The sequence below is a fragment of the Chryseobacterium sp. SIMBA_028 genome (genome assembly GCF_046535285.1).
GTDB lineage: Bacteria > Bacteroidota > Bacteroidia > Flavobacteriales > Weeksellaceae > Chryseobacterium.
Window position 1 is genome coordinate 57,672 of record NZ_JAWRWZ010000015.1, and the last position, 57,671, is coordinate 115,342.

Sequence of the window (57,671 nt, forward strand, 5' to 3'; positions counted from 1 at the left end):
TTGCAGCATCCAGATTCTTGTGTATAGGTTCCGGAAGTGAACCATCCTGTGGTAAAAACGGTGCAATAAAATCTTTTGGCATCTTTCTGTGGTTGTAAAGAGAGTCCTGATATTTTTCGATATTCTCTTCCGGAGTGAAGCATTTCTCTGCTTCCGGTTCTCCCAAACTTACCAATACTCCTTGTTCAAGGTGTTCGATCATTTGCTGTGGAGACATTTTACCCCATAATGCAGGAGTCTTTTCCGTTAATCCGTTTAGGATCTTTTGAACATTCTTCACATTCAGATCAATGAAGGGAGATTGCTTTGCCACCAATGTCAAGATAGTAGCTACACAAACCACCTCATCTCTTTGGTTTACAACCTCAACCAGCCATTTTACAACTCCTGACGGGATATTTCTTCCCTTTACTCCTCTGTTGATTTTCTCTTTTGCCGTCAGATAAACCGTAATGGTATCACCTGCATATACCGGCTTAAAGAAACTACACTCTTCTAATCCGTAATTAGCAATAACAGGTCCTTTTTTACCGGAAACAAATAATCCTGCTGCTGCTGAAAGAATAAAGTATCCGTGAGCAACCGTTTTATCGAAGATCGTTCCCGTTAAGCTTGTCGCATCGGTATGAGCGTAGAAATGATCCCATGAAACATTGGAGAAATTCACGATATCTGCATCAGTAACGGTTCTTCCTGCTGTTTCTAAAGAGTCTCCTACTTCAACTTCTTCAAAGTATTTCTGGAAAGGGTGTTTGTCTGAGAATTTCTTCTCTGCCCCTTGCTGATAGACTTTGGTAATTGCCTTCAGTACATCCGGTGATCCCTGAATAGCTGTTTTTTGCAGGAAGAAATGCAGACCACTTAAACCGCCCATTTCTTCTCCACCTCCTGCTCTACCAGGTCCTCCGTGCATTAATGTCGGAAGGGGCGAACCATGTCCTGTGCTTTCCTTAGCATTGTCTCTGTTCAATACATAGATTCTTCCGTGTTGGGAAGCCATTTTCCATGATGTTTCTGCAATAAAGTTTTCGTCATGAGAAATAATGGATCCTACCAAGCTTCCTTTTCCTCTTTTTGCCAAAGCAGCTGCCTCTTCAGCATCTTTGTAAGGCATTAATGTAGATACCGGCCCAAAAGCTTCTACATCGTGAGAGATATTTTTTTCGAAAGGCTTATCATTCAGAAATAATTTCGGACTCATAAATGCTCCGTTTTCATAGGATGCATCTACAAGTTCATGTTTCCCATCATATACAAGCTCTGTTTCTGATTTTAAAATGTTTACTTTTCTTAAAACCTCTTCATACTGCTGTCTTCCCACCAAAGATCCCATTCTTGTTTCTCTGCTTAATGGGTTTCCTATTTTTGTTTGGTCTAAAGCCTTTGATAAAGCACTCTGAACATCACCAATTAAATGTTCCGGAACAATAATTCTTCTGATCGCCGTACATTTCTGGCCGGCTTTTGTAGTCATTTCGTTACGTACTTCCTTGATAAATAGATCAAATTCGGGGGTTCCCGGTTTTGCCTCTAATCCAAGGATTGAACAGTTCAGGGAATCTGCTTCCATATTGAAACGAACTGCATTTCCTGCAACGGATGGAAGAGATTTTAATTTTCTCCCTGTAGTGGCAGAACCTGTAAACAAAACAGAGTCTCCATCCTGAACATAATCCAGAATATTTCCAGGTTCTCCGCATACCAGTTGTACAGCACCTTCAGGTAATACTCCACTTTCAATCATATCCTGAAATACCACATTGGTAAGGTAAGAACCAAAAGGTGATGGTTTTACAATAGATGGTACTCCTGCTAACAATGATGTGGATAACTTTTCTAACATTCCCCAAACAGGAAAGTTGTAGGCATTAATCTGTACAGAAACCCCCTCACTTGGTGTTAAAATATGAGTTCCCAAATGAGTTCCGTTTGCAGAAATCTTCTGAGTATCGCCATCTACCCAAAACGGGGTATTAGGAAGCATTCTCTTCGCCAACCCTGAATAGGTAAAGAAAGTTCCGAAACCTCCTTCAATATCCACCCATGAATCAACATGTGTAGCCCCTGTTTTATAAGATAATTCGTAGTATTTTTTCTTTCTTTCCAGTAAGTAAAGCGCTACCTTTTTCAACATTTCTCCACGATCATAGAACGTCATTGAAGAAAGGTTTTTGTATCCTACAGTCCTACCATAATCTAGAGCCTGTTCAAAGTTTAGTCCCTCTGTATCAGAAACGGCTACCTGTTCTCCTGTTACGGCATTGTATAAAGGAATACCTTCTCCGGCTCCCTCTACCCATTCTCCGTAGATATAGTTTTTTAGTTTTTCCATAAAATATTTTATACTTTAATTTATCAATGTATCAATTTAACAGTTTACCAATGAGATTCTTACTTCGTTCAGAATAACATTATATAATATAATTGTTAGATTTTTACATTGTTATACTGTTACATTTATTTCGGTTCCTGATATGGAAACATCTTTACCAATCCCTCGTATAAGCTTCTGTGAAGAATGGTTGCGTGATTGTCTGTTTCCATCATTTTATATTCAATTGTCCAGTTTTTCTTATTGGATTTTTTAAGAACATCATACCAGGCTTCGGCATCTTTTACCATTACCGGATGTTCTCCTTTTCCTACAGAAATATAAACGAATTTTTTAGTATCCGAAGATTTTGAAAGTAATTGAGGAGCTTGTTTTAATAAACTTTCATCATCCCACCATAAACTTGGGCTGATGATAAAATAGTTATTAAACATTTCAGGTTTTTTCAGTAGAATCTCAGTTGCCAAAAGCCCACCCAATGATTGACCAAACAAATATTTATCTGTTGTTTTAAACTGAGTTTCTATGTAGGGTTTTAATTCTTTTTCAAGAAAGGTGATGAACTTGTCAGAATGTCCTGTTGTAGGGTAATCTTTTTGTAGATCCTTCAGATCTGTATGGAATGTGAAATCTCTTTTTCTGTCTACATTAGCAATTCCCACCACAATTGTTGCCGGCATGGAATACATTTGATTAAAGAACTGTACCAATCCTGAAACGTGGATAAAATCTTCATTCACACTTCCGTCCAGAAGATAAATAATGGGATAAGATTTAGTTTTATCAAACCCTTGAGGAAGATAAATATTCAATGTTCTTTCTTCATTTAAAACCTTGGATTTTAATGTCCTTACCTCACCAATGGTAAGTGGTTTTGTTGTTTCTGTCTGTGCAGACACTGTAAAGTTAACAGCAAACAGAATACTGCATAATATGAAAAATTTCTTGATCATGTTTAATTTTATAGTTATTATTTAATATCATCCCAGATACTGTAATCCACCACTTTCGTAGGAATTTGCTGAACATATTCTGTAAATGGCTCACAAGGTAAGATTGCTTCTTTTCCCTCTCTTGCCAATTCCTGATATAGTTTTGTTCCCTCGGTTTTCCAATGGATCATTTCATCAGAAACATCGCGGATAACTTTTGCAGGACTTCCTACAATCAGCTTTCTGGGTTCACATCTAAAGTTGGCAGGCACAAAAGCCAATGCACCAACAATACTTTCGTCACCAATATAAGCCTTGTCCATCACTACAGAATTCATCCCGATTAAGCAATTCTTTCCAATGTGACCGGAGTGAATAATCGCTCCGTGGCCAATATGTGCAGATTCTTCGAGGATTGTTTCTATATTAGGAAAAACATGCAGGGTACAATTTTCCTGAACGTTGGCTCCGTCTTTAATGATAATTTTCCCCCAGTCTCCACGGATAACGGCATTCGGACCAATATAGACTTCTTCACCAATTTCCACATTTCCGATAATAACGGCTTGTGGATGAATATAGGCAGAAGATTTTATAATAGGACGGATACCGTGATATGAGTAGATATTCATAAAATTTAAATTTAATGTACCAATTTAACAATGTAACAGTCTAGCAATAGATTCAATATTGTTATATTGGTAAACTGTTACATTGTTACATTATTTAAAAAGTTATACTTTTTCAATGACCATTGCGTATCCCTGTCCGACACCGATACAAAGGGTACACAATGCATATTTCTTATCTTGTTTTTGAAGCTCTATGGCCGCTGAACCAATAATTCTTGCACCGGAAACCCCTAGTGGATGACCGATGGCAATAGCTCCACCATTTGGATTTATTCTTGCGTCATCATCCTGTAAACCTAAGCTTCTTGTTACTGCTAAGGCTTGTGCAGCAAAGGCTTCGTTTAATTCAATGATATCCATATCTTCAAGAGAAAGGTTTAATCTTTTTAAAAGCTTTTGGGTAGCTTCTACAGGCCCAATTCCCATGATTCTAGGTTCTACGCCCGCTACTGAAGATCCTAAAATCTTAGCCTTAGGTTTTAGTCCATATTTTTTTACAGCTTCTTCACTTGCAAGGATCAAGGCGGCTGCTCCATCGTTCATTCCTGAAGCATTTCCGGCAGTTACTGTTCCCTCTTTTCTGAAAGCCGGACGAAGTTTTCCTAATCCCTCCATTGATGAGGTTGGCTTAATAAATTCATCTTTTTCAAAAACGATTGGATCACCTTTTCTTTGTGGGATTTCAACTTTTACAATTTCTTCAGCCAGTCTTCCATTTTCCTGAGCTTTTGTTGCTTTTTGCTGAGACCACAGGGCAAATTTATCCTGATCCTCTCTGTTGATCTGATGCATATCAGCCAGGTTCTCTGCTGTTTCACCCATCCCATCTACGCCATACATTTCTTTCATCTTCGGATTAACAAAACGCCATCCGAAAGTTGTATCATACATCTGACTGTCTCTTCCGAAAGCTGCGCTTGGTTTTGACATCACGTAAGGAGAACGCGTCATGTGTTCTACTCCACCTGCAATATAGATTTCTCCTTCTCCTGCTGCAATGGAACGAAATGCATTAGCCACAGCAGACATTCCAGAAGCACAAAGCCTATTTACCGTTTCGCCTCCAATTTTATAAGGAAGTCCAGCCAATAAAAGTCCCATTCTGGCTACGTTTCTATTATCTTCACCTGCTTGGTTCGCACATCCGAAAATAACATCCTCAATTTCCTCAACAGGAACTTCTGGATTTCTTGTGACCACTTCTTTGATAACAATGGCAGCCAAGTCATCTGCTCTTACTTCTGATAATCCTCCCTGTAGTTTTGAAATAGGAGTTCTTACATAGTCTATGATGTATACGTTGTTCATAATGATTTTAATGTAACAATTTAGCAATCTAACAGTGTAACAATTGTTGATACATTGTCATATTGGTTATTGATTTTTATTTAAACTTGTACTTAATATTTGATATATACCTTTTCAAATCTCTGCATCTTTCATTGAAAATGATAGCTTTTAGAATGCTTACAGAGATAGAGCCAATATTTTGTTTCTTCTACTTCTTTAGCCGCAGTTTTAATTTTATTTACAAATTGTTAGATCAGTAAATTATTACATTGCGACATTGAGCTTAAAGCTCTGTTACTTTCTTTCCAATTTTATAAACTGTCCCGACAAATTTTGCAATCAGATCATTATTTTGATTGGTGATCTTAATGTCATAAACAGCTGTTTTTCTTGTATCATTTACCAAGATGCTTTCTGCTCTGAATACATCACCCTCTTTTCCTGCCTTGGTAAAATTGATGATACAGTTCAAGGCTACGGCTGCGTCGCCAGTATTATTGGAGGAAAATGCCAGGGCAGAGTCTGCAAAAGCAAACGTAACCCCTCCGTGAACTGTTTTAAGCCCATTGATCATGTCCTTTTTGATGGGCATTTCTATCAGGCAATAATTTTCTTTTACTTCAATCATTTTGATATTCATCCATTGGGAAAAATAATCCTGATTGAACATATAATCTGCAACTTGTCTTGGATTCATTTCTATAGGTTTGTTATTTCTTCATATAACTCATCAGATAATCTGTCGTAAACACTCATTGTTTTACCGAGAATAATCTGTTCGTATGAAAGATTTTCTGATTCTGATAAATTTCCCGAAGGATAGGATGCATTTAAATCAATTCCACTTTCGTTGGCTAATCTTTTGATCAGCTCTTTGTATTTCTCATTAAACTTTCCGAGTAACTCAAGTCTTTCCGATTCATCAATAGATGTTGCTTCCTGAGTTAAATACTGCTTTTCAATAGAAAGCCTTACCTCCAATTCATCCCTGAATTCTTCTATATTCATTATTTTTGAATGTAACAATTTAACAATCTAACAGTTGACCAATACAATCCTTTGATAAGCTAACATAACCATGGTATTATTATATTGGTAAACTGATACATTGATCCATTTTATAGCTTACGAAGTAAAGGACTTTGTCTGTACCTTTCTTCCTGATATTCTTCGTAAAGACTCTGGAGTGTTTCGGAAATTTTTGAATATCCTATTTCTTTTCCCCAGCTTAATAATCCTTTTGGATAGTTTACGCCTTTCTGCATGGCCAATTCGATATCATCATCGTTTGCAACGCCTAATCTTTTAGCTTCTACAGCTTCATTAATCAACATTGAAATGATTCTTAAAAAAATCTGCTGATAAAGAGCATCATCTTTTTGGGCTTCCGGTTTTACAGCTCCCTCACTATAATCATAGAAGCCTCTTCCTGTTTTTCTTCCATGAAGTTTTGCCTCAGACATTCTCTGTTGAAGTAGAGATGGTTTGTATTTCGGGTCGTAGAAATAATCTTTGTAAACAGTAGTTGTTACAGCAAAGTTAACGTCAACTCCAATAAGGTCCATTAATTCAAAAGGCCCCATTTTGAAGTTTCCAAGAGTCTTCATTGCTTCATCTACCTGTTCCGGTGTTGCAATGTTTTCTTCAACAATTCTTAATCCCTCACCATAATAAGGGCGGGCAATTCTGTTAACTATAAATCCGGGAATATCCTTAGCAATAACAGGTATTTTCCCCCATTCTTTCATGAGGTTATAGATTTTTTCTGCTAAGTTTTTTTCTGTTAATAAAGAGGGTATTACTTCCACTAATGGCATCAATGGAGCCGGATTGAAGAAGTGAATTCCGATGAAGCGCTCCGGCTTCTTTAATTCTGCACCAAGAGAGGTGATGGAAATGGATGATGTATTGGAACCAATGATACAGTTTTCAGAGACATAGGTTTCAAGTTCTGTAAAAACCTTGGTTTTGATGTCTTTATTCTCAATAATTGCTTCAATAACCAGATCAGAATCTTTTAAATCCTGAAGGGTTTCCCCTTTAGCAATATTGTTTCTGATCTCTGTAGCTTTTTCCTGAGAAATCTTGCCTTTTTCGACAAGCTTTTGAAGTGTTTTCTCTAAGCCTGAAAGTGCTTTATCTATTTGTGGAGCATTAGCGTCAAATAAAACGACTTTGCATCCTGCTGTTGCAGCGACCTGAGCAATTCCAACGCCCATGGTTCCTGCCCCAATAATTCCAATATTCTTCATTTTTGTACAATGTAAAATGTACAATGTAAAAAGCATTTAACTGTACATTTTACTTTCTACATTGTACAGATTTTTTATTTTCCTTTATAATTAGGTTTTCTTTTCTGTAAAAAGGCATTTACTCCCTCCAGGAAGTCTTCTGTTTCTGCAGCTTCCTGCTGCAAGTCTCCCTCAAGTTCCAACTGCTCTTTCAAAGTATTTGTATAAGATTGAGCAAAAGCTTTTTTCGTCAGTTTAAGGGCTGCTGTTGGCATGTTCGCCATTTTCTCAAGGATTTCCATTGATTTTGGCCCAAATTCTTCTTCACTGAAAACCTCAGCAACAAGACCGTAAGATTTAGATTCTTCAGCAGATAATTTTTTACCTGTGAAAGCTAAATAATTCGCCAACTGTCTACCTAAAAGCTTCGGTAAGAAATAAGTTCCTCCTGTATCAGGAATCAAACCGATATTTGAAAACGCCTGTGAAAAATAGGCTTTATTGTTTGCCAATACAAAGTCGCAGATTAATGCTAACATAGCACCCGCACCTACTGCTGGTCCGTTTACCAATGCAATAACCGGTTTTTTACAACGAGTAACTTCGGTAACCAACGGATTGTAGTAATCTACCACAATTTTTCTGATGATATCCTGATCATGGTGTTCTTTACCAGTCACGAAAGCTTCATCCAGATTCTGACCGGAGCAAAACGCTCTTCCTCTTCCGGAAATAGCAACACATCTTACAGTTTCATCATTACTGCATTCTTTTACAAAATCTCTCAAGTCTGCCAGTGCAGGCTTTGTAAGAGCGTTCATTGTTTCAGGCTGATTAAGATATGCTATTTTGAGCTTCCCGTCAAAATGCGATTCAATATCGAGTTGTGTATACATAAAAACATCTATTTAAGTTCAGATAAATATAATAATTTAACAGTATAACAATGTAACAATTTACCAATTAGAGTGCGAATATTTCAATGCTATGCATTATTGGTATGATTAGATTGTCACATTACTAGATTGCTACATTTCTTAATGGCATTTAAAATAATCAAACGGCTCCAGACAGTCTAAGCATTGATAAGAAGCCTTACACAAGGTAGACCCGAATCTGCTGATCTGTTTGGTATGCTCAGAACCACAACGTGGACATTTTTTCGGTTTCCCGATATGATGTTCGTCTGCTCCTTTTTCAGGAGGCGTAATCCCGTAAACCCTAAGTTTTTCTCTTGCTTCATCTGTCAACCAGTCTGTTGTCCAGATAGGAAACATTTTGGTCACCACCTTTGCATCCCATCCATTCTCTTTCATCATTTTGATAATGTCCTCTTCAATGGTGAACATTGCAGGGCAAGCGGAATAAGTAGGCGTAATTATTACTTCACAAGTATGTTCACCTGTGATTTGTGCCTCTCTTACGATCCCTAATTCCACAATATCAATGACCGGAATTTCCGGATCTGGGATTGTTTTTAATAAGTTTAATAAATCGTTCATTATTATCTGAGAATTACCTCATTTTTTCTACCATGTACATCCCGGATACGCTCTCTGCATATACTGAAGTTCACAAAGAATGAATCCAAAATACTCTGTATGGTATCCTGTTCTTGATTTTGGCTGCATAAACGGATTGATCGGATATTCTAATCCAAAATCCTGAAAATCTTTCTCTGTAATGGCAACGAAGTCTTTGTATAACTCATCAACATTGGGAACGATATTTAAAATAGTCAAATCATCTTCTCCGTCTACTTTTGCGAATAATCCTTTTGAATATTCCCAGATATCTTCAATCGCTTTTTCTAAACGAGTTTTGCTTTCTTCTGTTCCCTGAGCAAAAATTTTCATCCAGGAAGCAGCATGGGTATAATGATATCTTACTTCTTTCAAAGATTTTTGAGCAATCGCAGAAAGTTCTTCATTAGCAGAATTGGACAATGCTTCATACATCAGCTTTTGATAGACTGCAAAAACATACACTTTCAAAATAGTCTGTGCATAATCTTCATTGGGAAGTTCTACCCAGTGTGCATTTAGATATTCATGCTCGTATCTTAGGAAAGCCAAATCATCCTCACTTTTGCCGTTATCAATCACTCTGGAGGCGTAAACGTAAAAATTGTTAGCCTGACCAAGCTCATCCAAAGCAATGTTCGTCAATGCAATATCTTCCTCCAGATAAGGACCTTCACCACACCATGCAGACAAACGCTGCCCCATAATGAAACTGTCGTCTGCTAGTTTTAATAAATAATTATATAATGGGTTCATTGTTTAGTAGATTTCTGATTTCAGACACTGGATTTCAGATTGACAAAAAAGTCTATTACCTGAGATCTCACATCTTGAAGTCTTTATTAATTACATATTTTTTACATCGTTTGGAATATCATAGAAAGTCGGGTGACGGTATAGTTTGTCATCAGCCGGATCGAAGAAAGCTTCCTTGTCTATCCCTTCTGAAGTGACAATATATTTACTTGGAACTACCCAAACAGAAGTCCCCTCTTTTCTTCTTGTATAAACGTCTCTTGCATTTTGCAAAGCCATTTCTGCTGTTGGTGCCTGTACTATTCCAACGTGTTTGTGAGATAATCCCGGTTTAGTCTGAATAAACACTTCCCACATATCTAATTGACTCATTATCTATTTTTATTTTTTAATTTAATTTGATATTGAAATTATTTTCAACATATTTTAAAATCTTCATAAAGCTTTCATATTCATCTATCCCTGGAGTAACATTTAAATAACTTTCAGGATTAGAATAATGAAATTCATTCTCTTCATTATTTGATTTATATTTTACTAAAAAGTCTACCCCGCCTGTAATACTATGTTCTCTTGTAAATAATCCATATCTTTTTTCATCATTATCGTATACAGCCTTTGATTGGGATGTCTTATATCTGAAAAAATCTTCTTTAGGGAGATAACCGATATTCATTGACTCCAGAGTAACAAAAGCTTTTTCAAGTATATCTTTAGATTTCAGTTGAGTAACTTTTGCCGGAGTGATTCTAAATTCATCCTTACTTATGTAATAGGGTGAAAACCATTGTATCAACTCAGCATTCCAATTCTCACCTTTCCCCTGATAAATTCTGAAAATCTTTCCTCCGATTGTCATTTTGGAACCTTGATAAATTATTATTTCTTTTTTATTTTCAATATTAATAGGAAGACCGGCAAGTTTATTTACATCCTGTCCTTTTAATACTGAAACCATAAGGAAAAATAAAATTTGAAATAAAACTTTCACTAATTTCTTAATTTACTTTCTGGTTTTGTTTTTCGGCAAACGCTGCAGCGGCTTCCTTTACCCACGAATTTTCTCTTTGCGCTTTTCTCTTCGTTTCGATACGTTTTTTATTGCACGGTCCGTTACCTTTTAAGATTTCCATGAATTCTCCCCAAGGAAGTTCTCCGAAGTCGTAGTGCTGTCTTTCCTCATTCCATTTCAGATCTTTATCAGGAATTGTTAATCCTAAGAATTCTGCCTGAGAAACGGTAACGTCAATGAATCTCTGACGAAGACTGTCATTACTTTCTCTTTTTACTCTGTAGTTCATAGAGATTTTAGAGTTTGGCGAACTGTCATCATTAGGTCCAAACATCATTAAAGCCGGCCACCAAAAACGATTTAACGAAGCCTGTGCCATTTCCTTTTGTTGTTTTGTACCACGGCAAAGCGCCATCAGGATTTCATACCCTTGTCTTTGGTGAAAAGACTCTTCTTTACAGATTTTCACCATCGCTCTTGAATAAGGACCATAAGAATTCCCCATCAGCATTACCTGATTCATGATAGCGGCACCGTCTACCAACCAGCCGATGGCACCAATGTCTGCCCAGCTTAATGTAGGGTAATTAAATATACTTGAATACTTGGCTTTTCCTTCCAGCATATCTTCATAAGTGGCATCTCTATCTGCTCTGATCGTTCCGTTTCCTAACGTTTCTGTTGCAGAGTATAAATACAAGCCATGTCCTGCTTCATCCTGAACCTTAGCTAAAAGAGCCATTTTTCTCCTCAATGAAGGAGCTCTGGATATCCAGTTCGCTTCCGGCAACATCCCGACAATCTCAGAATGTGCATGCTGCGAAATCTGACGAACCAATAATTTCCTGTAATCATCAGGCATTACATCCTTTGGTTCTACTTTATTTTCTTCGTGAACGTATTGAACAAATTTTTCTAAGTCCATAATTTTTTCAATTTAGCAATGTATCAGCTTACCAATGTACCAATGATTGTTACACTGGTAAATTGTTATATTGTTACATTAATTTTTTTAAACATCATAATTAAGCATCACCACATTGGTTGTCGGGTGACATTGACACGTAAGAACGAAGCCTCTGGCAACTTCATCTTCGGTAAGTGCATAGTTTTTCTCCATGAAAACTTCTCCCTCCAAAACCTCTGCCTTACACGTACAACAAACTCCTCCTTTGCAAGCAAAAGGCACAGGAAGATTGTCTTTCAATGCTTTATCTAAGATACTCTCTTTTTTGGAATTAAGGTGGAACGAATATTCATCATCATCAATGATCACCGTTACCATACTTTCAATATTGGCAATGGCTTTGAATTCATCACTCATCTCCTCTGTATTTTCTTCATCCGGAGCCGTGAAGTATTCAAATAAAACCTGAATTGCAGGTACTTTTTTATCCTTTTTCAGATAATCAGCAATCCCCTTTATCATTTCTGCAGGACCGCAGATAAAATAAGTGGATTCTTTTACATCAATATCTGTATATCTTTCAAACAGCTGATCTAATTTTTCAGGAGAGATTCTTCCTTCAAAAACAGGATCTTCATGTTTTTCTCTACTTACCAGGTAAACCACCTTAAGTCTTCCATTGAAGTGTTCTACCAACTTATCAATTTCAGCTTTTCTCAAAATATGATTCATACTTCTGTTGCTGTAAAACAGATAGGCATTACTGCTAGGCTCCTGATAAAGACTTTCTTTAATATTGGATAAAACCGGAGTGATACCGCTTCCTGCTGCCAGACCAACATACGTTTTCACGTTTGTCGGGTGATAAGAAGTATTAAAACCACCCATTGGAGGCATTACTTCAAGCATTTCATCCATATGAAGGTGCTCATTGAAATACCCTGATACTTTTCCACCTTCCAGTAATTTTACCAGAACCTCCAGCGTATTGCTTTTTTCGCTTGGAGCATTGCAGATAGAATAAGAACGTCTTTCTTCATTTCCGTTGATCATCATTCGGAAATTCAGATACTGCCCTTGTTTGAACCTGAACTTGTCTTTCAGTTCCTCCGGAATTTCTACCGCTACACTCACGGCTTCGGAAGTATCCTTCTGAACTTTTACAGTTTTAAGTTTATAAAATGAATTCATTATTTTTTTAGTATTCTATTAATTTTTCCACCTTCGCACTTCGGCAAACTGTCCTGAGTATGAACTTTCACTTTTGTGGTGATCCCTACCCGTTTTTTTATTTCGTTTTCTATATTTTTCCCGAAGCTTCCGACAAAATTAAAATAATCATCGGTATTTGCTTCGATTTTTTGAGTATTTACAAGATCGTCGGCAATTTCTACATCAATATCTAAAGCTACACACATTTGCTCTTTTTCAATCGGAGTCAAATAATAATTAGGAACCACTCCTTTTACATGGGAGAATGCTTCTTCAATCTGGCTTGGATAAACATTTACTCCTCTTACGATCAACATATCATCTGCTCTGCCTACAATCGGTTTCATTTTCACCATTGTTCTTTTGGCATTTTCATCGTAATAAAGACTGGTAATATCATTAGTCCAATAGCGTAAAAGCGGCATGGCTTTTTTCGTTAAAGTGGTAATCACCAGAACACCTTCTTCTCCAAAAGGAACCGGTTGCTTGGTAATTGGATCCAGGATTTCAGGATAAAAGTGATCTTCCCAAATGTAAGAACCTCCTTTTTCTTCAAAATCCTCCATGGAAACCCCAGGGCCGATAATCTCACTTAAACCATAAATATTGGTTGCGTGTACACCTAATCTTTCCTCGATATGGCCTCTGATGATTTCTGTCCAGGGTTCTGATCCCAATACGGCATATTTAAGACTAATTTCATCTGCTGAAATTCCCCTATTAGCAAATTCATCAGCAATGGTTAAGGCATAAGACGGGGAACAGCAAATCACTTCAGGTTTAAAATCTACAATCAGATCAACCTGCCTAGCGGTCATTCCTCCAGAAATAGGAAGAACACTCATTCCCAGCATTTCTGCACCATAATGAAGCCCTAGTCCGCCGGTGAAAATTCCATAACCATAGGCATTATGCAGCTGCATTCCCGGTCTGGCTCCTGCTGCATGTAAAGATCTAGCTACCACTTCACTAAAAAGATCTACATCTTCCTTAGTATATCCTACCACGGTTGGTTTTCCTGTTGTCCCACTTGAGCAGTGAATTCTCTGAAGTTCACTTTTCGGAACGGTAAACAAACCAAACGGATAGTTATCTCTTAAATCCTGTTTGTAAGTAATCGGAAGTTTCGTGATATCTTCAATCGACCTTATCTCATTGGGAGATATTTCCAATTCATCAAGTTTCCTTTTATAAAACTCTGACTTCTCTTCTAGATAACCGATCAAATTAATCAACCGGTCAGATTGAAGCTGTCTCAACTGACCCAGCTCCAGATATTCAACTGAAAAATCCATAAACTAACTAACATTTGTTAGGTGTAAATTTAAAAAGATTTTGGAAGCTGGCAAAATTTTTATGACATTCGTCATATTTTGAATGATTCTAAATAATAAAATACCAGCTGAGCCGCCTTACCTTTGTAAAAGTAGAATGTAAAATGTATTACTAATTTCTTTTTGCCAAAGACTATGATTTTTGATTTCCGAGTAAGCCGAAAAGGATTTTCTCTCTTATCTCATCCGTAATTTTATCGGTAGAATCACTGCTTCTCTTGAACCAGAAATAGGAATTGTTAAGGGTATGAAGAATAAATCTTGTAGTAAATGATGGTGACTTTAGCTCCCAGTTTTCAGCTTTGTAAATTTCAGAAATTAGTTCTTCAACTTCCTGCTGATAATTTTTTCTTAATTCCACAAATTCGGGAAGCCTTTCTTCCAAATGTCTCCACTCCACAGAATAGATATGGGTAACATCCCGGTTTTTTAGAACAACCGATAAATGTTTATCAAGAAATAAATCTAATTTTTCTCTTGGAACGATATCCGTATTTTTTACTTCCTGAAGCTTATCGAAAAACTCCTGTGCAATACCAAAACATACCCACTCCAGAATTTCTTCCTTTGAACGGATATGTGCATATAGTGATGCAGCTTTGATATTAAGCTTCGTAGCCAGGTCTCTTACAGAGCTTCCCATATAGCCCTTCTCTTTGAAAAGTTCTACTGCTACGTCTAATATTTTCCTTTGTTTTTCTTTAAGTTCCATCTGTAAAAATGCAAAAGTAGTTATTCTGTTAATAAAAAGTTGAAATTTAACATAGTGATTAAGCAAATTCGTTCATTTATAAACTTGTATTAGGGTGTTATTTTTCAAATCTGACTATTTGTTCATGAATTTCAACGTAAAATTTCAGGAACCGGAAATTTTGTCAAGTTAATTTTCCGTTAAAAATAGTGAATTCGGAAATTTTGTCCATTTTTTTTGTAAATTTAATAATTGAACAGTTTTTGCGATACACTCATCGAATAAATGATTAAATAATTGATGGCATTAAGAAACTAAGCCTGAAAATTTAGTTTCTTGATGTTTTTTAAAGCTAAAATTTGAACGAACCATTACCAAAAATATATAAAATATGAACTTAAACCAATATACTGTAAAATCACAAGAAGCCATCCAGGCAGCGCAACAAGTTGCCATGGAACTTGGCAATCAAAGTATTGAACCTCAACATCTCCTTGAAGGAATTTTTCAGGTAGATGAGAATATATCGCCTTTCCTATTAAAGAAATCTGAAGCTGATGCTACTTTGGTAAGAGAGCGAAATCGTGAAAATTTAGAAAAGCTTCCTAAAGTACAGGGAGGAAATATTTACCTATCTCAATCTGCAAATAAAGTGTTGCTAGATGCACCAAATATTGCCAAAAAAATGGGTGATGAATTTGTAACGATTGAGCACTTATGGTTATCTCTTATTGAAACCGGTTCGGAAGTTTCTCAAATGTTGAAAGACATGGGAGTCACTAAAAAACTGCTGGAAGGGGGAATTAAAGAATTAAGAAAAGGAAGTAAGGCTACTTCTGCAAGCTCAGAAGAAACTTATCAGTCCTTAAATAAATATGCTAAAAACTTCAATGAGTTGGCAGCTGAAGGAAAACTGGATCCCGTAATTGGACGCGATGAAGAAATCCGAAGAGTTTTACAGATCCTTTCCAGAAGAACCAAAAACAACCCTATCCTTATCGGAGAGCCTGGTGTAGGTAAAACAGCCATTGCTGAAGGAATTGCCCACAGAATCATCAGTGGTGATATTCCTGAGAATCTAATGGATAAAACCTTATATTCATTGGATATGGGGGCATTAATCGCCGGCGCAAAATATAAAGGTGAGTTTGAAGAGCGTCTAAAATCTGTAGTGAATGAGGTCATCAAATCTGACGGACAGATTATTCTTTTCATTGATGAGATCCACACTCTGGTAGGTGCCGGAGGTGGCGATGGAGCAATGGATGCTGCCAATATTTTGAAACCAGCCTTAGCAAGGGGCGAATTGAGAGCTATTGGTGCTACAACCTTAAACGAATACCAAAAGTATTTTGAAAAGGATAAAGCATTGGAAAGACGTTTTCAGAAAGTGATGGTAGAAGAACCGGATACGGAGTCTGCTATTTCAATTCTTCGTGGAATTAAGGATAAATATGAAGCTCACCATAAGGTAAGAATCAAGGATGAAGCAATCATTGCGGCTGTAGAAATGTCTCAAAGATATATTTCGGACAGATTTTTACCGGATAAGGCGATTGACCTTATTGATGAAGCTTCGGCTAAATTAAGAATGGAGATCAATTCAAAACCGGAAGAGCTGGACGTTCTAGACAGAAGATTAATGCAATTGGAAATTGAGCTGGCCGCTATTTCGAGAGAAGGCAACCAAACCAAAATTGATCATTTAAAAGAGGATATTTCGAAAATTTCTGAAGAGAGAAACGAGATCAATGCAAAATGGTTGAAAGAAAAACAAAAAAGTGAAGATCTTACCCAGATCAAAAAAGATATTGAATCTCTGAAATTGGAGGCTGAAAGGGCTTCCAGAACAGGAGATTATGCTAAAGTAGCGGAAATCCAATATGGAAAACTTCGTGAAAAAGAAGATCAACTTGAAAAGCTTGAAATTGAAATGCAAAATCATCAAAACGAGCTTATTAAAGAGGAAGTTACTTCTGATAATATCTCTGAGGTGATTGCAAAATGGACAGGTATTCCTGTTACTAAGTTATTACAATCGGAAAGAGATAAGCTACTGAATCTGGAAGCTGAACTTCACCACAGAGTTGTGGGACAGGATGAAGCCATTGGTGCCGTAGCTGATGCCATCAGAAGAAACAGAGCCGGATTGAGTGATGATAAAAAACCTATCGGATCATTCTTGTTCCTTGGAACAACCGGAGTTGGTAAGACTGAGCTTGCTAAAGCATTGGCTGAGTTCTTATTTGATGATGAGAACAATATGACCAGAATTGATATGAGTGAATATCAGGAACGCCACAGTGTTTCAAGACTAGTGGGCGCCCCTCCGGGATATGTGGGATATGATGAAGGTGGACAATTGACTGAAGCGGTAAGAAGAAGACCTTATTCAGTGGTCCTTTTGGATGAGATTGAAAAAGCCCATCCTGATGTTTTCAATACATTACTTCAGGTTTTGGATGATGGCCGTTTAACGGATAATAAAGGCCGTGTTGTGAATTTCAAAAATTCAATCATTATCATGACTTCGAATTTAGGTTCACATCTTATTCAGGAAAATTTTGAAAATATTACTGATGAGAATCAGGATGCAATTGTGGATAAAACGAAAATTGAGGTCTTCGATCTTTTAAAACAAACCTTACGTCCGGAATTCTTAAACAGAATTGATGAAGTGGTATTGTTCCAACCTTTAAGAAAGAAAGAAATTGGAAAAATCGTTCAGTATCAATTAAGAGGATTTAATGAGATGTTGGCAAAACGTAACATTATCATGACTTTCACTCAGGATGCAGTAGATTATCTGATGGACAAAGGCTATGATCCTGCTTTCGGGGCAAGACCCTTAAAAAGAGTGATCCAACAGGAAGTGTTAAATAAACTGTCAAAAGAAATCCTTGCAGGAAATGTAAACGATGGTGACAGAATTACCCTGGATTACTTTGTAGAAACCGGATTGGTTTTCAGACCAACGGAACAATAAAAAATAAAGTAGTTTTTTTCATATACATTAATTTTTGTAAGTAAGTGCTGTAGATTTCTCTGCAGCACTTATTTTTTCACATAATTATCCAAGTATCGTGAAATATCATTATATTTATTACCCAAACAAATTAATAACTAAAACAAAATCAGTATGAAAAAGTTAAAAAGAAACGAGTTGAAGAACATTGATGGCGGAGTGGCTTCTGCTTTAATAATGTGTGACGAGAACTGGAACTGCCCTACCGGCCTATGCTGTACCGCAGGAATGGTTTGCAGGGATCCAAAAAAATACGGATGCATTTAAAAAATTAAGCCGGAGATTTTCTCCGGTTTTTTTATGCCCCTATCATCGTTTCGTTTTCAAGGATGTAAAAATTTTCATACACAATCCGTAAAAACACGGTAAAAATAACGGTATAATTCCCTATTTAATAATAGTTTTTCTTTCATATTTTTTCCGAAATTTGCAGTAATATGGATATTCCATGATAAAACTAAGTTATGAATACAGAATCTACTAACGAAAATGATCAACCAAGATCAGGAGCGATGTCTAATAGTTTGATTAAAGCTCTTATTGACAATTATCGTCAAAATCACCTGACTGCTATCAATGATACTTTAGGAATAGAAGATGCTCATTCCATTTGGTTTGACCTTCCTAAACTGAAAAGCTTCATTGCGTTGATAGAAAAAGAAGCAAGCAAAATAAATCCTGAATGTACGGAAGAAGATTTAGGGATCAGATTTTATTATGCCGCCTACCCAAAAGTTGAAAATTGGGACATTATGGAGAGTCACCCCGTTCCTCAGGAATACTCTGAAAGGCATACCTTGGTGATGATTCCAACGCTGAAAAAAGAAAGCGAAGAGGGAGAAAAACTGGATTATGATTTCAATTCACTAACTCAACAAAACTTAGCATTAAGCGCACGTGGTATACCGTTGTCTGATGACGATGGAGATCTTGGAGAAAACCAAGGAACACTAACCCCTCCAGGCAACCCTAAAACACAAAAGTACTAATCTCGCTGTAAAATATTTTATACTATTAATAAACAATGACTGAGTTCCAAAAGTTTTTCTTACAATTCATGTATGTTGGGGAAGGAATTGCTGCTTTAACTTCTCTTATTTATTTTAACCGTGTAAAAAAACAATATTGGAAGTATTTGGCATTATATCTTATTGCTATTTTTTTGTGTGAATCTGCTGTAAAATGGGCTGAAAAACCTCTTCATATAGATAGAGTTAAGTTTTACAATTATTTTGTTATGCCATTACAATTTATCTTCTTTTATTGGCTCTACGCCAAAAAATCACTAAAAAAAACAACTCTATTTTATATTTTTGCAGCCATCTATCTCTTGTCATTCATTCCCAATGCTTTATTCTTTTCAAATAACAAAGTAGTATACTCCTTTAATTATACTTTTGGATGCCTGTTTTTAATGGTACTGGTTATTATGGAATACTATAAGCAGGTAAATTCATCTGAAATTTTAAAGTTCAGTACAAACAAAATGTTCTATATCAATCTGGGAATAACACTCTTTTATATTGGGACTCTCCCATTTATGACATTCATGTCGCTTCTTTGGGAATATAGAAATATTTGGGATTTATATTTTGCTTATTTCCAGATTTCAGGAGCTGTAATGTATCTTTTATTTGCAAGTTCATTTATATGGGGAAAACAGAGCTTTTAATTACGATCATTCTTTTCAATACATTTTTTTTAATGTTTGTTGTTGCTGTAGCCATCTACATAAGAAACTACAGACAACGTAAAAAAGAGTATCTGAATGAAATTGAAATGAAAAACGAAATTCATCAAAGAGAACTTCTGGCTACCCAATTGGAGATTCAGCAGGCCACCATGCAGCAAATCGGGCGGGAGCTTCATGACAATATTGGTCAAAAGCTTACCCTTGTAAGCTTGTATGTTCAACAGATGCTTTATGAGAATAAAGTTCCTGAAGCCAGTGAAAGAATTGACCAGGTCTCACAGATTATCAACCAATCCCTGCAGGATCTCCGAAGCCTTTCGAAGACATTGACCGATGATAATATCAATCAAAAGGAAATTGTAACTTTGATTCAGGAAGAGGTTGACAATACCAATTCCTTAAAAAAATGCAAGATCAATTTTGAACACAATTTTAATCAACTGGACCTAGGCTTCGTTCATAAAAATGTACTTCTCAGAATCACTCAGGAATTTATTCAGAACAGTATAAAGCATTCTCAATGCAAGAATATTTTTATCAGCTTAAATACTTCCGAACATATCCTTTGGGAGCTCAATATTCATGATGACGGAATCGGATTTGATACCACCCAAACAAAATCCAATGGAATTGGTCTCACAAATATGAAAAACAGAGCCGAAATTATAGGCGCTGATTTCAACCTTGAGAGCCAGGACCACAAAGGAACAGTCCTCAATATCATCTTAAAAAAACAACCATGAAAAAATCTATTGTAATTGTTGACGATCACATCCTTATTGCCAAGGCTCTTGAAGGGATTATTGATAACTTTAACGAGTTTGAAGTAATCTATGTATGTGAAAATGGAAAAGACCTGATTCAAAAATTTGAAGAGGGAAACCCAATTCCTGATATTATCCTTTTAGATATCAGTATGCCTATTATGGACGGTTTTGAAACAGCAGCCTGGCTTGTCAAGCACCACCCCAATATTAAGGTAATGGCACTCAGCATGCAGGGAGATGATAACAGCGTGATTAAGATGATCAAAAACGGAGCAAAAGGATATCTTCTAAAAAACACCCATCCGAAAGATCTGGAAACAGCTCTTACAAGACTGGATACTGATGGCTTCTTTTACCCGGAATGGGCTTCAAAAATTATATTTTCCAATTTCAATAAAGATCAGGAAGCTGAAATCACAGTTAAAATATCTGATCGTGAAAAAGAATTCTTGAAATACACTGTTACGGAGCTTAGCTATAAAGAAATTGCAGACCGAATGTGCTGCAGTCCCAGAACTGTAGAGAGCTACAGGGATCAGCTTTGTGATAAACTTGATTTAAAGACCCGTGTAGGGCTGGCAGTTTTTGCCATTAAAAACGGCTTTGCTAATTAAAGTTTGTATTAAAAAAATTCTATAAAAATTAAAATTAACTTAAATGTTTACATTTAAAAATACACTTAAATGTGAAATAAATAATTTAATTTTTGAAATTAGTTAAAATTCAATACAATTCATATAAAACTAATTTATAATCAATAAAACCATTCATTAAATAGGAATAATTCAAATAAACTAGAAAATAATTTGCATATCAATTTTAAATAATATAATTTCACATCCTCAAACCAAAAAAAAAGATATGAAAAGATTATTATTTGGAGTCCTTGCATTGGGCTTTATGTCTGCGTGTAACAACGACAGTGTAACTAATCAAAATGAAACTTCGGCAGATAAGGAAATTGCTTCCACCTCTGCTCTAAAAAGAAATTGTCCATCAGAGGATATGAGACAGGAAGCTTTGGAAAAAGATCCTGCATTAAGACAAAAAGTTGCAGAAATAGATGCTAATGCTGAAAGATTTGCCAATAACCTAGCAATGGGAAAAGTACTTGCAGATGGAACTGTTGAAATCCCTGTCGTTGTAAACGTAATCTACAAAACAACAGCACAGAATGTTTCAGATGCCAGAATTGCAGAACAAATTGCCGTACTGAATGCTGATTACAGCGGAACAAACAGTGATGCTTCAAGCATCCCTACTGAGTTTCAGGCTGTAAAATCTGGTGATGTAAAAGTGAAATTCAGATTGGTAAATACGATAAGAAAATCTACAACCAAAACATCATGGAGCAAAACGGACAGAGCAAACAACACCATGAAAAAAGCCTCTACAGGAGGAATTGACGCCACCAATCCTACAAATTATTTTAATATTTGGGTAGTGGGCAGCATGCCGGATACTCAAGGACAAATCTTGGGTTATGCAACTTTCCCTGAAGATGCTGGTACATGGAAAGACGGTGTCGTTATTGCAGCTCCATTCTTTGGCAAAACCGGAACATCTGCTCCTTTCAACTTAGGAAGAACTGCCACCCATGAAGTAGGACATTATTTAGGTCTTAGACATATTTGGGGTGATACCACATGTGGTGATGACTTAATTGCAGATACTCCTACGCAAACAACTGCTAATACAGGTAAACCAACCTATCCGCTTTACAATACTTGCTATGGGGTAAAAAGATCTGTTATGTTTATGAACTATATGGATTATTCTGATGATAATTCATTGTATATGTTTACTGCAGGGCAAAAAACAAAAATGCAATCTGTAACCGCATCTTCTGGTGCAAGATCAGGATTAAGAGTTTATTAATAAATCACACCATTTAAATAATATTTAAAATCTATCCCACGTTTGGGATAGATTTTTTTATATTTTTACGCAATTAAATTTAAGACCACAAAGATGAAAAAAATAGCCCTAGCATCGGGTATACTACTACACTTATACAGTTACAAAGCACAGGATACTGTTCAATCTAGAAATCTTAAGGAAGACATTGCTTTACTTAATTCAAATACTTCGCTACAGGAAAAAACACCATTTTTGAAGAAAGAATGGGTGAAAAAATCAGTAGCTCCTACCCTACTTTTTGCAGCAGCAGCAGCAACTTGGGGAGAAAAAGAAAATATTCGTGAAGTTCGTAACCGTTACCTGCCTGCTTTTAAGGTAAAATATGACGATTATCTTCAGTATGCTCCGGCATTGGCTGTTTATGGATTGAAATTAGGAGGGGTAAAAGGAAGAAATAATCTGGGAAGAGCTACTTTGTCCTATGGAGCTAGTTTAGTCATCATGGGAATCCTTGTGAACTCCATTAAATATACCGCAAAAGTTGAACGCCCAGATGGTTCCAAAAATAATTCATTTCCATCCGGACATGCAGCTATGGCCTTTACCAACGCTAGCTTTCTGCACAAGGAGTATGGTATGGTAAACCCAGCTTATAGTATTGCGGGATATGGTTCAGCTACGCTTACAGGACTGGGCAGAAACCTCAACAACAGACACTGGCTGCCTGACATTCTGGCTGGAGCCGGAATCGGTATTATTTCTACAGAACTAGGATATTTCTTTATAGATAAAATATATAAAAACAAAGGGGATAATTTAAGTATGCTATCCAGAATACAAGGGAACGATTACCCGTCTTTCCTGGCAATAAAGCTTGGTACAACCTTTGGTACTACAAACTTTTTAAAAGAATCAGAGCTTGATGACAAGAAGCAAATCGGTTTTGAAGGAGGTCTGGAAGGGGCTTATTTCTTTTCAAAAAAATGGGGTATAGGTGGAGATTTTAGCTTCAGCAGTTTCCCTATAAAACCAATGAAAGTAAATCTGGATGATGGAGACAGCTTTGGGGAACACGAAATCATAACACAATCTCTGGGCTTTCTGGGAGCAGGAATAGGGCCTTATTTTTCTCACGAGTTTTCAGATAAATGGCAACTGACTTTAAAGGCAACTGCAGGATACTCTGCTACTGCCAGTGGTAAAGTATTTATTAAAAGTGACAGCATTGATGGCCCCAACCACCAACTCGAAATTGCACGATACAAACCCAAGCCTGCTTTCCGTTGGAATACCGGAGCTTCTATCACGTACAAATTTAACCCAGGGCTAGGACTCACTTTCTATACCGATTACAACGAGATTAAGTCTACCATCCGTTATCGCTTTAGTGATGCCATACAGGAGAACGAAGAGCTAAACGAGGAACTGAATCATATGATAGCCAAGGAAAAAATAAATTACTTTACTCTTGGTTTAAGATTAACCGCTTATTTTTAAAAATAAAAAGCCTTCAGATCTCTGAAGGCTTTTACTTTTATAAGTTTTTACGGTTATCTTCTGGTGTATAATCCATGAAAAGATCTCCATCTAAGGACACAGATTTTACTTTTTTCTTTATGGGAATCACAAGATCTGTCAGTTTTTGATCTTTTTCCCAAACCGATGGTGAAAAATGAAGTTTTTCAGTACTACCATCGTCATAAGTTAGTATAGCATCAAACGGAATAGCAAATCCTCCGACATTCACGACATTTACGGTAAGCAAATCATTCATCTGTGATGCTCCGGCCACTTTTACATCAATATAATTATTGGTATAAAACCAATTGTGGAAAAACCAGTTGAGATTTTTTCCGGAACCTGTATTCATAGAATTAAAATAATCCCAAGGGACCGGATGTTTTCCGTTCCAGTTATCCATATAATGATGCAATGCTTTTTTGAACAATTCATCCCCAAGATAATCTTTCAACGCCAGATAAGATAAGGATGACTTCACGTAGGAATTATTTCCATAGCCTGAACCACTCACTTGCGTACTCATTGTAATGATGGGTTGATCCTGCTCTGCAGACGGATCGTTAATCCATTTTTTCACTCTGAAATTTTTATAAAATTCCTTTGCGGCAGCTTCACCATTTTCATCAATACCAATTAAATACTCCAAGGTAGTAGCCCATCCCTCATCCATGAATGCATACCTCGTTTCGTTAACACCCATATAGAAAGGAAAATAAGTATGGGCAATTTCATGATCTGCCGTAAGTCTTGCATCCTGTAAGTTATCCGGAATACTTGTATCATTAATCATCATTGGATACTCCATGTCTGCATATCCCTGAATAGCCGTCATTACATTATAAGGATATTCTACGCCTGGCCATTTTTTGGAAAACCAATCCAGATTATAGCGCATCCAATCTACATACTGTTCAAAATCCTTTGCTCCGGCTTTATATCCTGATTGCACACTGGCCCTCTTTGTTTTCAACTGAACACTGGCAGCATCCCATACATAATGATTACTCAGGGCAAAGCAAAAATCTGTAATATGATTGGCTTTAAACTTCCATACATTCCATTTATTCTGCTGGGTAACTTTCCCCGACTTCATTTCCTGTTCTGTAGCAATATGCATTACCTTGTCACTTTTTAATGAGGCTTTATATCTTTTCAAATACTCCGGTTGAAGTACCGCTTCAGGATTTAAAAAATCCCCGGTTGCCCACACCACATAGTTTTTTGGTGCTGTAATGGCAAAGCTATAATCATTAAAATCATTATAAAACTCCTGTCTGTCAGAATGCGGCAGTATATCCCATCCGTTGTAATCATCGTATACAGAAATTCTTGGAAAAGAATAGGCTACATAGAATGTTTCAGGATCAATTTGTCCTTCTCTTCCACTTTGCACAGAAAGCGGATACTCCCACTCGATCTTAACCTCAGCTTTTGATTTCGATTTTAAACCTGACTTTAGTTTTACTTTTTCAACAGTTCCCCAATCATCGCTGTCGATATCATATTTTTCACCATTGACAACAAATGATTTAATCTTAAGTCCTGAGGACAAAAAATCACTGGAAACCGATCCAGATCTTGGCGATTGCGGCTTGTGTAAATTATTAACGAATCGTATCGCCAACTCATTGAGGTTATCCGGACTGTTGTTCGTATAAACAATTGTTTCTTTACCGGAAACTACCTTTGTACCGGCATCCACTTTTACTTCAACATTGTAAATTCCTTTATTTTGCCAATAGTTCTTACCCGGTGCCCCGGAAATATCACGGGTCCCTTTTTCATAGGCTTTTTTAATATTTCTCGGCATATACAGTTCCTGAGCAGACAACTGTAGCAACGAAACGACCACCAGCACTCCGGAAAAAATTCTCTTCATAATGACCTTTTTTAAAGATAGGTATCAAAAATAACGAAAATGTGACAGTGGGTGGTAATTTCTTTTGTAATAATGTTTTATGATAATTGGTTTTTCATTTAAATTAGTCTAAAGCCTATCCTGTTCCGATGTCTTTTTTATAGTCTTGGCATTTTTCACAGACTGGTTCCCAAAGTTGAATTTTAATGAAAGAGTAAAACCCTGTGTATCTGTATAGTCCTGAAAGTAATTATCCTGATTGGCGTATTTGGTAACAATCTTTTGGCCTGTTGTTCTAAAAATATCACTAACAATTAAGCTTGCTTCAAATCTTTTATTAAAGAACTTTCTGTTCATTACAAAATAAGCAGACCATGCACTGGAAATTTTGAAAGTTCCCTGTATTGATGGAGAATAATAACGATGTCCCATTTCCATTTTCCAGTCATTATTTTTATCCAAGGTGAAGCTTGTAGAAATATTAGATTCCCAGTTCCAAACCTTATTCTTGTACAGCATTCCATCAACGCCCTTGAAATAGTTTTCATTGTGCTCCAGATTTTCAGACAGAATGATATTCCACCAAGGCTTCACCTGAAAGTTTTTATATAAGCTTAATCCGAAAGCCTTTCCCTTTTCAATATTGGTAAAATGATAGATCACACTATTGGTCTCCGGTTCCTGATACGAGATCTCCATGGATGGAAACTGTTCCTTGCGATAGTATAAATCCAGATTCCAGTTTTTCCATGAATAGGTTAGATTAAGATTATGAGTAATGGTTGCTTTTAATTTTGGATCTCCCTGATAGTATGAAAAGAGATTATAATAAGATTTTGCCGGATTCAGCCATGAATAGGATGGTCTGCTGATACGTTTTCCATAAGAGAATCCGAACTCCTGCTTATTTTCTGTAGTATATTGTGCATAAAAAGTAGGAAAAAAGTTCCAGTAATTATTTTTGTTTTGATCATATGGCTCTGAAACTATCCCTTCAAGATCTGTCATTTCTGCACGAAGCCCACCTTTAAAATTCCATTTTCCGATATTATAAGAAAGCGAGGAATACAGAGCAAAATTATGTTCCTTGTAATCAAAAACACTACTTTTCTCTGGCCTGTATTCTAATACCCCATTTTGATTATCAGAAAAATCTAGTTTGCTGTTTGTTTTCACGAAACTGTACTTTGTTCCGGATTCAAATTCCAACTTCTCTCCCTTCCATTGATAATCTACCTGAGTAGAATACAATTGTACATCTGCTTTATTTTGGGTCATGAAATTATCTTCTCTTGGTGGCTCTCCGGCAAAGTTTAGGTATGTAATTACATTTTGATATTTACTGGCATTATTTCCTGTAAAATAATTGATCCATGACAGACTGCTCTTTTTATTCAATTTTCTGTCTATCTGAAAACTGACTGAATTATTAATGGAGCGAGAGTGATGGTCGTTTAGTGTTCTATAATCAGACTCAACAACATCCTGATTATTGTAAATTAATGTAGGCACATCATACGTTCCATATGACTTTGGAGAAAAATACCCTGAATAGTTGAGGCTTAGATTGGTCAAACTGTCCAATTCATATTCTACATTAAAATTCAGGGTATTCTGGTTAGTGTTTTTATCCTTCCTATTCATTGTACTCATCCATCTGGTATGGCTTTCAGGATAATTAACATAGTCGAATCCCTCTCGGTAGTAGGTTCCCATTCCTTTATAATAGCTTCCGATAATGGAAAATTTCTCCTTTTTATAATATTGAGACAGCCCAAAAACAGCCTTTGCATACTGGGTCTGAACATATTTTGAAGACAAAATACCACGATAGCCTTCAATCTTGTTCTTCTTCATAATAATATTCAGGACCGAACTTCCAGAAGCTTCATATTTTGCAGGTGGATTGGTAATTACTTCCACAGACTTCACCTCATCTCCCTGAGTATTTTCCAAAAGATTTTTGAGTTCATCCCCCGTCAGCATGACCTTTTTATCATTAATGGTTACCAAAATTCCTGTACTGCCTTTCACTGCGAGTACATTATTATTGGCTGTAACACCGGGTGTATTTTTCAAAATTTCCCATGCATTCAATGATGAAATATTACTGTTTTCTACATTAAACTCCAGACGATCTACTTTTCTTTTTACCAATGGCTTTCGCTTCGTCATTACTACTTCCTCAATCTCTTGAGATTCCTTTTTAAGAATGATCTGTAAATCTTCAGGCTTTTCCAGATTCAGCGTCTTTTCAAATAAAGAATAACCCTTATTTTTTACAACTAGTTTTATATTCTGTTCAGAAATATTCTCCAATGTAAATCCACCTTTAGCATCCGTTTTCAGTTCCTGGATTAATTTATCCTGCGAATCGTACAGTTCTATTTGTGCTGCTGAAATTTTTTCATTCTCGGTGTTCACAACTGTTCCCGCAAGTTTTTGTTTCTGGGCCAATACCAACATCGGAAAACACAGGAAAAAAATAATTTTATTCATGATTATATTTTTAAAGAATGAGGCAAAACAATAGTTGTTCTTGTTTTACGGAGCAAAATTCTATATTGAACAGGAGAATTTCGGTTAACGAAAGGTTAATGATGGGTTAATGTCTTTTTCTCGTTTAGAAAGAAAAATCTGAACTCGAAAAATCAGGTTAATGAAAGGTTAATAGCAAAATACAACGCCAATAAAATGGTTAAATCTTTATCTTTGTTATCAATGATTTCCAAAAGTAAAAACCTTCTCTTTCTTTTTGCAGCTTTATTCCTACTTCTACTGGGAATACAGGTTTACTTTATGTATAAAACCTACCAGGTAAAGGAAAGAGATATCTACAGATCCGTAGATGAGGGACTTAGCAACTATGCCGATAAGCTGGAAAACATTCATGATGCCAAGGAAATGAAAAGTGATTCTCTCCAGAAAATCATTATTCAATATTATAATAAAGAGATCAGCCAAAAGGAATTTATCTACCATTTTATAGAAGACAGAAAAGCTTCCAGAGAAAGGCTTAGCAATTATATCGACAGCCGTCTTAAAAAAGATGGATATAAAATCTCTGCAAGAATTCAATACACCTCTATCATTCATCTTCCAGACAGTGCCAAGCTTATTGACCATCCCATCATTATCTACGAAACCAAAAACAAAGTCAAAAAGCCCAAAATTACCAGTTCCGGAACCTGGAGAACTTCTTCCACTAAAGAAGTAAAAGGAAAAGAAACTACCAACGAGAGAGAGACTTTCTTTGTCAAGAGCCAAACTGATTTTGAGGTTGACAATATAAAAAGTCTTGTTTTCAAGGAACTTGCATTATTGATTATTTGCTGCCTGATTCTATTGGCAAGTGTTCTGCTTTTATACATCTTCACTCTCAAAAACCTGATCAGGCAACAAAAACAGGTAGAAGTTCTCCACACCATTGTGGATAACATTTCTCATGAGTTTAAAACTCCGATTGCTACATTAAAAATAGCGTCTAAGACCTTAAAAAAGGGCTGGAATTCAGAAACACTACCACTTATCGACAGACAGATCACCCGCCTTGAAAGTTTAATGTTACAACTCCATAAAGATGAAATACCCGATGAGGTGGTTGCCGTACAGCCTGAAGACTGGGATTTTTTTATTCAGGATCTGGCTTTTACCTATCCTCAAATAGATTTTAAATTTGAAAATAAAGTCACCGAAAAACTGCCCTTTGACAAAAACCTAATAGAAACTGTCATTAAAAACCTTTGTGAAAACAGTATCAAATACGGAGCATCCTTTGTTAAAATAAATACCAATACTTCTACCCAAAATCTGAATATTGAAGTTTCGGATAATGGACAAGGCATGGAAAGCAAGGAGCTAACGAACATTTTTGAAAAATTCTACAGAATACAATCCAATAACATTCATAACAGTAAGGGGCTGGGACTGGGACTTTATTTTGTAAAAAAAATAATCACAACCTATAATGGTAAAATAGAGGTTTCCAGTAAACCTGGAGCCGGCAGTACCTTTAAAATAAGCATTCCCTATGAAAACTAAGATCCTATTAGCAGAAGACGATTCGGATTTCGGAATGATCCTTAAACAATATCTTGAACTGGAAGATTTTGAGGTCAACTGGTTTCAGAATCCTGAAGATATCGTTGAGCTTCTTTCCTCCGATTTCCCTTTTCAGATTGGTATTTTAGATGTGATGATGCCTAATATTGACGGCTTTTCTCTTGCCAAAATGATTCTCAAGGAAAAAAACAATTTTCCGGTTTTATTTTTAACAGCAAAGAATCAGAAAATCGATAGGTTAACCGGGTTAAAGATAGGAGCGGATGATTATATTGCCAAACCCTGTGATCCTGAGGAATTGGTTCTAAGGATTAAAAATATTCTGAAAAGGATCTCTCCTCCAATGACTGAAGTTCAGATTAAAATCGGACAATATTTGCTGGATACTCAGAAACTTTCTCTTTCCCATCCTGACGGGAATATACGCCTTACGGTTCGGGAACAGGAACTTCTTTTATATTTACTGAAGCACAATCATACCATGATAACAAGGGATAATATCCTTGATCATCTTTGGGAAACCAATGACTATTTTACAGGAAGAAGTCTGGATGTATTTATCAGCAGATTGAGAAAATATTTCAGCAATGATGAAGAAGTAAAAATCCAATCCCTTAGAGGAATTGGATTTGAAGTTGATTTTCCAACAAATTAATCTTAAAAAGAAAGATTCACAATCACCGGAAAATGATCTGACGGATAAAGGAGATTCTCTCTTCTGTCATTGATGTGTCGGTGAGATCTTATCTTAAAGTCTTTTGTAAAAATATAGTCAATCCTTTCTTTTGGAACCTCACTTACATTAAAAGCGGTGAAAGTTCCTACAGGTCCATAATGCTTGGTTTCCGAATGGTAAAAGGTATCTTTCATATTTTGGGAAAGGATTCTTACGGGTTCTGTATCCTCTGTCAGATTAAAGTCTCCACTTAGTGTTACAGGCAGATTTCCTGGATTAAGTTCTTTGATTTTTTTCAAAATAAGTTCAGAGGATTTCACTCTTGCTACATTTCCAATATGGTCAAAATGAATATTCATGGCAAGGAATTCTTTCTTCGACTTTTTATCCTTGAAAATAGCATAGGTGCAGATTCTATTCAATGCAGCATCCCAGCCTTTTGACGGTTTCTCAGGTGTTTCTGATAACCAAAATGTCCCCGATTTTACAACATCCAATCTGGTAATATTATAAAAAATAGCAGAGAACTCTCCTTTTTGCTGGCCATCATCTCTTCCCACCCCAATATAATCATAGTTTTTCAATCCGCTTTTGATGTCTTTCATTTGTTCAGGAAGTGCTTCCTGAACTCCGAAATAATCAGGGTGATAATAAGTGAGTAAATCGGAAACATCCTGCTTTCTTTCCGGCCATGCATTTTCCTTATCAGATGCAACGTTAAGCCTGATATTAAAACTCATCACTGTAAGGTCCTGTGAAAATCCCAATGCAAAAAACATGAGAAATACGATTGAAAATCTTAAATCCATAGTCTATTTTATCAAATTGAGACAAAAATAAGACTTCTCTGTGACAGAGAAGTCTTATTTACATCATTATATTGTTAAATTATTGCAGGTGCTAAAAAAGCCTTACTTTAATCTAGTTTGATTTCTTTGATTTAATCATTGCTTCCAACGCATCCCACATTTCACTTGGAATTGCTTCAAGCATATTAAACTCTCCTGCTCCCTGAAGCCATTCTCCACCATCAATAGTGACCACTTCCCCATTCATATACGCTGAATAATCAGAAACAAGGTAAGCGGCAAGATTAGCCAGCTCCTGATGTTCTCCTACTCTTCTCAAAGGAACTTTTTTCTTCATATCAAATTTTTCCTGAAGATCCCCCGGAAGAAGTCTGTCCCAAGCCCCTTTTGTAGGGAATGGGCCCGGAGCAATTGCGTTGAAACGAATACCATACTTCGCCCATTCTACAGCCAAAGATCTTGTCATTGCCAAAACCCCTGCTTTTGCACACGCTGATGGTACTACATAAGCAGAACCCGTCCATGCATATGTGGTTACAATATTCAGTACTGTTCCTGGTGTTTTAGAATCTATCCAATGTTTTCCTATAGAAAGGGTACAGTTTTTCGTTCCTTTTAAAACAATATCCAAAATAGAATCAAAGGCAGAATGCGTTAACTTTTCTGTTGGAGAAATAAAGTTTCCGGCAGCATTGTTTAATAGGATATCAATTTTACCAAACTCCTTTAAGGTAGCTTCTTTCATGGCTTCCACCTCATCCCAGTTTCTTACATCACACGCAACGCAAAGAACTTTTCCACCTGTTTCATCTTCCAGTTCTTTTGCTGTAGCTTGTAGTTTTTCAAGATTTCTGGAAGTAATTACCACATTAGCACCCAGTTCAAGAAAGTATTTGGTCATGGCTTTTCCAAGACCACTTCCGCCTCCAGTTACAATCGCTACTTTATCTTTCAGTGCACCTTCGCGCAACATTGGCTGTGTATACATGCTCATAATTTAATTATTTTAATAAATATATAATATAAATTCTATAGGCTGTAAAAGATTCCCATAGAAAATCAATGATACTTTGTATGTAAATTTAATATAATTATTCTTCCTGTCATCTTTTAAAATTATGCAGGAGATAGTAATAAGAAAAAAGCCGTTTCACAAATGATGAAACGGCTTTTAATTAATATTGAAATAGGAGTTATGAAGTAACTGTCCCTTTAAAAGAAAGTGTTTTAGGAGTTTTGCTTTCGCTGGTTGTAACGTTCACGGTTTTCATAAACGGGCCTGCTGCTGCAGCATTGTAACTTGCTTCTACAAATCCTTTTTTTCCAGGCTGAATAGGCGTTTTAGTATAGTCTGCTGTTGTACATCCACATGAAGGAGCTACATTTTGTATAATAATTGGTTTTGAACTTGTATTGGTAAATTCAAATCTGATGATTTTTGGTTTTCCTTGAGGAATATTTCCTACATCTATAGATTCTGATTTCCATTTGATAGCATCAGCAATCCTATTTACGATTGAAGAAGCTTCTCCTGAAAATACATTGGCGTAAAATGGAGAGAAAGCTAAAACGGCTAAAACGGCTGTAATTTTTAATTTTTTCATGAGTATAAATTTTAATAGTTAGAAATAATAAAGAAAACTATTCTTCTCTTTATGATATAACAAATGTAAAGCACGTAAGCCATACAACTTGTTAACTGCTATCAAACATTTGTTAACAAGTTGTTAATGATAAAAGATTAATAAATATTTTTGGATAATATTGTTCCTGAAAATGAAAATCAAAAAACTCAATATCATCATTACGCTGGGGTTTATAGCTATTATCGGAATTTTAATAGCTCAGCTGATGTGGACCCGCCAGGCCTATAATCTTGAAGACAAGAAATTTGATCAAAAAGTGAATATTGCGTTAATGGAGGTAGCAGAAAAGTTATCAGGAGGAAAAAACTCTTTTACCGAAAATCCTGTACAGAATATTGCCAATGATTATTATGTAGTTAATATTAATAATGAATTCCATCCTGTAGTTCTTGAGTATTATCTGAAAACAGAATTTACCCGTTTTCAAATCAATACCGATTATGTATATGCGCTATATAACTGCCACAGTGATAAAATGATTTATGGAAAATATATGACTACCCATCAGGAAAGTCCGAGTAATAAGGTGATTAATTTCCCAAAACATAAAAACCTGATCTATTATTTTTCCATCCGTTTTCCTGATAAAACCACGTATCTGATCAGTTCATTAAGATTCTGGTATCTACTTACATTTGCCCTTATTATCATTCTTCTGGTGTATGTGTACTCCATATATACAATCATTCAGCAGAAAAAATTCTCGGAGCTGCAACGTGATTTCATTAATAATATGACGCATGAGTTTAAAACTCCTTTATCATCAATCCTTTTAGCGTCAGAAGCACTTAACAAACAAGAAGCAGTAAAGGAAAACACTAAGCTGCAAACCTATACTTCCATCATTATTGATCAAAGTTACAAACTTAACAGCCACATTGAAAAGATATTGAATCTTGCTAAGAATGATGCTTCAGGAATGTCATTAAAGCCTCAAAAGATCATCCTGTTTCCTTTTATTCAGGAGATTGCCGATGCTATGCTGCAAAAGGATAAAGACCTCAGCATTCAAATAGAGATTGATAACAGCACTTCGATAATGGCTGATGAATTTCACTTTACCAATATCATTTATAATATTTTAGATAATTCTATTAAATATTGTGAAACCAAGCCCGCTATTGTCATTTCTTCCTATAAAGATTCAAAAGGTTTATATTTAAAGTTTAAAGATAATGGGATAGGTATTCCGGCTAAAAATATTCCTGATATTTTTGAAAAGTTTTACAGGGTAAATACGAAAAGAAGTGAAGAGGTTAATGGTTTTGGATTAGGATTATTTTATGTGAAGAAAGTTGTTCAGCAGCATAACTGGAAAATTTCAGTTGATAATAATGCAGATACCGGAATTACCACCACCCTCTTTTTCCCATTTTAAATTGAATAAGTAAGTATGGAGAAATCTAAAATTTTATATGCGGAAGATGACGAAACCATCGCTTTCTTGATACAGGACAGCCTGGAAAGCTATTATGACATCAACTGTTATTCAGATGGAAAATCTGCACTTGAAGCTTTTAACAGCCAAGGTTTTGACATCTGCCTTTTGGATATTATGATGCCTGAACTGAACGGGTTTGAAGTGGCAGAGCAAATCCGCAGTAAAAACTCTGATGTTCCTATTATTTTTATTTCAGCAAAAGCTTTAAAGGAAGACCGTATCAAGGGCCTTAAAATAGGAGCTGATGATTATCTGGTAAAACCTTTCAGTATAGAAGAACTGATCCTGAAAATTGAAGTTTTTCTGAAGCGTTCAAAGAAAACCAACTCCCATTCCTCAAGCTATAAGGTCGGGAAATATGACTTTGATCCTAAAAACTATACTTTGCAGGACACCTCCATTACGATTAACCTTACCCAAAGAGAATCTGAACTGCTTTTATATTTTATCTGCAATAAAAATACGGTTCTAAAAAGACAGGATATTCTGAAAGCCATTTGGGGTGATGATGACTATTTTATGGGGCGAAGTCTGGATGTATTTATTTCCAGATTACGAAAGGTCCTGGCTGATGAACATACTATTCTTATAGAGAACCTACATGGAATAGGTTTCCGTTTTTCAGAAAAGAATAAATACTGAATAAATTTCGTCTAAAATAAAACAGCAAATGATGATTTTAATTAATTTTAATCTTTGAAAACCTACTATTAATGAAAAATCACAGAATAACTGTTTTTCTGTTTCTAATATTTTGTAGCTTACATTATAAAGCTCAAAAATTTGAAAAATTAATACAATATGTCAATCCTCTTATCGGGACTGAAAAAATGGGACATACCTATCCCGGGGCCACAGTACCCTTTGGAGCTGTTCAGCTAAGCCCTGAAACAGATAGCATTTCCTATGAACTTAACGGCAAATATAATGGTGAAGTTTATAAATACTGTGCAGGATATCGTTACGAAGATAAAACCATTGTAGGCTTCAGTTCTACTCACTTTAGCGGGACGGGACATTCAGATCTCGGAGATTTCCTCATTATGCCTACGGTTGGAAAACTTCAACTTAATCCCGGAACGTCTTCTCATCCTGAAAATGGCTACAGAAGTAAGTTTTCACATCAAAACGAAACAGCAGAAGCCGGATACTACAAAGTAAAACTTGATGATTATAATATTCTGGCAGAATTAACGGCAACAACAAGGGTTGGTGTTCATCGTTATTCTTTTCCCAAATCTGATCAATCCCACATTATCTTGGATTTGATGGCAGGGATTTACAATTATGATGGAAAAAACGTCTGGACCTATGTTCGCGTAGAAAACAACAACACCATTACAGGATATCGACAGACAAACGGTTGGGCAAGAACCAGAACCGTTTATTTAGCAATGAAATTTTCAAAGCCATTCAAATCTTATGGCCAGAAAAACTATGATGAAAAGCAAGTCTATAAAGGATTTTGGAGAAAATTTGATCAAACCAAAAATTTCCCCGAAATCGCGGGTAAGAATCTGAAAATGTATTTTGATTTTGATACTCAGGAAAATGAGGCTATTGAAGTTAAACTTGCCATTTCACCAGTAAGCCAAGCCAATGCCATGGAAAATCTTGAAAATGAGGCAGGAAGTCTATCTTTTGATCAGGTAAAAGCAATGGCACAGGAAAACTGGAACAAAGAATTAAATAAAATTGTCATCAAAGGTTCCGAAGCCGAAAAAACTAATTTTTATACGGCTATGTATCATACCTTCATCAACCCCACCGTTTATATGGATACTAATGGAGAGTATAAAGGTCTGGATCAAAATATTCATAAAGCAAATGATTTCACCAATTATACCACATTCTCTTTATGGGATACATATAGAGCGCTACATCCATTCTTTAATATCATCCAGCCCAAGCGAAATAACGATATGGTGAGATCAATGATGGCTCACTACGATCAATTTTCCATGAAAATGTTACCCATTTGGTCACATTATGCCAATGATAACTGGTGTATGAGCGGCTATCACAGTGTAAGTGTTGTGGCGGACGCCATTATCAAAGGAAATTATAATGGCGACCCTAAAGAAGCCCTGAAAGCCTGTGTAGAAACGGCCAACAAAAGAGATTATGAGGGCATCGGGCAATATATCGATCTAGGTTATATTCCTGTAGAAAAAAATGGAACTTCAGTTTCAAACACCTTAGAATATGCCTATGACGACTGGGCTATTGCTCAATTGGCAAAACATTTGGGAGAAACAGAAATATACAATCAGTTTATCAAGCGTTCTGAAAACTGGAAGAATAATTTTGACAAAACAATAGGGTTTATGCGCCCAAGGCTGGCAGATGGAAACTTCAAAAAGGATTTTGATGTATTGAGTACCCACGGACAAGGCTTTATTGAAGGAAACTCATGGAACTACAGCTTCTTTGTTCCTCAAAACCCTGATGAGCTTATTCAGCTGATGGGAGGCAAAAAGAAATTTGCTTCAAAACTGGATGAGCTGTTCTCTATGCATTTATCCGACAAGTTTTTTGCAGATACTGAAGATATTACAAGAGAAGGAATCATTGGTGGATATGTTCACGGAAATGAACCGGCACATCATGTAGCTTATCTTTATAACTGGGCGGGACAACCTTGGAAAACTCAATCACAGATCCGTCACATTCTTGAAATGCAATACAAGGCAACTCCTGATGGATTAGGTGGAAATGATGATACCGGGCAAATGAGTGCGTGGTATATTTTGAGTTCACTAGGTTTTTATCCTGTTGCACCAGGCTCTGAAGATTATTCAATAGGAAGTCCCGCCATTGATCATGCTGTTTTAAATCTTGAAAACGGAAAATCCTTTGAAATTGAAGCTATAAATCAAGGTCCTAAAAATGTATATGTTCAAAAGGTTCTTCTCAATGGAAAAGAGATTAAAAATTTCACATTGAAACATTCTGAAATTATGAATGGAGGGAAGCTCACTTTTTATATGGGGAATAAAGCGAAAAAGTAAAATATTCTCGCAGATTTTGCGGATTTAGCAGATGATTGAACTTTAAAATCTGCGTAATCTCCCAGATCTAAAAATAAGTTTTGGCTAAAGCCAATGTAAGATGTATAAATAACGAGAGCGGGCTTTAGCCCGCTCTTATTGAATTATCAGAATAATCTCCTAATCCGAGATTACATAATGCGATATTGCTTTATTAATCTCTCGCTTCAAAAAGTAATCTTTCTCCGAATTTCTCTTCTGCAATTTTTCCATTATCATACACCAAATGTCCATTTACAAAGGTATGGGTAACTTTAGAATGGAAATTCATTCCTTCCAGCGGGCTCCAACCACATTTGTAAAGTAAATTATCTTTGGAAACAGTCCAGTCTTCATCTAAATCTACCAAAACAAGATCAGCTTTATATCCCTCTTTTACAAATCCCCTTTTCTCTACTCTGAAAAGAATAGCAGGGTTGTGACACATCTTTTCAACAATTTTTTCCAGAGAAATTTTACCATTCTTATAGTTTTCAAGCATCACTACTAGTGAATGCTGTACCAATGGTGCTCCAGATGGGCATTTTGTATATACATTCTGTTTTTCTTCAGCAGTATGTGGCGCATGGTCTGTAGCGATTACGTCAATTCTGTCATCAAGAAGTGCTTCCCACAGGGCATCTTTATCTTTTTGTGTTTTTACAGCAGGATTCCATTTGATTAAGCCTCCTTTTGTTTCGTAATCGTCATTGGTAAACGTTAAATGATGAACACAAACCTCAGCAGTGATTTTTTTATCTTTCAAAGGAATATCATTTCTGAAAAGTTCCATTTCCTTAGCCGTTGAAAGATGGAAAACATGAAGTCTTGCTCCTGTTTTCTGAGCCAGTTCAATAGCCTTGGAAGAAGATTTATAACAAGCTTCTTCACTTCTGATCAGGTGATGAAACTTAACCGGAATATCTTCACCATATTCATCCATGTATTTTTGGGTATTCGCTCTTATGGTTGCTTCATCTTCACAATGAACTGCAATCAGCATTTTGGTATTGCTGAAAATATTTTCCAATGTTTCAGGATTATCAACCAACATATTTCCTGTGGATGAGCCTAGGAATAATTTAATTCCCGGAACATTTCTAGGATTTGTTTTTAAGACCTCCTCAAGATTATCATTGGTTCCTCCCATCATAAAACCATAATTGGCATAAGCTTTATGGGAAGCTATTTCGTACTTGTCTGCTAATAATTCCTGAGTAACGGCATTCGGAACAGTATTGGGCTGATCGATAAAGCTGGTTACACCTCCCGCAATAGCTGATCTTGATTCAGTCTCAATATCACCTTTATGCGTTAAGCCCGGATCACGAAAATGCACCTGATCATCAATTACTCCTGGAAGAAGATACTTCCCGGAACCGTCAATAACCTGATCCGCATCTTCAGAAATACCGGAAGCTATTTTAGAGATTAAATCATTTTCTATTAAGATATCGCTCTCAAAGACTTTTCCTTCGTTGACGATGTTTACGTTTTTGATAAGGGTTTTCATTTTACTTTTTAGAAATTAGAGATTAAATACTAGAAGCTAGAGAAAATTTTAAGTTAAAAATTATACGTAAAAATGGAATTACTAAATTCTTACTTCTAATACCTAGCTTCTATAAATAGCAAAATTAAGGTTTATGGATGAATTTTAATATCACTCGCAATAAATCAATTTCTAAATATTTACATTTGCATAAAATTTTTCGAATTGTATAAGAAATTATTTGGGCAAACAGCGGTATATGGACTTAGTTCCGTATTGGTCCGTATTTTCCCTTTTATTATCGCTCCGATTGTTACAAAAGCTTTCGGGCCTGCAGCTTCATCACCGTTTGTAGACTGGTATTCCATTGCAGGAGTAATTACGGTATTGCTTACTCATGGTATGGAAACCTCATTCTTCCGATTTGCACAGGAAGATAATATTGACAAAAAAACACTGATTTCCACATGCTCAGTGAGTATCATCAGCATGGGGCTCATTTATCTTATTTTAGGATATGTATTCAGGTTTCAGCTGGCAGAGGCCTTTGAAACCCCGGATCAGGTCAACTATCTGATTATTTTCTTGTTTATCCTATCACTGGATGCCTTCTCAACAATTCCATCAGCTATACTTAGGCTTCAGGGCAAACCTTTTAAATATATGTTTTCCAAGGTAGCCGGATCTGTGGTTTACTTCCTTCTTGTTTTGTTCTTTATCAGATGGCTCCCTAATCATCCGGAGGGAATATTAGGTCTAAAATACAATCCCGATTTTGGGGTTGGATACGTATTTATAGCCAATCTGATCCAAAGTATCATTACTCTTTTAATTGTGGGAAAGGAATTCTTAAGTTTCAGCATTTCAAAATTCGATTTCGGATTATGGAAAAGAATCATGAATTATTCTTGGCCGGTTATGATTGCTGGGTTGGCAGGTATTGTAAACCAAACGCTAGACAGACAATTTTTAAAATATTTACTTCCAGAAGAAGAAGCACGCCATCAGATTGGGGTGTATGGGGCTGTTTATAAAATAGCCACCTTTATTACTGTTTTCAGACAGGCCTACCAATTGGGTATTGAACCTTATTTCTTTTCCAGTTTTAAGAACAAGGATTCTCATAAAACCTATGCTGTTTTGATGGATGTTTTTGTCATCTGCAGCTGTATTATTTATATGGGTCTCATGGTCAATCTTCAATGGATCTCAGAAAAATATTTAAGAAACCCGTTGTATTATGAGGGGATTGAAATCATTCCTTTCGTCATGCTTGGAGCTTTGTTCTTGGGAATTTATCTTAACCTTTCTATATGGTATAAGCTATCTGACCAGACAAGAGTTGGCTTGTATATATCAGTAATTGGAGCATGTATCACTATTCTTATCAACTTCCTGTTCATTCCGGAGTATGGATATTGGGCAAGTGCTATGGCTGCATTAATTACATTCATGTCTATGATGATCATTTCCTATGTATGGGGACAAAAACAGTATCCTATTCATTATAATACAGGAAAAATATTAATGTATTTAACTTTTACCATTGCCTGTTCATTACTCTCTTTTTATGAGTTCAGAACCAATTATCTGGTAGGAAACTTGCTATTGGTACTATTCTTTTGCTTGGTAGCCTTTAAAGAAAAAGCGATCCTGTCCAAAATTATAAAGAAGTCCTAGAAATTGGTCCCTCTTTTGATACCTATTAAGCTTAAAAAACAATAAATAAGTGATTAAATATGATAAGTATTACGTTTTTGAGAAACGTTTTAATTAATATATTTAATAAAAAAATAACCTACATTTAAACAAAAAAAACATCTTTATATCATCTATGAAAATTATTGTTCCAATGGCTGGACGTGGTTCCAGATTACGTCCACATACACTTACAGTTCCAAAACCACTTATTCCTATCGCAGGAAAACCTATCGTACAGAGATTAGTGGAGGATATTGCTAAAGTTGCAGGAGAAAAAATTGAAGAGGTAGCTTTTATCATTGGAGATTTTGGAGCTGAGATTGAAAAATCTCTTATCCAGATTGCCGAAAAACTAGGAGCAAAAGGAAGCATATATTATCAGAATGATCCTCTTGGAACAGCACATGCCATCAAATGTGCTGAACAATCCATGCAGGGAGATGTTGTGATTGCCTTTGCCGACACTCTTTTCCGTGCAGATTTCCAACTGGATAAAAATTCAGACGGAGTAATCTGGGTAAAAAGCGTAGAAGATCCATCTGCATTCGGAGTAGTTAAATTAGACAACTATGGTTTCATCACAGATTTCGTTGAAAAACCAGAGACCTTCGTTTCAGATCTTGCCATTATTGGTATTTATTATTTCAACAGTGCTGAAAAGCTAATGGATGAAATTAATTATATCATGGAAAATAATATTAAAAATGGTGGAGAATATCAATTAACTACTGCACTGGAAAACTTAAGAGCAAAAGGTGCCAAGTTTACCCTAGGAAAAGTAAATGACTGGATGGACTGTGGTAACAAGAACGCTACAGTAGAAACAAACAGTAAAATCCTTGAATACGAAAGAGAAGAAATGACTCATTTCCCGGCATCAGCCGTGATTGAAAACTCTTTAATTATTCCACCATGCTTTATTGGAGAGAATGTAAAAATCTCTAATTCCAAGGTAGGACCTGGAGTTTCTTTAGGAAACAATACAGCTGTAGTAAACTCTAATATTGAAAACTCTCTGATCCAAGAAAATACAAGAATCAACCACGGTAACCTATCCAACTCAATGATTGGTAATTCTGCACAGTATTTCGGGGTAGCCAGAGAAATTTCACTGGGAGATTACTCTGTTTTAGATTTCTTGTCTAAATAAAGTCAGAAATTATTTAACTTAAACAAAATATAATCAAACCACACAAAACGTTTTGTGTGGTTTGGCGTTAATATTGCTCCGTACCTTTAATTGAAAAAGATAAATACATGAAAAATTGGATCCCACTCCTTTTATTGCTTCTTGCCTTATCATCCTGTAAAACCCGTAATGCTGTTAAAAATGACACGGGAAACATAAAGGATAGTATTACAGCCGCAGAGGACAACAAAAATCCAAAAGACGTAAACCAGCCGGTGAGAGATAAGCTTACCTTTTACGAACATGTATTGATCCCGCCAAAATTTGAGCAAATCAAAATCGACAGTAAAGTTCGTGTAGAAACAGGCAGCTTCATCCCAACACTTGATGCTACCATCTACATTGAAAATGATAAAAAAGTATGGATGAATTTAAGGGCTCTATTCCTTAATGTAGCCAGAGGAATTGCCACACCGGATGGAATAAAGGGGCAGGATAAAACCAGTAAAACCTACATCGACTCTGACTTCGATTATCTTAATAATCTACTGAATGTCAACTTTATCGACTATAAGTCTCTGGAAAAAATTCTACTGGGGAGAACTTTCGTTAAGATCAGCGATTCACAATTTACCTTAACTCAGAATGCACAGGGGTATAAAATGACTTCTAATGTAAACCAGAAAATTGTAACCGATGAAAAAACCAGAGAATATAAAATTGCTCTTCAATATGACACCAATTATGACCTGCTAAGTGTCAACCTAAAGGATGTTTTATCGCCGGATGAACTTGAAATATCTTACAGTGACTGGAATGAATACAACGGAATGCGCCTTCCCCAAAATGTTAAAATAATTATAAAAGGCTCAAAATCTAGTCAAATTTTACTGGAAAATACGAAATTTGACTTTTCGAGGATGGAAACACCTTATTCTGTACCATCCAGTTATAAGAAAATTGAGATTAAATGATTAAAAAATTTAGCTTTTTAATAGGTGTTCTTATCTTTGGACTGCACCAAGGACAGCAGAACAAAGAACAGCTGCAGAAACAGAATGCCGAACTTAAAAAACAAATTGCACAAATAAATACGGATTTAGCTAAGACAAGAAGCGAATCTAAACTTTCCATAGCCTATCTTACCAACGTTAATCAAAAGCTAGTCTTAAGAGAAAAAGTCTACAATAACACTCAGAAAGAAAAGAGATTTATTGAGGATGATATCTATTTGCGTCAGCTTGAGATCAACCGTCAGAATAAAGAATTGGCTGTTCTTAGAAAGAATTACGCTGAGGTTCTGGTAAATGCATATAAAAACAAAGGGGTACAGAACAAAGTAACCTTCATTCTTTCTTCTAAAAACTTAGGAGAAGCAATCCGAAGAGTACAATATTTAAAGCAATATTCAGACTATCAGGATAAAAAGGCGGCAGAAATTTCTGATGCTGCTAACCAGATCAAAAAATCCATTACACAGAAACAAAATTCTGTGAAGGAGAAAGAAAACCTTCTGGTAAACCAACAGAAAGACTTAACGACAATCAATACTGAAAGAGCTCAGAAAGAACAACTGGTAGCTGATTTTAAAAAGAATGAATCAAAGCTTACTGCTGAACTTAAACAAAAACAAGTTCAGTCAAAAGCCCTTGAAGGTCAGATCAGAGCTATTATTGCTGAGGAAATTAGAATAGCAAAAGCTGAAGAAGAAGCCCGAAGAAAAGCAGAGGCAGAAAAAATACGTTTAGCGAAACTAGCCGCAGAAAGAGAAAAAGCAAGAATTGAAGCTGAAGCCAAAGCAAGAGCTGAAGCACTTGAAAGAGAAAGAAAAATAGCTGAAGCTGAAGCTAAAAAAGCGGCAGAACTAGCCGCAAGAAGAGCTGAAGAAGAAAGAAAACGTAGTGAAGAAGCGGCAAGAGCAGAGGCTAGCGCAAAAGATGAAGCAAGAAAACTTGCGGCTAAAAAAGCATCAGATGAAGCTGCTGTGAAAGCTAGAGAGGCAGCTGATAAACTGACAGCCGCAAGAGCTGCAGAAGCAGCCCTTACCAAGAGAAAAGAAGAAGATAAAAAAGCGGCAGAAACCAAAGCAATGACCAATTATGGTGTTTCTACATCATCTGCAAATAGCTTTGCAGAAAATAGAGGAAGACTTGGTTATCCTGCAGATAAAGCCGGAAGAATTACGCACCGTTTCGGAAGACAGCCACACCCGGTTTTCAAAAATATTACCGAAGAAAATAATGGGATAAAACTTGCAGTACCATCAGGGACACGTGCAAAATCGGTGTATCCAGGATCAGTTTCTTCTGTATTGGCCAATAATGACGGGACAAAAACAGTCATCATTAAACATGGAAGCTACTTTACAATTTATTCTAATCTTGGAAACGTAAGTGTTTCCAAAGGACAACAGGTCTCTTCAGGGACTCCGGTAGGAACCGTAGCACAAGATTTTGACGGAGCCTATACCCTTGATTTCCAAGTATGGAATGGAAGTACACCAGTTGATCCCCTAGGTTGGATTGCATATTAAAAAAGTGTAACTTTGTAAAAATTTTAAGAGATGAATACACTAACAATACTTGCCTTATCTTGGCAACATATCCTAATTGTAGCGATACTTTTAGTACTACTTTTCGGAGGAAAGAAAATTCCGGAACTAATGAGAGGCGTTGGTTCAGGAATCAAAGAATTTAAAGATGCGGTAAAAGAAGAAGACAAACCAGGTTCTGAAAATAAATCGTCTTCTACAACAAACAACAATTCTTCCAGCAACTAAAATTCCTTAGAATTAATGAAATTCACTGAAACTGCATGGACAGTCTTTAATCAATGTATTGAAGACTATCACGTGTCTGATGATGTTAACACTCTAATTAATAACCCGTTCGAAAAAGATAGTTTGGAACGGATTTTGTATGCAAAGAACTGGATTGATACCGTTCAATGGCATCTGGAAGATATAATTAGAGATGAAAATATCGATCCGGCTGAGGCTCTTCAACTGAAGAGAACAATAGACGCCTCCAATCAGAAAAGAACTGATTTGGTAGAATATATTGACAGCTGGTTCCTTACTAAGTTTGAAAATATAACTCCTAAACCTGACGCAAAGATAAATACAGAAACTCCCGCTTGGGCAGTGGACAGATTATCAATTCTTGCATTAAAGGTTTATCACATGTCATTAGAAGCCAATAGGGAATCTGCTTCTGAAGAACACAGAAATAACTGCCAGGCAAAACTGGACGTACTTCTTACTCAGAAAGAGGACCTTACAACTTCTATAAATCAGTTGCTTGCTGATATTGAAAACGGTAACGTTAAGATGAAAGTATACAAACAAATGAAAATGTATAACGATGAAAGTCTTAACCCAATCCTTTATCAAAAAGGGCAACAGAAATGAAAAGACTAGTTTTTTTTGGAGTATTAATAATATTAACATCTTCCTGCGCAACGGAGAAGCTTAACCTTTCTCCGCTGTCAAATAACTTTTACAGTGACACAAAAGGCTCTGATTCTGATAGAGGCTCAAAAAAGAGTTTTAATATCAATATCAAGGAAAATGTAAATGCTTCTGAAATTTCAAATATAATCTCCACTTTTCCTAAGTTTAAGAACAATGGATTGAATGATGAGATAACAAGCTTGAAATACAGTCTTCAGAATTATTTATATGCTATTGATGCCAATAATTCTACAGGGAAGAGCAGAGCACTTAAAAGCTTCGAAAAATCATACAAAAAAATTCAAAAGCAAAGACAAAGTCTTGAAAAAGATGATGACGAAGTTCTCAACAGATATTTGGTTCGTTTAAAAACCAATATTTCTGTAATTGAAGATGCTTTACCAGGAAGTTAAAAACTAATTGAACTATCAATGATTAAAATTCAGGCGGAAGCCAATGTTCCTACAGAGCACGGCAGTTTCCGAATGATTGCTTTCTCCGAAAATGAAAACGACTGGATGCCTCATATGGCCATCGTTGCAGAAAATACAGATTTCTCTAAACCTGTAAATGTTCGTTTCCATTCAGAATGCATTACCGGAGAAGTTTTCCATTCAAAAAAATGTGAATGCGGCCAACAATTGGATGCTGCAATGAAATATACCCACGAAAACGGAGGAATTATTGTTTATCTCCGCCAGGAAGGTAGGAATATTGGTATCATCAATAAGCTTAAAGCTTATTCATTACAAGAAAAGGGTCTTGATACGGTACAGGCCAATCTTGAATTGGGTTTACCTGCAGATGACAGAAATTTTGGAGTAGCTATTGAAATCCTAAATCTATTGGATATAAAAGATATCAACCTCCTTACCAACAATCCTGAAAAGGTAAAATATGTGGTAGACAGTAATATTCATCTTAACTCAAGAATACCATTACAGATCCCCGCCAATGAAATAAGCAAAGGCTATCTGCAAACAAAAAAAGATTTCTTTGGTCATCTCCTTGATGACAATGATAACTAGATAAAATAAAAGCTTCAGAGTTTCTGAGGCTTTTTTATTGGAATAGGGTTTTTAAATCATTAAGTAGTCTATATAACTGAATACATTTCAATAAATAATAAATACAAGCTTGTAGCATAAAGGTTCCCCATCATTAAATGGATGTTTTAAAGCTTCTTTTTTATTGAACACCTGTTAACCTCAGTCTCATCAAAAAGTATAAGGACAGCTTTATGTAGAGCCGTACAGAGACTAAAGATTAAATAGCTCCGATTCCTATCATCTATAAATTATAATTCTTACAAATCAAAAGCCCCGAGATTTCTCCCGGAGCTTTTTTAATTATAAAAAACTGAAAAGATATTTTCTTAATTAAGAGTCTTTATTTTAGACTCATCAATTTTATAGTGCTTAATTACACTATTATAATCGCTATAATCTACAGCTGCAGCTGCAGTACTCTTAGCAGCAGGATCAGCAGGAACAATTACCACTCTGAATCTCTTGTTGGTATAATAGACTGAGTTTGCACTTGTTGTCAGATCCATTGTTGAATTTACACTAAAAACAACATCAAATTTGCTGAAGTCATATGAATAGTCAACAGGAGAACCATCTGGTGCAAAACGTGTATAAGGAAGAATTCTCCAAACTGGTGTATCATTCGTCCCATCAACCTGCATATAAATCAAAACAACATCAGATTTTTCCAATGGATTTTTAAATAACTGCTTAGATTGAAACAGACGATTATTGTCTGGAGCTTTTGTAAATATTGGATAAGCATCAAAAGCAAGTCCTACCGTATCATTATCCTGTCCAGGATTTACTACAACAGGATCATTATTGCTATTATCACAGCTATAAGTTAAAAATCCAACACCGGCTAATAATATAAGTGGAAGAATTTTTTTCATTTCTATAAATATTTAGTTATTATTTATATTGCATATTCAAATCATATACCAAAAATTTCAAAAACTTTGTTTTCGTCAATTTTTTTAATTGTATTTTTGTTCTTATTCAAAAAGTCATGAAGAAATTATTATATACTTCACTCTTTATTGTTGCATTGATAAGCCCTAAGGCCAACGCCCAGTATCAACCAAAAAATACATCCAAGGAAGATCTGAAAAAAGCTCAGCAATGGGTGGATAAAACATACAAAAATCTTTCTCAGGATGAAAAATTAGGGCAGCTTTTTATTGTTGCACTTTATACCAATAAAGGAGAAGACTATATTAACCAGGTTAGAAGTATTGTTGTCAATGACAAAATTGGAGGTTTGATCTTAATGCAGGATGATGCAGCAAGGGAAATCAACCTGGTCAACGAATTTCAACAAAAATCCAAAATCCCATTAATGATCGGCATGGATGCTGAATGGGGATTATTCCAGAGAATTACAACAGCTCATAAATTTCCTTGGGCAATGACACTGGGAGCTATTCAGGATAAAAACCTGGTTTACCAAATGTCTGCTAAAATAGCTGAGGACTGCCACAGAATGGGTATTAACTGGGATTTCGCTCCGGTAGTGGATGTGAATACAAACCCTAACAACCCAATTATCGGCAACAGAAGTTTTGGTTCTGAGGTGAGCAATGTAATAAACTCTGCCCTATCCTACTCTAATGGGCTTCAGGACAATAATATATTAGCAGCCATCAAACATTTCCCGGGTCATGGTGATACCAGTACAGACTCACACCTTGATCTTCCGGTGGTTTCTCATAATCTGGACCGACTTAATTCAATAGAATTGGCTCCTTTCAAAGCTTTAATGGATAAAGGAATTGGAGGCGTTATGGTTGCTCACTTGTATGTTCCGAGTTTAGAATCCGGAAAAGGAATTCCTGCTTCTGTTTCTAAAAATATCATTACCGGATTATTGAAAGATAAGCTGGGTTATAAAGGCTTAATCATTACTGATGCTTTAAACATGGGAGCTGTAGCTAACAAATACAAACCGGGAGAACTGGATGCGCTTGCATTTAAAGCTGGAAATGATATTATGCTTTTCTCACAAGGTGTTTCTGAAGGGAAAAAACTAATTCAGAAAGCAATAGATAACAAAGAAATCTCTCAATCCAGGGTAGAGGAAAGTGTAAAGAAAATTTTATTAACAAAATATTTCCTTGGACTTACTCAATATACGCCAAAAAATCCTGAGAACATCAATGCTGATTTGAATAATGATTCTCACAAAACATTGGTTCAGAATCTTTATGCGAATGCCCTTACTTTAATAAAGGATGATAAAAAACTTCTTCCTATTTCCGGGAAACAAATTTACTATGTTCCTTTGGAAGAAGCACCCTATCAAACTTTTGCCAACAGGCTAGGTTCAAATGTTATGATTAAAAAAGCTAGTGAGATTAGTACTATCCCTGCAGGCTCTACAGTAATGGTAGGTTTCCACAAAGATAATTCTACAGCTTACAAACCTTATAAAATATCAGCAGAATCTAAGAAAGTGCTTGCTGACCTGACTAAAAATCAAAATGTAATTCTTAATGTCTTCGGAAGTGCTTATGCTTTAAAGGATATTGATATCTCCAAGGTTTCAACAGTTCTTGTTTCTTATGAAAACAATGATGATTCCATGAATGCTACGGCTGATGCCTTAAACGGAAAAACAAAAATCTGGGGGAAACTTCCTGTATTGGTTAATGACCAGTTGAAAGCAGGAATAGGTATGGACCTCAATCCTACTTCTTCCCTGAATACCAAATAATACAACATCAAAACAACAATAATCTAATGAAAATAGGCATACTTTGCTATCCGACCTATGGTGGAAGCGGAATTGTAGCAACAGAACTGGGAATGTCCCTTGCTAACAAAGGATATGAAGTGCACTTCATAAGCTCTGCCCTTCCTGCTAGATTAGATATTACCAACCCCAATATCTTCTTTCACAGGGTAAATGTTCAAACTTATCCTCTTTTCCAGTATCAGCCTTATGATATTGCGTTAAGTTCAATGATCTACAGGGTTGTGAATCTTTATAAACTGGATCTGCTTCACGCACATTATGCCATTCCTTATGCATATGCAGCCTTTACAGCCAAGCAAATGCTACAGGAAGACAATAATGACATTCCTTTGGTAACTACATTGCATGGTACAGATATTACGCTTGTAGGGCAACATCCAAGCTATAAGCATGCGGTAGAATTTTCTATCAACCAATCAGATGCCATTACTTCTGTTTCTGAAAGTCTGAAAAAAGATACTCTTCAATTTTTCAATATTAAAAAGGAAATCCAGGTGATTACTAACTTTATTGATAATTCTGAATTTGATGACTGTTCCGAATGTCAAAGAACACAGTTTGCTAATCCGGATGAGAAAATATTGATCCACGTTTCTAACCTTCGTCCCGTAAAAAGGGTAGATGAAGTATTGCAGATCTTTAAGAATGTAGAAAAAAAGGTAAAATCTAAGCTTATCATCATTGGGGAAGGCCCGGATATGGAAAAGGTAAACCAATTCCTTGAAGAAAACCCGGATCTGATCTCAAAAATCCGTCTTTTAGGTAAGGTGAATGACCTTTATAAGATCTTACAACTTTCAGACGTATTTCTTCTTCCATCGGAGCAGGAAAGCTTCGGTTTAGCAGCCTTGGAAGCCATGGCTGCTTATACACCGGTAATCAGCTCAAATGCGGGTGGAATTCCTGAGGTAAATATTCAGGGAGAAACAGGATATCTTGCAGAGATTGGAAATGTGGAAGCTATGAGCAACTACACGATCAAACTTTTGAGCAATGAAGAACTTTTAGCCAAAATGAAGCAAAATGCGAAAGATCAGGCGATAAAATTCGATTTGAAAAACATTCTTCCTATCTATGAGAAAATGTATAGAACAACCATAGAAAATTTTAAGAATGAGTTGACGAAAGTATAATATTTCTATTATATTTACGTCACACTTATGACGGAAAAACTACTTCAATATCTTTGGAACTATAAGATTTTCAAATATTTTGACTTCAAGGATATTGAAGGGAATTCCGTTGAAGTCATACAATTCGGAACATGGAATAAGGATGCAGGTCCCGATTTTCTGGATGCTAAAATTAAAATCAACGGCTTGGTTCTTGCCGGAAATATAGAACTGCACGTTCGTTCCTCAGATTGGATTTTCCATAATCACTCTCAAGATCCCAATTATCAAAACATCATTCTTCATGTCGTATTTCAACATGATACAGACATTCATGTACTTACCGAGAAAAAAGTTCCTACTCTGGAATTAAAGAATTATATCGATGGGAATATTCTTGGGAAGTATGATAACCTCATCAATGGTAAACAGTTTATTGCCTGTGAAAATATTTTCAACAAAGAAAAAGTTCCTGTTAATTTTCATGAGGGGAATATTTTGAAAAAACTGGAAGAAAAATCTTTGGAACTTGAGGAAAGTTTAATCCTATATAAAAATAATTTTGAGGCCGTTTTATTTCATAGTCTTTCTTATTCTTTCGGATTAAAGGTAAATGCCCATATTTTTCGACAGATTGCTGAAAGTATTGACTACAGCATTATTAATAAAATCCGCCAAAATCCATTACAGCTTGAAGCCTTATTGTTTGGGATTTCGGGTTGGCTGGATCATCCTGAAGATGGGCAAATGAAAATCTGGAAACGGGAATTCGAGTTTATCAGGGCAAAATTCAATATCTCAGATTTAAAATTCAGACCTAAATTTTTAAGATTACGACCGCCTAATTTTCCTACGATCCGTTTCTCCCAACTGGCTAATCTTTATCAGCAACAGAATTTATTTTCAAAGGTAATGGATGCTGAAAATGTAGATGAACTATATGACATTTTTAAGTCAGTAAAAGCTTCAGAGTATTGGGATTGTCATTTTAATTTTGGTACTCTATCAAAAGTTCAGCCCAAGACTTTAAGTAAGGATTTTATTGATCTTCTTATTTTAAATTCAATTCTTCCTTTAAAGTATACGTATTACAAATATCACAGTGAGGAAATCGCCGATAAGATCATAACATTCTACAGAAATATTTCTCCTGAAAAGAATTCAATAATCCAAGGATGGAAAAATCTTGGAGTTCCTATTACCAATGCTATGGAGAGCCAGAGCCTGATTTACCATCATAAAAATTCATGTGACGAAAAAAATTGCTTAACTTGCAGTATTGGATTTAAACTTTTAAAAGAATCTTGAAATGCTGAGTAATATCCGTCATAAAATGGAAAGAGAATGGTTTGGTGTTCTTACGAGAACAGGTGCTAAGCTGGGAATTCCTGTATCCAAATTAAGGATTTTCTTCATCTACTCTACTTTTGCCACAGCTGGGTTTTTCTTTCTGATTTATTTGGGTTTGGCATTCACTTTGTGGATTAAAGATATTTTCATCACAAGAAGACCAAGTGTCTTTGATTTATAATTATGGAATTTTTACCAATTACTTCTGCTGAGGATTATAGAGTTCAGGAAATCTATTCTTCCTATATCAGCACATTTCCTGTAGACGAACAAAGAGATAAGCAACAGTTTTTAGATTTATTTTCAAATCCGAAAGTAAGATTTATGTCTGTAGAACATGAGGCTGAACCTATTGGCTATCTCATACTATGGGAATTAAGTTCCTTTGTTTTTGTAGAACATTTTGAAGTATTTGAGGCTTTCAGAAGTAAAAAGCTGGGCTCTCATATTATAGGACACTTATTGGAAAACTACCCAAAAATCATTCTGGAAATTGAACCCGAGGATTTAAATGAAGATGCCAAAAGACGTTATTCTTTTTACCAGAGAAATAGCTTCAGCCTGATTGATACTACCCATGTACAGCCAAGTTACGGCGAGGGAAAACAATCGCTGAATTTATGGTTACTTGCCAATTATTCTCCTGATAATGTAGAGGAGCTTAAAAAAGAAATTTGTGATATTGTATATTCTTAAATATAAAACGCCGGAAAGTATCCGGCGTTATTTTTTATAGTAAATAAAAACTTAGAATAAACATTCCCGTTTTCATTCATTAGTTTACCTGATACTCAAGCTTTATCGTAATATTTGCTTCTTTTTCCTTGGAGGAGGTATTAAATGTTCCACCATAGGAATAATCTTCGTTGGAATTAGGTTCGGTAATCTGGATAACCCCCATTGTTGCTTTTTTAAGGTTTCCAAGGCTGCTTCCTGAATTTTCTGCAATTTTCTCGGCTCTTTGCTTAGCATCCTTTGTAGCACTGGCAATCATTTCCTGCTTTACAGTTGCCAATTTGGTATAAAAATAAGCTGGTGAAGAAGATGTAAACTCAATTCCCCGGTTAATAATCTCTGTAATATTTCTGGATAGGTTTTCAATTTTAGCCACTTCTTTACTTTCAATGGAAACTTTTTGAGTTAAGTTGTAACCTGAAAATTCCCCTTGTACATAATTTCCATTGGCATCGTTATAACTTCTGAACTGCTTTTGGATATCTACGGATGAAAAAACAATTTCGGTTTGCTTTATCCCTTTGGAAAGCAGATAATCGTTGATTACTTTTCTATCTAATGCCAGCTCATCATATGCTGATTTTAAATCAATATTGTTTTTGGAAAAACTTCCGGACCATGTGATCAGGTCAGAGGTAAATTGTTTTGTACCTAAACCGGTAACAGAAATCGTATTTTCAGATTTATTCCTATTCTTAATAGAATTGCCCAATAAGCCAAGACCAAGTGCAAAGCCAAGAGCTCCTACAGCCACGGCAATAATGTTTTTATTCATAATAATTTGTGGATTTGTTTTTGATTACGAGAATATTGCATCAATTTCTATTCCACTATTTTAAGATTTTTTAACATAAATCAGAAAGTGGAAATTATTGGATGTGAAAATTTAAAGTTTATGGATGACTGTTCTTTAATCTTTCTATAAAAAGAGGGATCGTTTCCTCCATTCTCAGCATGACTCCTGATAAATTTCTGGCTTTTACATAGGTACGAACCTGAGGTTTTACGGCAAATGAAAATTCTATAAATTCTGAAATTCTGTCTACAGGAATTCCAGCGTTGGTAAAATACTCATCCTCTACTCTTTTTCGAACCCAGATAATGTGCTCCTGCAAATCATCGTATTTGTATTGTCTTTTCTGCTTTCTGGCTTTCCCGCTAATAAGATCATAAACGCCCTGAACATTTAGGTTCCCCAAGAGTATTGGTAAAAGAACGCTTTTCACTTCTGCTGGTGTCTCCCTCATTTTGCCAACAGGTTGCGGCAGACCTACAGCTTGTCTTACCTGTTCACCTTTATCCACTTTTGCTACAATTCTGGAATCCTGCTCCAGATCTCCGGAAAGTTTCTTTACAATCTTTACTTCACCAATATCTTTGGGAATCTGAAAGAGCGTGATCAATAATTGTGAATTAACTCCTTCTTGCAGTACTCTTCTGGAAACCCTTTTAAAGTCTTCCTTTACGAACCTCAATTCGTCATTGGGGTTGGCATCAATAGAGAACATTCCAAGTGAGTTGGAAAGCGTTTTTTTATCCGTGGAAATATTAACAACAATGACTCCGCTTAAGTTATCTCCATTATCATCAATGATTCTCCCTATTATGGTTTGCTGGGAAAACAAAATATTGCTGCATAGAAAAGCAATGAAAAGAAAAACTTTTTTCCAATCTTTGTTTTTAATATTTATAGCTTTATGTTTCAATGAGTATCTGGATATTAACGACTCTGTCTTATTTAAAATTAGGGTTTTCATCGACTACTTTTGAGTCTCTGGTGTACGATAGGTTGAAATTCTTGTCAGTACAAAACGTTGAAATCTATATAAATCAGCATCACTACAGAATCCGTATTTTAAAATCTTTTTCCTTTCAAAACCCCCTGCAAAAACATAAAAAATAAAGTGGTCAATCTGTGGTTTCTCTATTTTAAGATTGGTAAAATATTCTTCACCAAGACTTGCTTTAATGTAGCTCATTAAATCAATATCATCCCATTTGTTCTTAACTTTTCCTATAGAAAATCCTTCTCCTTTTGGCTGAACAAATTCTCCAGGTCTTGCAGCCAGTATTCTTGGGTCTGACTTTTTTGCAATATAGGTATCTATCTCCTTACTCAGCTTTTCAACCTTTTTAGGCTTGTTATAATTTCTTGAATCTATTTTTAAGTTTCCGGTAAGCCCTTGCTTCACTTCTACTTCAGGAATCTGAATGGTCTGTCGAACAAGGCTAACCTCCATTGGAGATTGTACATTTTCCTGTGAAATCTTTTTTATTACCCTTTCATAGCCGGCCTTTATAAAGCGAAGCTCATCACCTGCTTTCCCGGAGATCATAAAATGTCCGTCTCTATTTGAAAGCACCATTTCATCTGTTCTAATGTTGATAACATTAACGTCTTGCATCTCTGAGCCTCCTTCAGAAATAATCTTTCCGAAGATATAGCTTTGAGCATGGGTATGAATGAAAAAGACAAAGGTTAATAAAAAGAATAGTTTAAATTTCACGGATCGTTTTTATAAAGCAAAGCTAAAATTATTTTTAAATAATACCATAAATTTAACCACAGTTAACGCCTTTTAATATTTTCTGTTAAGCCTTTGATACTTTTTGCTGCCGAAACTGTTAAATAGCTCCGTTGAATTGTTAAAGTTTGTTTTAAATTTTAGCTAACTTGCAGTCTCAATTCTCTTTTAACAATGCAAAATTCTTATACAGTCATCAATGCTTCTGCAGGATCCGGGAAAACTTACGCCCTGGTTCAAAGACTTCTGATGATCTGTCTCCGTTATCCTAATCAGCAACACTCGATCAGGAATATTCTCGCTTTGACCTTTACCAATAAGGCTGCAAATGAGATGAAAGAAAGAATTTTGACCTGGCTGGGAAATTTCTCGGCCAGTGATTATGCTGGAAATGCTGATCTTAAAAACATGCAGAAAGCTTTTGAAGAACAAGGCCTAAGGATCACAATTGATGAACTTCATCTTCGTTCTAAAAGGCTTTTGGACCACATTCTTCATAACTACTCCACATTGAATATTGGAACGATTGACCGTTTTAATTCAAGATTGGTAAGAAGCTTTTCCTATGAACTGGGTTTGGCCAAAAATTTTAATCTGGAAATCGAAGCTGAACCGTATTTGATTGAGGCTGTGGATAAAATGTTAGATCAGATTGGTGAAAATGAAACGATCTCCAATTCTTTCATGGATTATGTAGATTATAGTCTTGAGAACAATGAAAGGATCAACCTTAACAAAAATCTGTATGACTCTGCAAAGGAATTTGTAAAGGATATTCACTATGAACATCTGAAAAACAATGATCGTTTTGATGATGCCAATTATGAGGATATCAAGAATACACTTCGTAAAGAGATTGTTCTTAATAAGAAACAAGCTGCAGAATTGGCAGCCTCCTCCATTGAGTTATTCAAATCCAAAAATATTGAAATTGAGGATTTTGCCCAAGGGAAAAACGGTATAGGAGGGTTCTTTACAAAAGTTATTGATTTTTATCAACAGAAAAGAGCCGGCTTTCCTTTTCCCACCACTTTAGAAGAATCTGTTATCAACAATTATAGGAAGGGAGCTTCATCAAAATCAAAGCATAAGGAAACTGAAATTTTTGAGGTTTTGGATCAGCTTATTGAGAATAGAATGCAGCTTATTCTTTTATATATTGAAACCCAGAAGAAAGAAAAGGTACTCTCTGCTTTACTTCCTTTAAAGGTTAATAAGGATATTCAGGATGAGCTTAAAAAGATTGAGGAAGAAAATGATCTTGTTTTATTATCCAAATTTAATATCCTGATCAATGAAAATCTTAAGAATGAGCCTTCAGCATTTATTTATGAAAAGGTAGGTTCACAGTTTCAGCATTATTTCTTTGATGAATTTCAGGATACCTCTGAGCTTCAGTGGCAGAATTTTGTTCCGTTAAGGGATCACAGTGTCTCTACAGAAAACACTTCATTTACTTTGGTGGGAGATCCCAAGCAGAGTATCTACAGATTCCGGGGTGGAGAAAGCAAGCTGATGCTGGATATTATCAACAAAAAGGAATTCTCTCCTAAGGAAGCTGATCTTCTTGTTTTAAAGGATAACTGGAGAAGTGCAAAAAATATTGTACAGTTTAACAATGAACTGTATCAGTATCATTCCAGAGATCTGGAAGAAGAACATAAGAATATCTTTGGAACAGATGCTGAGCAAACCCCAAAGTCAAAAATTGACGGGCGGGTAAAGGTTAACCTCATTGAGAATCTTACCAACGACGAGTTTTATGATGATACTTCTGAAAGGATGCGAAAAGATATTCAGGAATGTCTGAACAATGGTTTCAAGTTCTCTGATATTACGATTCTCTGCCGTGGAAACTTTGATATTTTCAGTTACTCTCAAAAGCTAGGGAGCTTAAAGGTTAACTATTATAATGAAGAAACCAATATCAAAACAATTTCTGATAAAGGCCTTACTCTTGAACTTTCCAATACACTGAAAGCTGTTATTGAATTTTTAAGATGGGAAATTAATCCCAAGAATAAACCCTGCCTTATCATGATGATGTATCATCTGAATACGCTGGGCAAAATTCATATGGCAGACTTTACCCTTGAAATGAAAGAAATTCTGGACATTGAAGGGCATGAGGAAATTCTTCAGTTTATTCAGCAGAAATATTCGCTACAGCTTAGGCAGGATAATTTTCCGAGATTTAATCTCTATAATTTTATAGAGTATTATATCAATGAATTCTCTGTAGAAAATAAGGAAACGGATTTCTTGCTTAACTTTTTGGAAATGCTTTTCAACTTTACCCAAAATGCAGGGGCAAGTACAAAGGAATTTCTAAAGTATTGGGATGAAGAAGCTTCTTCCTATACTATTCAGGCTTCGGAAAACATTGATGCTATCCAGATCATGACCATCCACAAGTCAAAAGGATTAGAATTTCCTATTGTTTTTATTCCTATGATGAACAAAAACAGGGATAGTGAATTTACCAATTGGTTTGAAACAAGTGAGGGTGCTGCTTTAAAATCTGTTAACATAAATCAGTTTAGTAAAAATCTGGAGGTTTATGACGAACAGATTCAAAGCTTTAACAAAAAAAACTCCTACAAAAATCTAATCGACAGATTATGTCTGCAATATGTAGCGACCACAAGGCCTGTTGAACAGCTGTTCTTCTATCTTCAAAAAGCAAACAAAACATCCAACAATCTAGAGTTGTTAGAATTTATTCAGACAAAAAACACAGAGAATGCTGATGAGTTTGATCTGTATGAAGTAAATCCTGAGATGCTGAAGAAGCATTCAAAGACTAAAAGTTCATCTTTTAAGACACAGAATATTCAAAATCTAAAGAATGTAAATGAGAATAGTACTTCTATAAAAATTGCCACTCCATCCAAAAACTATCAGGTGAGGAATGAAAAAGTAAGAATCGGGCTTTTCGTTCACGAGCTTTTATCAAAGATCAATACTAAGAAAGATATCAACAAGGTTTTGGAGAGTTATGCTCTGGAAGGCTTAATTACCTTAGAGGAGAAGAATGAAATTCAGGTTACCTTGGAGGATATTGTTAAGACCTATGCTGAATTTTTCGATGAAAAATGGGAGGTTATCAATGAGAAAGACATCATGATCTCTGAAAATGGAGAAAGTCATA

The 57,671-nt window shown here is 35.8% G+C and carries 53 protein-coding genes (2 of these 53 cut by a window edge); 27 read left to right on the plus strand and 26 right to left on the minus strand.

Annotated features, from left to right (window positions below):
- The 16 genes from paaZ to SCA31_RS18850 all read right to left on the minus strand — a co-directional run.
- On the minus strand, positions 1 to 2,332 hold the 5' portion of the coding sequence (paaZ, locus tag SCA31_RS18775) for a phenylacetic acid degradation bifunctional protein PaaZ (RefSeq protein WP_410698562.1). The gene continues 164 nt to the left of window position 1, outside the view; 2,332 of the gene's 2,496 nt are visible here — the first part of the coding sequence; its start codon is at positions 2,330 to 2,332; the stop codon falls past the left edge of the window.
- A 125-nt stretch (positions 2,333 to 2,457) separates the two neighbouring features.
- Complete coding sequence (locus SCA31_RS18780) at positions 2,458 to 3,285, minus strand: alpha/beta hydrolase (protein ID WP_410698563.1); 828 nt, start codon at positions 3,283 to 3,285, stop codon at positions 2,458 to 2,460.
- A 17-nt stretch (positions 3,286 to 3,302) separates the two neighbouring features.
- Entirely contained in the window at positions 3,303 to 3,896 is a 594-nt protein-coding gene (locus SCA31_RS18785) for a transferase hexapeptide repeat family protein (protein ID WP_109623738.1), read from the minus strand.
- A 102-nt stretch (positions 3,897 to 3,998) separates the two neighbouring features.
- Complete coding sequence (gene pcaF / locus SCA31_RS18790; RefSeq protein ID WP_410698564.1) at positions 3,999 to 5,204, minus strand: 3-oxoadipyl-CoA thiolase; 1,206 nt, start codon at positions 5,202 to 5,204, stop codon at positions 3,999 to 4,001.
- A 265-nt stretch (positions 5,205 to 5,469) separates the two neighbouring features.
- Positions 5,470 to 5,883, minus strand: a complete 414-nt coding sequence (locus SCA31_RS18795) for a PaaI family thioesterase (protein WP_106918157.1) — start codon at positions 5,881 to 5,883, stop codon at positions 5,470 to 5,472.
- Between the two features lie 2 nt (positions 5,884 to 5,885).
- The gene (locus SCA31_RS18800; RefSeq protein WP_410698565.1) at positions 5,886 to 6,194 is read right to left on the minus strand and encodes a hypothetical protein; all 309 of its coding nucleotides are present in this window, start codon (positions 6,192 to 6,194) and stop codon (positions 5,886 to 5,888) included.
- Positions 6,195 to 6,304: 110 nt separating this feature from the next.
- Positions 6,305 to 7,438, minus strand: a complete 1,134-nt coding sequence (locus SCA31_RS18805) for a 3-hydroxyacyl-CoA dehydrogenase NAD-binding domain-containing protein (protein ID WP_410698566.1) — start codon at positions 7,436 to 7,438, stop codon at positions 6,305 to 6,307.
- Positions 7,439 to 7,512: 74 nt separating this feature from the next.
- Positions 7,513 to 8,313 carry an enoyl-CoA hydratase/isomerase family protein gene (locus SCA31_RS18810; RefSeq protein WP_076357310.1) on the minus strand — a complete coding sequence of 267 codons (801 nt, stop codon included), beginning with the start codon at positions 8,311 to 8,313 and terminating at the stop codon, positions 7,513 to 7,515.
- Between the two features lie 141 nt (positions 8,314 to 8,454).
- Entirely contained in the window at positions 8,455 to 8,919 is a 465-nt protein-coding gene (gene paaD / locus SCA31_RS18815) for a 1,2-phenylacetyl-CoA epoxidase subunit PaaD (protein WP_410698567.1), read from the minus strand.
- Positions 8,920 to 8,946: 27 nt separating this feature from the next.
- Positions 8,947 to 9,696 carry a 1,2-phenylacetyl-CoA epoxidase subunit PaaC gene (gene paaC, locus SCA31_RS18820; protein ID WP_410698568.1) on the minus strand — a complete coding sequence of 250 codons (750 nt, stop codon included), beginning with the start codon at positions 9,694 to 9,696 and terminating at the stop codon, positions 8,947 to 8,949.
- A gap of 90 nt (positions 9,697 to 9,786) precedes the next feature.
- Positions 9,787 to 10,068 (minus strand): 1,2-phenylacetyl-CoA epoxidase subunit PaaB, encoded by a 282-nt coding sequence (gene paaB, locus SCA31_RS18825; protein WP_034703047.1) that lies wholly within the window; start codon positions 10,066 to 10,068, stop codon positions 9,787 to 9,789.
- A 16-nt stretch (positions 10,069 to 10,084) separates the two neighbouring features.
- Entirely contained in the window at positions 10,085 to 10,654 is a 570-nt protein-coding gene (locus tag SCA31_RS18830) for a hypothetical protein (protein ID WP_410698569.1), read from the minus strand.
- A 40-nt stretch (positions 10,655 to 10,694) separates the two neighbouring features.
- Positions 10,695 to 11,633 (minus strand): 1,2-phenylacetyl-CoA epoxidase subunit PaaA, encoded by a 939-nt coding sequence (paaA, locus tag SCA31_RS18835; protein ID WP_410698570.1) that lies wholly within the window; start codon positions 11,631 to 11,633, stop codon positions 10,695 to 10,697.
- An 87-nt stretch (positions 11,634 to 11,720) separates the two neighbouring features.
- Complete coding sequence (locus tag SCA31_RS18840) at positions 11,721 to 12,806, minus strand: 2Fe-2S iron-sulfur cluster-binding protein (protein WP_410698571.1); 1,086 nt, start codon at positions 12,804 to 12,806, stop codon at positions 11,721 to 11,723.
- Positions 12,806 to 14,122, minus strand: coding sequence for a phenylacetate--CoA ligase family protein (locus SCA31_RS18845; protein ID WP_410698572.1), 1,317 nt, complete (start codon positions 14,120 to 14,122; stop codon positions 12,806 to 12,808). The genes SCA31_RS18840 and SCA31_RS18845 overlap by 1 nt, the downstream gene beginning before the upstream one ends.
- Before the next feature lie 172 nt (positions 14,123 to 14,294).
- Entirely contained in the window at positions 14,295 to 14,873 is a 579-nt protein-coding gene (locus tag SCA31_RS18850; RefSeq protein ID WP_410698573.1) for a TetR/AcrR family transcriptional regulator, read from the minus strand.
- A gap of 370 nt (positions 14,874 to 15,243) precedes the next feature.
- Here SCA31_RS18850 and clpB point away from each other — a divergent pair, with 370 nt between their 5' ends.
- The 8 genes from clpB (at position 15,244) to SCA31_RS18890 (ending at position 23,694) form a co-directional block, all read left to right on the plus strand.
- Entirely contained in the window at positions 15,244 to 17,838 is a 2,595-nt protein-coding gene (gene clpB, locus SCA31_RS18855; RefSeq protein WP_410698574.1) for an ATP-dependent chaperone ClpB, read from the plus strand.
- A 153-nt stretch (positions 17,839 to 17,991) separates the two neighbouring features.
- Positions 17,992 to 18,144, plus strand: coding sequence for a hypothetical protein (locus SCA31_RS18860; RefSeq protein WP_410698575.1), 153 nt, complete (start codon positions 17,992 to 17,994; stop codon positions 18,142 to 18,144).
- 197 nt (positions 18,145 to 18,341) lie between these two features.
- A complete protein-coding gene (locus SCA31_RS18865; protein WP_410698576.1) occupies positions 18,342 to 18,866 on the plus strand; it encodes a hypothetical protein in 525 nt (174 codons plus the stop codon).
- A 35-nt stretch (positions 18,867 to 18,901) separates the two neighbouring features.
- Positions 18,902 to 19,549, plus strand: a complete 648-nt coding sequence (locus SCA31_RS18870) for a hypothetical protein (RefSeq protein ID WP_076357328.1) — start codon at positions 18,902 to 18,904, stop codon at positions 19,547 to 19,549.
- Positions 19,528 to 20,313, plus strand: coding sequence for a sensor histidine kinase (locus SCA31_RS18875; protein WP_410698577.1), 786 nt, complete (start codon positions 19,528 to 19,530; stop codon positions 20,311 to 20,313). Before SCA31_RS18870 ends, SCA31_RS18875 begins: the two co-directional genes overlap by 22 nt.
- A complete protein-coding gene (locus tag SCA31_RS18880) occupies positions 20,310 to 20,951 on the plus strand; it encodes a response regulator (protein ID WP_410698578.1) in 642 nt (213 codons plus the stop codon). The genes SCA31_RS18875 and SCA31_RS18880 overlap by 4 nt, the downstream gene beginning before the upstream one ends.
- 247 nt (positions 20,952 to 21,198) lie before the next feature.
- A complete protein-coding gene (locus tag SCA31_RS18885; RefSeq protein ID WP_410698579.1) occupies positions 21,199 to 22,215 on the plus strand; it encodes a zinc metalloprotease in 1,017 nt (338 codons plus the stop codon).
- A 93-nt stretch (positions 22,216 to 22,308) separates the two neighbouring features.
- Positions 22,309 to 23,694: a phosphatase PAP2 family protein gene (locus tag SCA31_RS18890; RefSeq protein WP_410698580.1), complete on the plus strand. Its 1,386-nt coding sequence runs from the start codon at positions 22,309 to 22,311 to the stop codon at positions 23,692 to 23,694.
- Between the two features lie 37 nt (positions 23,695 to 23,731).
- On the opposite strand, the gene SCA31_RS18895 is transcribed toward SCA31_RS18890, so the two are convergent.
- Both SCA31_RS18895 and SCA31_RS18900 read right to left on the minus strand, forming a co-directional pair.
- The gene (locus SCA31_RS18895) at positions 23,732 to 25,597 is read right to left on the minus strand and encodes a M1 family metallopeptidase (RefSeq protein WP_410698581.1); all 1,866 of its coding nucleotides are present in this window, start codon (positions 25,595 to 25,597) and stop codon (positions 23,732 to 23,734) included.
- Between the two features lie 108 nt (positions 25,598 to 25,705).
- Entirely contained in the window at positions 25,706 to 28,075 is a 2,370-nt protein-coding gene (locus tag SCA31_RS18900; RefSeq protein WP_410698582.1) for an outer membrane beta-barrel protein, read from the minus strand.
- Positions 28,076 to 28,270: 195 nt separating this feature from the next.
- Between SCA31_RS18900 and SCA31_RS18905 the strand changes: the two genes are divergently transcribed.
- Together SCA31_RS18905 and SCA31_RS18910 are read left to right on the plus strand one after the other, a co-directional pair.
- Positions 28,271 to 29,617 carry a sensor histidine kinase gene (locus tag SCA31_RS18905; RefSeq protein ID WP_410698583.1) on the plus strand — a complete coding sequence of 449 codons (1,347 nt, stop codon included), beginning with the start codon at positions 28,271 to 28,273 and terminating at the stop codon, positions 29,615 to 29,617.
- Complete coding sequence (locus SCA31_RS18910; protein WP_410698584.1) at positions 29,607 to 30,293, plus strand: response regulator transcription factor; 687 nt, start codon at positions 29,607 to 29,609, stop codon at positions 30,291 to 30,293. Before SCA31_RS18905 ends, SCA31_RS18910 begins: the two co-directional genes overlap by 11 nt.
- A gap of 2 nt (positions 30,294 to 30,295) precedes the next feature.
- Here SCA31_RS18910 and SCA31_RS18915 read toward each other — a convergent pair whose 3' ends face one another.
- The 3 genes from SCA31_RS18915 to SCA31_RS18925 all read right to left on the minus strand — a co-directional run bounded on the left by SCA31_RS18915 (position 30,296) and on the right by SCA31_RS18925 (position 32,727).
- Positions 30,296 to 31,123: an endonuclease/exonuclease/phosphatase family protein gene (locus SCA31_RS18915; protein ID WP_410698585.1), complete on the minus strand. Its 828-nt coding sequence runs from the start codon at positions 31,121 to 31,123 to the stop codon at positions 30,296 to 30,298.
- Positions 31,124 to 31,235: 112 nt separating this feature from the next.
- Positions 31,236 to 32,117, minus strand: a complete 882-nt coding sequence (locus SCA31_RS18920; RefSeq protein ID WP_410698586.1) for an SDR family oxidoreductase — start codon at positions 32,115 to 32,117, stop codon at positions 31,236 to 31,238.
- Positions 32,118 to 32,316: 199 nt separating this feature from the next.
- Positions 32,317 to 32,727, minus strand: a complete 411-nt coding sequence (locus SCA31_RS18925) for a DUF1573 domain-containing protein (RefSeq protein WP_410698587.1) — start codon at positions 32,725 to 32,727, stop codon at positions 32,317 to 32,319.
- 172 nt (positions 32,728 to 32,899) lie between these two features.
- On the opposite strand from SCA31_RS18925, the gene SCA31_RS18930 reads away from it, so the two are divergent.
- The 3 genes from SCA31_RS18930 (at position 32,900) to SCA31_RS18940 (ending at position 37,221) form a co-directional block, all read left to right on the plus strand.
- On the plus strand, positions 32,900 to 34,147 hold the full coding sequence (locus SCA31_RS18930; RefSeq protein ID WP_410698588.1) for a sensor histidine kinase: 1,248 nt from the start codon (positions 32,900 to 32,902) through the stop codon (positions 34,145 to 34,147).
- Between the two features lie 15 nt (positions 34,148 to 34,162).
- Positions 34,163 to 34,852 carry a response regulator transcription factor gene (locus SCA31_RS18935; RefSeq protein WP_410698589.1) on the plus strand — a complete coding sequence of 230 codons (690 nt, stop codon included), beginning with the start codon at positions 34,163 to 34,165 and terminating at the stop codon, positions 34,850 to 34,852.
- A 71-nt stretch (positions 34,853 to 34,923) separates the two neighbouring features.
- Positions 34,924 to 37,221 carry a GH92 family glycosyl hydrolase gene (locus SCA31_RS18940; protein ID WP_410698590.1) on the plus strand — a complete coding sequence of 766 codons (2,298 nt, stop codon included), beginning with the start codon at positions 34,924 to 34,926 and terminating at the stop codon, positions 37,219 to 37,221.
- Positions 37,222 to 37,414: 193 nt separating this feature from the next.
- Here SCA31_RS18940 and SCA31_RS18945 read toward each other — a convergent pair whose 3' ends face one another.
- Positions 37,415 to 38,752 carry a dihydroorotase gene (locus SCA31_RS18945; RefSeq protein ID WP_410698591.1) on the minus strand — a complete coding sequence of 446 codons (1,338 nt, stop codon included), beginning with the start codon at positions 38,750 to 38,752 and terminating at the stop codon, positions 37,415 to 37,417.
- A 204-nt stretch (positions 38,753 to 38,956) separates the two neighbouring features.
- Here SCA31_RS18945 and SCA31_RS18950 point away from each other — a divergent pair, with 204 nt between their 5' ends.
- From SCA31_RS18950 to ribA, 8 genes are all read left to right on the plus strand, one after another.
- Positions 38,957 to 40,411 (plus strand): lipopolysaccharide biosynthesis protein, encoded by a 1,455-nt coding sequence (locus SCA31_RS18950; RefSeq protein WP_410698592.1) that lies wholly within the window; start codon positions 38,957 to 38,959, stop codon positions 40,409 to 40,411.
- Between the two features lie 154 nt (positions 40,412 to 40,565).
- On the plus strand, positions 40,566 to 41,582 hold the full coding sequence (locus SCA31_RS18955; RefSeq protein WP_109623769.1) for a sugar phosphate nucleotidyltransferase: 1,017 nt from the start codon (positions 40,566 to 40,568) through the stop codon (positions 41,580 to 41,582).
- Between the two features lie 107 nt (positions 41,583 to 41,689).
- Positions 41,690 to 42,535 carry a DUF4292 domain-containing protein gene (locus SCA31_RS18960; protein WP_410698593.1) on the plus strand — a complete coding sequence of 282 codons (846 nt, stop codon included), beginning with the start codon at positions 41,690 to 41,692 and terminating at the stop codon, positions 42,533 to 42,535.
- Positions 42,532 to 44,094: a peptidoglycan DD-metalloendopeptidase family protein gene (locus SCA31_RS18965; RefSeq protein WP_410698594.1), complete on the plus strand. Its 1,563-nt coding sequence runs from the start codon at positions 42,532 to 42,534 to the stop codon at positions 44,092 to 44,094. Before SCA31_RS18960 ends, SCA31_RS18965 begins: the two co-directional genes overlap by 4 nt.
- A 30-nt stretch (positions 44,095 to 44,124) precedes the next feature.
- Positions 44,125 to 44,340, plus strand: a complete 216-nt coding sequence (locus SCA31_RS18970) for a twin-arginine translocase TatA/TatE family subunit (RefSeq protein WP_065393432.1) — start codon at positions 44,125 to 44,127, stop codon at positions 44,338 to 44,340.
- A gap of 15 nt (positions 44,341 to 44,355) precedes the next feature.
- A complete protein-coding gene (locus SCA31_RS18975; protein ID WP_076357367.1) occupies positions 44,356 to 44,970 on the plus strand; it encodes a DUF4254 domain-containing protein in 615 nt (204 codons plus the stop codon).
- Positions 44,967 to 45,425, plus strand: a complete 459-nt coding sequence (locus SCA31_RS18980; RefSeq protein ID WP_076357369.1) for a hypothetical protein — start codon at positions 44,967 to 44,969, stop codon at positions 45,423 to 45,425. Before SCA31_RS18975 ends, SCA31_RS18980 begins: the two co-directional genes overlap by 4 nt.
- Before the next feature lie 18 nt (positions 45,426 to 45,443).
- A complete protein-coding gene (ribA, locus tag SCA31_RS18985; protein ID WP_410698595.1) occupies positions 45,444 to 46,040 on the plus strand; it encodes a GTP cyclohydrolase II in 597 nt (198 codons plus the stop codon).
- 347 nt (positions 46,041 to 46,387) lie between these two features.
- On the opposite strand, the gene SCA31_RS18990 is transcribed toward ribA, so the two are convergent.
- Positions 46,388 to 46,936 carry a hypothetical protein gene (locus SCA31_RS18990; RefSeq protein WP_410698596.1) on the minus strand — a complete coding sequence of 183 codons (549 nt, stop codon included), beginning with the start codon at positions 46,934 to 46,936 and terminating at the stop codon, positions 46,388 to 46,390.
- Positions 46,937 to 47,052: 116 nt separating this feature from the next.
- Here SCA31_RS18990 and SCA31_RS18995 point away from each other — a divergent pair, with 116 nt between their 5' ends.
- Genes SCA31_RS18995 through SCA31_RS19015 form a run of 5 tightly spaced genes read left to right on the plus strand, consistent with a single transcriptional unit; the run spans position 47,053 to position 51,956 of the window.
- Positions 47,053 to 48,756, plus strand: a complete 1,704-nt coding sequence (locus tag SCA31_RS18995; RefSeq protein ID WP_410698597.1) for a glycoside hydrolase family 3 protein — start codon at positions 47,053 to 47,055, stop codon at positions 48,754 to 48,756.
- A 26-nt stretch (positions 48,757 to 48,782) separates the two neighbouring features.
- Positions 48,783 to 49,931, plus strand: coding sequence for an N-acetyl-alpha-D-glucosaminyl L-malate synthase BshA (bshA, locus tag SCA31_RS19000; protein ID WP_106918122.1), 1,149 nt, complete (start codon positions 48,783 to 48,785; stop codon positions 49,929 to 49,931).
- 27 nt (positions 49,932 to 49,958) lie between these two features.
- Positions 49,959 to 51,218, plus strand: coding sequence for a DUF2851 family protein (locus SCA31_RS19005; protein ID WP_410698598.1), 1,260 nt, complete (start codon positions 49,959 to 49,961; stop codon positions 51,216 to 51,218).
- 1 nt (position 51,219) lies between these two features.
- Entirely contained in the window at positions 51,220 to 51,441 is a 222-nt protein-coding gene (locus SCA31_RS19010) for a PspC family transcriptional regulator (protein WP_034695702.1), read from the plus strand.
- 2 nt (positions 51,442 to 51,443) lie between these two features.
- Entirely contained in the window at positions 51,444 to 51,956 is a 513-nt protein-coding gene (locus SCA31_RS19015; protein WP_410698599.1) for a GNAT family N-acetyltransferase, read from the plus strand.
- Positions 51,957 to 52,035: 79 nt separating this feature from the next.
- On the opposite strand, the gene SCA31_RS19020 is transcribed toward SCA31_RS19015, so the two are convergent.
- The 3 genes from SCA31_RS19020 to SCA31_RS19030 all read right to left on the minus strand — a co-directional run bounded on the left by SCA31_RS19020 (position 52,036) and on the right by SCA31_RS19030 (position 54,502).
- Complete coding sequence (locus SCA31_RS19020; protein WP_410698600.1) at positions 52,036 to 52,770, minus strand: SIMPL domain-containing protein; 735 nt, start codon at positions 52,768 to 52,770, stop codon at positions 52,036 to 52,038.
- 118 nt (positions 52,771 to 52,888) lie between these two features.
- Positions 52,889 to 53,752 (minus strand): carboxypeptidase regulatory-like domain-containing protein, encoded by an 864-nt coding sequence (locus tag SCA31_RS19025; RefSeq protein ID WP_410698601.1) that lies wholly within the window; start codon positions 53,750 to 53,752, stop codon positions 52,889 to 52,891.
- A 3-nt stretch (positions 53,753 to 53,755) separates the two neighbouring features.
- Positions 53,756 to 54,502 (minus strand): hypothetical protein, encoded by a 747-nt coding sequence (locus SCA31_RS19030; protein WP_410698602.1) that lies wholly within the window; start codon positions 54,500 to 54,502, stop codon positions 53,756 to 53,758.
- A 192-nt stretch (positions 54,503 to 54,694) separates the two neighbouring features.
- On the opposite strand from SCA31_RS19030, the gene SCA31_RS19035 reads away from it, so the two are divergent.
- A protein-coding gene (locus SCA31_RS19035; RefSeq protein WP_410698603.1) for a UvrD-helicase domain-containing protein crosses the window boundary here: on the plus strand, positions 54,695 to 57,671 show its 5' portion. It continues 164 nt past the right edge of the window; 2,977 of the gene's 3,141 nt are visible here — the first part of the coding sequence; its start codon is at positions 54,695 to 54,697; its stop codon lies beyond the right edge, outside the window.

Bases quoted from the DNA above. Each gene is read 5' to 3' on its own strand.
- SCA31_RS18780 (WP_410698563.1), bottom strand. From the start codon at position 3,285: ATGATCAAGAAATTTTTCATATTATGCAGTATTCTGTTTGCTGTTAAC.
- SCA31_RS18785 (WP_109623738.1), bottom strand. From the start codon at position 3,896: ATGAATATCTACTCATATCACGGTATCCGTCCTATTATAAAATCTTCT.
- pcaF (WP_410698564.1), bottom strand. From the start codon at position 5,204: ATGAACAACGTATACATCATAGACTATGTAAGAACTCCTATTTCAAAA.
- SCA31_RS18795 (WP_106918157.1), bottom strand. From the start codon at position 5,883: ATGAATCCAAGACAAGTTGCAGATTATATGTTCAATCAGGATTATTTT.
- SCA31_RS18800 (WP_410698565.1), bottom strand. From the start codon at position 6,194: ATGAATATAGAAGAATTCAGGGATGAATTGGAGGTAAGGCTTTCTATT.
- SCA31_RS18805 (WP_410698566.1), bottom strand. From the start codon at position 7,438: ATGAAGAATATTGGAATTATTGGGGCAGGAACCATGGGCGTTGGAATT.
- SCA31_RS18810 (WP_076357310.1), bottom strand. From the start codon at position 8,313: ATGTATACACAACTCGATATTGAATCGCATTTTGACGGGAAGCTCAAA.
- paaD (WP_410698567.1), bottom strand. From the start codon at position 8,919: ATGAACGATTTATTAAACTTATTAAAAACAATCCCAGATCCGGAAATT.
- paaC (WP_410698568.1), bottom strand. From the start codon at position 9,696: ATGAACCCATTATATAATTATTTATTAAAACTAGCAGACGACAGTTTC.
- paaB (WP_034703047.1), bottom strand. From the start codon at position 10,068: ATGAGTCAATTAGATATGTGGGAAGTGTTTATTCAGACTAAACCGGGA.
- SCA31_RS18830 (WP_410698569.1), bottom strand. From the start codon at position 10,654: ATGGTTTCAGTATTAAAAGGACAGGATGTAAATAAACTTGCCGGTCTT.
- paaA (WP_410698570.1), bottom strand. From the start codon at position 11,633: ATGGACTTAGAAAAATTTGTTCAATACGTTCACGAAGAAAATAAAGTA.
- SCA31_RS18840 (WP_410698571.1), bottom strand. From the start codon at position 12,806: ATGAATTCATTTTATAAACTTAAAACTGTAAAAGTTCAGAAGGATACT.
- SCA31_RS18845 (WP_410698572.1), bottom strand. From the start codon at position 14,122: ATGGATTTTTCAGTTGAATATCTGGAGCTGGGTCAGTTGAGACAGCTT.
- SCA31_RS18850 (WP_410698573.1), bottom strand. From the start codon at position 14,873: ATGGAACTTAAAGAAAAACAAAGGAAAATATTAGACGTAGCAGTAGAA.
- clpB (WP_410698574.1), top strand. From the start codon at position 15,244: ATGAACTTAAACCAATATACTGTAAAATCACAAGAAGCCATCCAGGCA.
- SCA31_RS18860 (WP_410698575.1), top strand. From the start codon at position 17,992: ATGAAAAAGTTAAAAAGAAACGAGTTGAAGAACATTGATGGCGGAGTG.
- SCA31_RS18865 (WP_410698576.1), top strand. From the start codon at position 18,342: ATGAATACAGAATCTACTAACGAAAATGATCAACCAAGATCAGGAGCG.
- SCA31_RS18870 (WP_076357328.1), top strand. From the start codon at position 18,902: ATGACTGAGTTCCAAAAGTTTTTCTTACAATTCATGTATGTTGGGGAA.
- SCA31_RS18875 (WP_410698577.1), top strand. From the start codon at position 19,528: ATGGGGAAAACAGAGCTTTTAATTACGATCATTCTTTTCAATACATTT.
- SCA31_RS18880 (WP_410698578.1), top strand. From the start codon at position 20,310: ATGAAAAAATCTATTGTAATTGTTGACGATCACATCCTTATTGCCAAG.
- SCA31_RS18885 (WP_410698579.1), top strand. From the start codon at position 21,199: ATGAAAAGATTATTATTTGGAGTCCTTGCATTGGGCTTTATGTCTGCG.
- SCA31_RS18890 (WP_410698580.1), top strand. From the start codon at position 22,309: ATGAAAAAAATAGCCCTAGCATCGGGTATACTACTACACTTATACAGT.
- SCA31_RS18895 (WP_410698581.1), bottom strand. From the start codon at position 25,597: ATGAAGAGAATTTTTTCCGGAGTGCTGGTGGTCGTTTCGTTGCTACAG.
- SCA31_RS18900 (WP_410698582.1), bottom strand. From the start codon at position 28,075: ATGAATAAAATTATTTTTTTCCTGTGTTTTCCGATGTTGGTATTGGCC.
- SCA31_RS18905 (WP_410698583.1), top strand. From the start codon at position 28,271: ATGGTTAAATCTTTATCTTTGTTATCAATGATTTCCAAAAGTAAAAAC.
- SCA31_RS18910 (WP_410698584.1), top strand. From the start codon at position 29,607: ATGAAAACTAAGATCCTATTAGCAGAAGACGATTCGGATTTCGGAATG.
- SCA31_RS18915 (WP_410698585.1), bottom strand. From the start codon at position 31,123: ATGGATTTAAGATTTTCAATCGTATTTCTCATGTTTTTTGCATTGGGA.
- SCA31_RS18920 (WP_410698586.1), bottom strand. From the start codon at position 32,117: ATGAGCATGTATACACAGCCAATGTTGCGCGAAGGTGCACTGAAAGAT.
- SCA31_RS18925 (WP_410698587.1), bottom strand. From the start codon at position 32,727: ATGAAAAAATTAAAAATTACAGCCGTTTTAGCCGTTTTAGCTTTCTCT.
- SCA31_RS18930 (WP_410698588.1), top strand. From the start codon at position 32,900: ATGAAAATCAAAAAACTCAATATCATCATTACGCTGGGGTTTATAGCT.
- SCA31_RS18935 (WP_410698589.1), top strand. From the start codon at position 34,163: ATGGAGAAATCTAAAATTTTATATGCGGAAGATGACGAAACCATCGCT.
- SCA31_RS18940 (WP_410698590.1), top strand. From the start codon at position 34,924: ATGAAAAATCACAGAATAACTGTTTTTCTGTTTCTAATATTTTGTAGC.
- SCA31_RS18945 (WP_410698591.1), bottom strand. From the start codon at position 38,752: ATGAAAACCCTTATCAAAAACGTAAACATCGTCAACGAAGGAAAAGTC.
- SCA31_RS18955 (WP_109623769.1), top strand. From the start codon at position 40,566: ATGAAAATTATTGTTCCAATGGCTGGACGTGGTTCCAGATTACGTCCA.
- SCA31_RS18960 (WP_410698593.1), top strand. From the start codon at position 41,690: ATGAAAAATTGGATCCCACTCCTTTTATTGCTTCTTGCCTTATCATCC.
- SCA31_RS18965 (WP_410698594.1), top strand. From the start codon at position 42,532: ATGATTAAAAAATTTAGCTTTTTAATAGGTGTTCTTATCTTTGGACTG.
- SCA31_RS18970 (WP_065393432.1), top strand. From the start codon at position 44,125: ATGAATACACTAACAATACTTGCCTTATCTTGGCAACATATCCTAATT.
- SCA31_RS18975 (WP_076357367.1), top strand. From the start codon at position 44,356: ATGAAATTCACTGAAACTGCATGGACAGTCTTTAATCAATGTATTGAA.
- SCA31_RS18980 (WP_076357369.1), top strand. From the start codon at position 44,967: ATGAAAAGACTAGTTTTTTTTGGAGTATTAATAATATTAACATCTTCC.
- ribA (WP_410698595.1), top strand. From the start codon at position 45,444: ATGATTAAAATTCAGGCGGAAGCCAATGTTCCTACAGAGCACGGCAGT.
- SCA31_RS18990 (WP_410698596.1), bottom strand. From the start codon at position 46,936: ATGAAAAAAATTCTTCCACTTATATTATTAGCCGGTGTTGGATTTTTA.
- SCA31_RS18995 (WP_410698597.1), top strand. From the start codon at position 47,053: ATGAAGAAATTATTATATACTTCACTCTTTATTGTTGCATTGATAAGC.
- bshA (WP_106918122.1), top strand. From the start codon at position 48,783: ATGAAAATAGGCATACTTTGCTATCCGACCTATGGTGGAAGCGGAATT.
- SCA31_RS19005 (WP_410698598.1), top strand. From the start codon at position 49,959: ATGACGGAAAAACTACTTCAATATCTTTGGAACTATAAGATTTTCAAA.
- SCA31_RS19010 (WP_034695702.1), top strand. From the start codon at position 51,220: ATGCTGAGTAATATCCGTCATAAAATGGAAAGAGAATGGTTTGGTGTT.
- SCA31_RS19015 (WP_410698599.1), top strand. From the start codon at position 51,444: ATGGAATTTTTACCAATTACTTCTGCTGAGGATTATAGAGTTCAGGAA.
- SCA31_RS19020 (WP_410698600.1), bottom strand. From the start codon at position 52,770: ATGAATAAAAACATTATTGCCGTGGCTGTAGGAGCTCTTGGCTTTGCA.
- SCA31_RS19025 (WP_410698601.1), bottom strand. From the start codon at position 53,752: ATGAAAACCCTAATTTTAAATAAGACAGAGTCGTTAATATCCAGATAC.